The organism is Variovorax sp. YR750 (assembly GCF_900109805.1).
GTDB lineage: Bacteria > Pseudomonadota > Gammaproteobacteria > Burkholderiales > Burkholderiaceae_C > Variovorax > Variovorax gossypii.
On record NZ_FOBJ01000012.1, the window covers coordinates 1 to 52,938 of the forward strand.

Here is a 52,938-nt window from a genome sequence, read left to right on the forward strand (position 1 = left end):
TCGCGGGGTCTCGCAGAACTCGCTTCGCTCAAACAGCTGCGATCCCTGATCCGCGAAACGCTGCGCTCCTCGGCGCAGCCAGAGGGGAGGGGAGACGAACGGGCCATCGCGTTGCTCGGCCCCCAAGGCACAGCAAGCGCTTCGCGCCTGCAGTGCTTGGAATGAATCGTTGGTCTTGTTGGGGCGCTGGAACTGAATACGTGGCCAAGCGAAGCGAAGGCCAGTCCAGGTAGTTCAAAGGCCGAGCGCAGCGATGGCCTGCTCGGCCTCCAACTCCCTTCTGGCTGCGCCGAGGAGCGCAGACGTAGGAGGGACAAGGGCCGCAGCTGTCTGAGCGCAACGCAGTGGAGCGAGTTCTGCGGACCCCCTCCTACGTCGAGCACCGCAGGTTGCCCGTAGCGCAGCGAAGGGACGCAGACAGTAGGGTCGCCTTTCTTTTGCCTACGTTTCTTTGGCGAAGCAAAGAAAAGTAGGTCGGCCGCCGGGCCGAGACCCGGCCCCGGAAAGCAAACTCCCTAGCAGGGGCAGATAAGCACTGGAAAAGGCCAAGCCCGTAGCAACGGCACAATAACCCCCGAAAGCGGCACCCGGCCGCCCCCGGAGACCCCCAACCCATGAAAGCAACCTGGAACGGCGTAACCATCGCCGAAAGCGACGACACCGTCCTCGTCGAAGGCAACCACTATTTCCCGATGAGCGCGCTCAACCGCGACTTCGTCACCTTCAGCAACCACAGGTCCACATGCCCCTGGAAGGGCACCGCGAGCTACTACTCGCTCCTGGTCAACGGCGAGCTCAACACCGACGCCGCCTGGTACTACGCCGATCCGAAGCCTGAAGCCGAAGAGATCCGCGACCGCGTCGCGTTCTGGAAGGACGTGAAGGTCAGCGCCCAGTGACCACCGCCGCATTCACCCCCCCGTTCATCGCTCCCGCCGAGCTGCCCGCCGCGCTGCGCGACCAGGGCTATGCCGTGCTGAGCCCGCAGGGCGTCGGCGAATGGCTCGGTGTTCCGGTCTCGCAGCTCGAAGCGCTGCACCCGGACTGGAACGATCTTCCGCCCGACGATTACCTGAAGGACGGCGGCCGCTACCGCACCCGGCGCCATGCCTGCTTCACGGTGGAGGCCGACGAGCAGGCCACGCTGGCGCAGGTGCCGCATCGTGCGCATTGGCAGCCGGTCGAATACAACGCGCTGCATGGCGGCATGCAGCGCTGGTTCGCGCCGATGCTCGAGGCCACCGTCGCACAGCCCGTGTGGCATCGGCTGCTCCAGCAGCTGGGCAGGGCCAGCAGCGAGATGCGCGGCGAGGCGCAGCGCTGGTACGTGGAGGCGCATCAGTTCCGCATCGACACCGCGGGCGGCATCGGCCGACCCACGCCCGAGGGCGCGCACCGCGACGGGGTTGATCTCGTGGCGGTGGCGCTCGTGGGCCGGCACGGCATCAAGGGCGGCGAGACGCGCGTGTTCGAAGCCAACGGGCGTCGCGGCGAACGCTTCACGATGACCGAGCCGTGGACGCTGCTGGTGCTCGACGACGCGCGCGTGATCCACGAGTCGACGCCGATCCAGCCGCTCGAGGAGGGCGGCGAGGGCTGGCGCGACACGCTCGTGATCACCTGCAGGGCCAAGGGTTTCCAGGGGGATTGAACTCACCCTGCGGCGGGGCAGTCCTACAGCCTGCGGCGCGCAACAGCGGTTAAATTCGGGGCCGGCCCCATGTGGGCCGTGTGTCTGTCTGCGAACGAAAGCGAGGTCCCGCCATGTTCAATCACATCCTGGTTCCGATCGACGGCTCCGAAACTTCCATGCTCGCCGTCAGCAAGGCCAGCGGCCTCGCGCTGGCCTTCGGTAGCCGCATCACGCTGATCCACGTGATCGACAACTATCCCTTCATCGGCGTCGGCGCTGACTACGCGCTCGGCCAGAACGAATACCTCGCGGCGGCCACCGCCAGCGCCAATGCGGCTCTCGCGCGCGGCGTGGCGGCGCTCGCGGCCGAAGGCCTGCACAGCGACCAGCGCGTGATCGACGGCCACGTGGTGCACGAAGGCATCGTCGACACGGCCATCGCCATCGCGGCCGACCTGATCGTGATGGGCTCGCACGGCCGTAGCGGCATCGAGAAACTGCTGCTGGGCAGCGTGACGCAGCGGGTGCTGCAGGACGCGAACATGCCCGTGCTGGTCGTCAAGGGCGGCTGAGCGGCGGCGGCAACAACCCGAACCGCGGCTTATGTAGCGGAATCGAGGATCGGCCAGGCGATCAGGTAATCAGGCAATCAGGCGATGGCGAAACCGGACGGCCGCTCGAAGCGGAGCTCCTGCCCCGTCGCCGGATGCACGAACCCCAGCTCGCTCGCATGCAGCATCAGGCGCGGCGCCCGCGCCTGCAGGGCCGCGTCGCCATACAGCGCGTCGCCCAGGATCGGATGCCCGATCGACAGCAGGTGCACGCGCAGCTGGTGCGAGCGGCCGGTCAATGGCTCCAGCAGTACGTGCGTGGCGGCGGGCTCTCCCGGCAACACCGAAAGCACCTTCCATCGCGTGACGCTGGGCTTGCCGGCCGGGTCGATCTTCTGCAGGGGACGGCGCGGCCAGTCGGCCATCAACGGCGCGTCGATCACCGACCAGTCTTCGCGCAGCGGCATTTCGCCGTCGACGACGGCTTCATAGCGCTTGTGCACCCGGCGCTCGGCGAATTCGGCGCTCAGCGCCCGCTGCATCTCGATGCCCCGTGCCATCACCACCAGCCCGCTGGTGGCCATGTCGAGGCGGTGCACGATCAGCGCGTCGGGCCACTGCCGCATGGCGCGTGCGCTCAGGCAGTCCTGCTTGTCTTCGCCGCGGCCGGGCACGCAGAGCAGGCCGGCGGGCTTGTCGAGCACCAGCAGGTGGGCGTCTTCGTGAACGGGTTGCAGCGGCGGCGGGGCGGTCATGGGAGCCGCCGAGTGTAGACAGCAGCCCGGGAGCCGGCGCGTGGGGCCGCCGCCGGCGCTCATGCCCTGCTCATCCGGCCTCGGCTATCCTCGGACGAATGTCCGGCCCCGCCCCAGCTTCCGCTTCCCCCTCTCCCGACGCCGCCCTGCAGGGTGCCGCGGCTTCTCCCCCCAGCTTCTCCGACCTGACGCGCGAACGCCCCTTCATGCAGATGTGGACGGCGCGCCTGTTCGGCACGGCCGCCTCGCAGATGCTGCTGGTGGCCATCGGCTGGCACATGTACGAGCTCACCGGAAGCGCCTGGGACCTGGGGCTGGTGGGCCTCTACCAGTTCGTGCCCGCGCTGCTGCTGGCGCTGCTGGCCGGGCACATCGTCGACCGTCACCATCGCGGGCGCATCGTGGCGGCCTGCTTCGCGGTGCAGGGACTGGTGGCGCTCGTGCTGCTGCTGGCGGTGCTCGAAAAGCACGACACGCGCGGCCTTCTGCTGGGCCTGTCGCTGGTGCTGGGCGCGGTGCGGGCGTTCCAGATGCCGGCCCAGCAGGCGCTGACGCCGCTGCTGGTGCCGCCTGTCATGCTGTCGCGCGCGATGGCCTTCAGCTCGGCGGGCATGCAGGGCGCGATCATCGGCGGGCCGGCCCTGGGCGGGCTGCTGTTCGTGGCGGGCATGGCGGTGGTGTACGGCGCGAGCCTGGTCTTCTTCGCCGTCGCCTGCGCGCTGGTGCTGCGGCTGCGCTACGCCTACACGCCGGCCGCGCGCGAGCCGGTCACGCTGTCCACGGTGTTCGCGGGCGTCGACTTCATCTGGAAGCGCAAGCCGGTGCTCGGCGCGGTCTCGCTCGACCTGTTCGCGGTGCTGCTGGGCGGCGCGGTGGCGCTGCTGCCGATCTACGCCAAGGACATCCTGCACACCGGCCCCTGGGGGCTCGGCCTGCTGCGCAGCGCGCCGGCGGTGGGGGCACTGGTCATGTCCATCGCGCTCACGCGCAGGCCGGTCGAGCGCAACGTGGGCCGCACGCTGCTGCTGGCTGTCGGGCTCTTCGGGCTGTGCATGGTGGTGTTCGGCATCTCGAAGAGTTTTGTCGTCTCGCTGGTCGCGCTCGCGGTCTCGGGCGGTGCGGACATGGTCAACGTGGTGATCCGCCAGACGCTGGTGCAGCTGGAGACGCCCGACGCCATGCGCGGGCGGGTGAGCGCGGTCAATTCGATCTTCATCGGCGCGAGCAACCAGCTCGGCGAATTCGAATCGGGCGCCACGGCGGCGCTGCTCGGGCCGGTCGGCTCGGTGGTGGTGGGCGGCGTGGGGACGATGCTGGTCGCGCTGACCTGGTTCAGGATCTTCCCCTCGCTGGCGCACCGCGACCGGCTGGTGGTGGCGGCGCCTTCGGTCAGGCCGCCGGCCTGACGGCGATCAATCCGCGAACAGGGCGCGGGCGCCGGGCACTTCGAGCGTGATGTCGCCGAGCGCCTGCGCCACGCAGGGCAGGATCCAGCCCTCGGCCTTTTCCTCGGCGCTCAGGCCGGGCCATTCGATGATGTGGCGGGTTTCGCCCGCGAGCCGCAGGCAGATGCAGGTGCGGCAGGTGCCGTTGCGGCACGAACTCGGAAGCTCGATGCCGGCGGCTTCCGCGGCCTTGAGGAGGGTGATGTCGCCGTCGGTCTCGAAGTCGAGGCCCGAAGGCTCGAGCCGGACCTTCATGGCTGCTGCTGTTGTTGTTCGCGGCGCTGCTCGCGCAGCATGAAGAGATAGAGGCTCTCGACCTTCTCGCGCGCCCAGGGCGTCTTGCGAAGGAACCTGAGGCTGGAGCCCACGCTCGGGTCGTGCGTGAAGCAGCGGATGGGAACGAGCTCGCTCAGCCTCGGCCAGCCGTAGTGGCCGGCCAGCGCCGTGACGATGGCCTCCAGCGTGACCCCGTGCAGCGGATTGCGCGGCTGGGCCTGTCTGGCCGCGGGGGCGGGCGGTGGCGTGGGCGAGTCGTTCGTCACTTGCTTGCTTGTCTACTTGTTCTTGAGCTTGCCGCGGGGAATCACCTCGGTCGTGACCGTGCGGACAGGCTCGATTCCGCCGGTGCTCACGGGCTTGGGCGGCGAGGTGTCCTTCTTCGGTTTCTTCGCTTCCTTGTTGCTGCGCTGCTGACCCTTGGCCATGTCGGTTTCTCCTGTAGTTGCGACGTATGCGGGCTGCAGTTTAGCGGTGAGGCGACAATACGCGGTTCCATCCGATTTCCCGCATTCATGTCAGATTACGAAGTTCGCCCCGCGACCCTGCGCGACGCCAAGGCCGTCGCAGAAATCCACGCACTCTCCGTCAAGGCCGCCTACGAAGGCATCCTTCCCGAGGAAGAACTGCGCGCCCTGGCTCCCGCCACGCGCGAAGCCAAGTGGCGCGAGGCCATCGAGTACAGCGAACCCCAGGTCCATGTGGTGGTGCACGGCAGCGAGATCGTGGGCTTCGTGGGCTTCGACCGCTCGCGCGACCCCAAGACCCCGCCGACCACCGGCGAGATCTGGGCCATCTACGTCAAGCCCGAGCACTGGGGCAAGGGCGCCGGCGTGGCCCTCTGGGACGCCGCCCGCGAAGGCCTCGAGGACGAGGGCTGCACCACGGTCACCATCTGGGTGCCGATCCGCAACGACCGCGCCATGCGCTTCCATGAACTCGCGGGCTTCAAGCGCGAGATGAAGACCGCCAAGACCACCGCCATCGGCACCGTGCGCATCGAGGAAATCCGCCTCAAGCGCAACGTGGCCTGAGCCGGCGCGACGCCATGGACGCCGCCGGCGGTTCTTCTTCCCTCGGCCACGCCGCGCGCGTGCGTTCGCACCAGCGGCGCACGGCCGCCGTGCAGTGGATCCGCCGCACCCACGGCTGGTTCGGCCTCTGGGGCGCGGTGCTGGGGCTGCTGTTCGGCTTCAGCGGCATCTGGCTCAATCACCGCAACGTGATGAAGCTGCCGCAGGCCCAGGAGCGCACGCGCGCCCAGCTCGCGCTGCCCGACCCGGTGCCGGAAACGCCCGAGGCCATGAGCCGCTGGCTGCAGGAGGCGCTGCGCATGAGCGGCCCGCCCAACTCCAGCCGCATCGAGCCCTCCAAGCCCGTCGCTTGGGCCGACAAGAGCGACAAGAGCGCTCCGGCCCTCACGCAGCCCGCGCACTGGGTGTTCAACTTCGGCGGCCCCAACGAGATCGTGCAGGCCGAGTACTGGCAGGGCAACCGCTCGGTGGGCGTCACCACCACGCACAACGGCATCGTGGCCACGCTCACCAACATGCACAAGGGCGGCGCCATGCCGCTGCCGTGGATCCTGCTGGTCGACACGCTGGCCGGCAGCCTGATCTTCCTGTCGATCTCGGGCGTGGCGCTGTGGATGCTCACGCATCGCCGCCGTCGCGTGGGCCTGGCGCTGTTCGGTGCCTCGCTGGCGGCAGTGCTCGTCATCGCGCTCGGCGCTCTCTGAACCGCTCCCGGACCCGCTCCAGCGCTTGTTCGGGGAGCGCCCCCGTACGGGTATTGACGGGGCGGGCAGCGGCTGCGGATAAGCTCGCCGCTTCTTTTTCAGCCTGAATCCTGCCAATGGCCTCCAGCCTGCTCCTGCTGCTCGACGACATCGCGACCGTCCTCGACGACGTATCGGTCCTTACCAAGGTAGCCGCCAAGAAGACAGCCGGCGTGCTGGGCGACGACCTCGCGCTCAACGCTCAGCAGGTCACGGGTGTCAAGGCGGAGCGCGAGATTCCGGTGGTGTGGGCCGTGTGCAAGGGCTCCTTCATCAACAAGGCGATCCTCGTGCCCGCCGCGCTGGCCATCGGCACCTGGCTGCCCTGGTTGGTCACGCCGCTGCTGATGATCGGCGGCGCCTTCCTGTGCTTCGAGGGCGCCGAAAAGCTCGCCCACAAGTTCCTGCACAAGAAGGAGCACGACGCCGACACCCAGCGCCACGAGAAGGCCGTGGCCGACGCCTCTGTCGACGTGGTGGCTGTCGAGAAGGACAAGATCAAGGGCGCGGTGCGCACCGACTTCATCCTCTCGGCCGAAATCATCGCCATCACGCTGGGCACCGTGCAGGGCCAGCCTTTCACGACGCAGCTGAGCGTGCTCGTCGGCATCGCGCTCATCATGACCATCGGCGTTTACGGCCTCGTGGCCGGCATCGTGAAGCTCGACGACGCGGGCCTCTACCTGAGCCAGCGTGCCAGCGCGGGCGCACGGGCGCTGGGCCGCGGCATCCTGGCGGCAGCGCCCTGGCTCATGAAGGCGCTGTCGGTGGCCGGCACGGCCGCGATGTTCCTCGTGGGCGGCGGCATCCTGGTGCACGGCGTGCCGGCACTTGGCCACGCGGTCGAAGACTGGGCCAAGGCCACGGGCGGCGTGTTCGGTACGCTGGGTTCGATGGGCGTGAATGCCGGCGTGGGCATCGTGGCCGGTGCCATCGTGCTGGCGGTGGTGGAACTGGTCGGCAAGATGCGCGGCAAGAAGGCCTGACGCGCGCCTGCCGATTGCCGACGAAACCCGCCGCGAGGCGGGTTTTTTTATTGCCGGCGCGATCTGCCGAGCTTCACCAGCTCGACCACGACCAGCGCCACGCCCAGCACCACCGCGAACCAGCCCACCAGATAGGCCCCCGCCACCATCTCGAACCAGCGCGTGCCCTGCAGGAAACGCGGCCCCAGCAGGACTGCGACGCCGATCACGAGGCAGAGGATGCCGCGTTCGAGCGCGCGGAGAGGTCGTTTGGGTTGCGCCATAGGTCTTCGTTCTTTCGCAGGAGTGCTGGTCGGTCAGTGCGTCATTTTCCCGCGCATCGCAGCCGGATGGCCCTGCAGCTGGAACGACTTGCCCGTCGGCACCAGCGTGTCTCCATCGAGCCGCAGGATCGTGATGTCCTGATCGATGAAATTCCCCACGTACAGGTACTTCCCGTCGGCGCTCCACACCGCGCCTTCGGGCAGCCCGCGCACCACCACCTCGTTGGCGCGCGTGACCTTCTTGCCGTCGATCTTCAGCAGCACCACCGAGCCGTTGCGGTTGTAGAAGTAGGCGTTCTTCGCCGCGTTGCTGCCGCGCAGGATCACCGCCACCGCATGCCGGCCGGTCGGGCTCACGGCCAGGCCCTCGGGGCCGTCACCGACGACCACCTTGTCGATCACGCGCGGCGGCGCCGCTTCCATGTCGATCACGCTGACCGTGTCGACCTGGCCGTCGGAGGCGCCCGAGTTGCCGTTGTCGGCGGTGAGTGCGAGCTTGCCGTCGGGCGTCACGTCGACGTTGTAGGGCCACAGGCCGGCGGCGAGGTCGACCTTGTTGTAGCTGACCTTCTCGCCGTTCACCTCGAGCAGCGCGATCTTGTGGCTCGGGAACTTGGCCGCCAGTGCGCGCTTGCCGTCGGGCGTGAAGCGCACGTGCGCCACCGAGTCGCCCATGGCCACGGTGTCGACCAGCGTCACCTTCTTGCCCGAGATGCGCAGCACGCTCACCGAGTTGTCGGCGCGGTTGGCCACCAGTGCCAGGTCGCCCGTGCGGTTGATCGACAGGCCCGAGGGCTGCTTGCCGACCTGGAGCGTGTCGAGCAGCTTGGGCGGCGTGGTGGTCAGGTCGATCACGAAGAGCCGGTTGTCGGGCACCTGCTTGCGCGCGCCGTTCTCCTCGACCACGTTGAGCGAGTTGGCGACCAGCGCCAGCGTCTCGCCGGGCGTGATCGCGAGGTTGGTCGGCGGGCCGGCGATGGTGTTGTCCAGCTGCAGCGTGCCGAGCACCTTGGGCGCCAGCGGATCGGTGCCGATGTCCAGCACCTGCACCGTGTCGTGCCCCATCGGGCCGAGGATCACCGCGCCGGCGTCGTTCCACGACTGCTTCTCGTCGTTGGCGACCAGCATCAGCTGGCGCTGGGGCACGGTGGGGGTGAGGTTCGTGCAGCCGGCGAGTGCCGTGATGGCAAGGGCCGCGAGCGCGGCGGGGCGGAACTTCATGGTGTGTGTCTCCGGTGTGGTGTTGTTGTGAGCGCGCATGGTAGCGAAGGGCGCCAAGGGCACGAAACCAAGGGCACGAAAGGTGGCCGGCACAATCGACGGCCCGAACCTCCCGAGGAAGGAAGACCCATGACCATCGAGATCCCGAAGGAAGCGCGCCAGCAGGCCATCACCTCCATCGAACGCTATTTCCGCGAGAACATGGAAGAGCCCATCGGCAACATCGCGGCCGGCGCGCTGCTCGGCTTCTTCCTCGAGGAGATCGGGCCGCTGGTCTACAACCGGGCGGTGGCCGAGGTGCAGGAGCGGCTGCAGTCGCGCATCTCGGAGATCGACCTCGAGGTGCACGAGGATGAATTCCAGTACTGGCGCAAGTACGACAAGCAGAAGAAGGGCCGCTAGCAAAGCCGGACGGCGTGGTGCCTGCGCATCGCGACTGGTTCAGAAATGCTTCAAAACGTTGCAGAATTCGAGGCCATGCACCTTCACCGCATCTCCCAACGCCGCGCACCGTCTCTTGCTCTGCGCGCCCTCGCGGCCTTGCCCCTCGTGCTCGCCGCATCCTTCGCCACCGCACAGCAGGACCCGTCGGGCTTTCCGCTCGACTCGGTCGGCTACCTGAACGAGGAGCTGCCCCGCATGGAGGCCGCCATCGCCGCCAAGGACCGCAGCTTCTTCCACGGCGCGATGGTCCGCACGGTGCAGTTCTCGGAGCGCTGGGGCTTCAAGAGCAAGGCCAATCCCGAGCTTGCCGCATACCCCATGTGCACGGCGGCGGTGATGGACTACGCTGTGGTCGGCATGTGCAGGCTAGCCCCTTCCGACGAGTGCGAACCGGGCCTGGCCTCGCGCTTCGACGCAAACGTGCAGCGCTGCCGGGAAGTGGCGGCAAGAAAGTAGCCGAACAACCGAAAGAGCCCCCGCCATGGACTACGCCGCCCGCTACAAGACCCTCGCCATCGAGCGCCGCGGAGCGAACGGCGCGGTGCTCGACATCCGGATGCTGGCGGCCAACGGCAAGCTGCCCACGGCGGGCCATGACGGCCATCGCGAACTCGCCGAAATCTGGCGCGACGTGTCGGCCGACGACAGCGTGCGCTGCGCGGTGCTGCGGGGCGAGGGGCTGGGCTTCTCGGGCGGCGGCGACCTGGCCATGGTGCAGGACATGACCACCGACGACGCGGTGCGCCAGCGCGTGTGGCGCGAGGCGCGCGACCTCGTCTACAACATCATCAACTGCGACAAGCCCATCGTGAGCGCCATGCACGGCCCGGCGGTGGGCGCGGGGCTGGTGGCGGGGCTGCTCGCCGACATCTCCATCGCCACGAAGAACGCGAAGATCGTCGACGGCCACACCCGCCTGGGCGTGGCGGCGGGCGACCATGCGGCCATCGTCTGGCCGCTCCTGTGCGGCATGGCCAAGGCCAAGTACCACCTGCTGCTGTGCGAGCCGGTGAGCGGCGAGGAGGCCGAGCGCATCGGCCTCGTGTCGCTCGCGGTGGAAGAGGCGGAGCTCTTGCCGCGCGCCTACGAGGTGGCCGACCGGCTCGCGGCCGGCAGCCAGAGCGCCATCCGCTTCACCAAGTACGCGCTGAACAACTGGCTGCGCCAGGCCGGTCCGACCTTCGACGCATCGCTGGCGCTCGAATTCATGGGCTTCGCGGGCGCCGACGTGCGCGAGGGCGTCGCCTCGCTGCGCGAGAAGCGGGCTCCCGACTTCGGCTGAGGCGAAGCCCGGCTCTCTGATTCGTCAGGCCTTGCGCAGTCCCTGCAGCGTCTGCAGCAGCACGACGCGCGTCTGCCCCAGGATCATTCCCTTCCACTCGTCGTTGTCGCAGTAGAAGCCGTCGCGCAGCCGCGTGCGGATCTCGCGCTTCTGCGCTTCCGGCGCCTCGGGGTGGCGGCGCAGCCAGGTGTCGGCGCGCAGGCGATCGAGCACTTCCAGGTCGGGCAGCGTGCCGAACTCGAGGCCCATCGGCGCGATCTTCGCGTTCGGGCATTCGTCGTATGCGGTCGAGATCACCGGGCCCGACACGTCGGCCGAGGCCGAGTCGCCGGCGAAGGGCGCGAACACGTCGGCGCCCCACCAGTCGTGGGCCCGTGCCAGGTCTTCGGGCGTGTTGCGGCCGGGGTAGATCTTCTCGCCGTGGCCGTAGGGGCCCAGGCCCGTGTGCACGTCGATCCAGCCGAGGTGCGTGGCAGAGGCGGCGTACTTGCGCAGGATCTTGCGGATGGTCCTGTTGCTCCACGAGGGCGCGGTGCCGCCGTAGAACAGGCCGTCGGGCGAGGTGTACTGGCCACGCGTCACGGCGGCGCGGAAGGCGCGCATGCCGTGCTTTGCCACGTAGGCTGCCACGGCCGCTTCGTCGGCGGGTGTCGGCGGCCAGGTCGCGGGCAGCACCAGCGGCTCGACATCGGCGTATTCGGCGTTCACCGGCAGCGGGGCGCCGAAGTCGATGTGGTTGCGGTTCAGGTCGATGTTGTCTTCGTTCGTGCGGTGCAGGTGCGAAAAGCCGTGCGGGTTGACCGCGTGCACCAGCAGCAGCGAGACGCCGGCCTGTTCCAGGCGCGAGAGCAGGTCCGCGTCGTTGAGCGTGGCGACCTGCGTGCCCGAGCCGCAGAAGCCTTCGGGGCCGTGCGTGCCGGAGCTCACGAGCAGCACCTTCTTCGCGTCGATGGCGCCGATCAGCGCGACGTCGGTGGCCAGTTCTTCGCCGAGTGCGCCGCGGTGCGCTTCCAGCACGAACGATTCGACGGCCGCGCCGCGCTGCGCGGCGGCTTCGAGGAACTTGGCGCGGGCCTCGACGTAGGTGCCCGAGAAGAACCGCGTTGCTGCGGTGGCTTGTGCTTGCATGAGGTGGGGACTCCTGTGCTTGGAATGATGGGGAAGATCGTCAGGCCGATGCGGCGTGGGCGTCCGCGGCGTCGATGTCGCGGCCCGTATGGTCGCGCAGCCAGATCAGGCCCAGCAGCGAGACCACCGTCATCGCCACCAGGTACCAGGCCGGCGCGAGCTTGCTGCCCGTGGCGTTGAGCAGCCAGGTGCTGATGAAGGGCGCGAAGCCGCCGAACAGCGCCACGCCCACGCTGTACACCAGCGACATGCCGCTGGCGCGCACGGCCTTCGGGAACATCTCGGGCAGCATCGTGATGCCGGGCACCGTCTGCACCACCAGGCCGAAGCTGAACACGCCGAGCACCACGAACAGCACCGTGGGCGTGGGCGAGGCGTTGAGCCAGAGGAAGCCCGGGTAGATCAGCACCGCCAGCGCGATGCGGCTCCACACGATCAGCGTCTTGCGGCCCACCACGTCCGACAGCTTGCCGACGAAGGGCGCGAAGGCGAACGAGATCAGCCCGGTGAGCGCTGCGCCGAAGAGCGCCACCGACGGCGTGAAGCCGAGCTCGCGCACGGCGTAGGTCGGCATGTAGAAGGTCACGACATACGCGGCCGTGGTGCCGCCTACCAGCGTGAGGATGGCGGCCAGCACCGTCTTGCCGTGCTGCGTGCAGACGATCTTCAGGCTGCTCTCGCGCGGCGCGGCGGCCTGCTCGGGCGAGACGTGCAGCGACTCCTCGAGGTGGCGGCGGATGTACATGCCCACCGGCGCGATCAGCATGCCGATGACGAAGGGCACGCGCCAGCCCCAGCTCTGCATCGATTCCGTCGACAGCGTGAAGGTCAGCAGGCCCACCACGACGGCGCCGAGCATCACGCCCAGGCCCTGGCTGGCGAACTGCCAGCTCGCCATGTAGCCGCGGTTGGCCGGCGTGGCGTGCTCCACCAGCAGCGTGGTCGATGCGCCGACCTCGCCGCCGGCCGAGAAGCCCTGGATGAGCCGTGCCAGCACGATGACGATCGGCGCCGCGACGCCGATGGAGGCATAGGTGGGCGTGAAGGCGATGAGCGCGCAGCCCAGCGCCATCAGGAAGATGGTGAGCGTCATGGCCTTCTTGCGGCCCGCGCGGTCGGCATACGCGCCGATGACGATGCCGCCCAGCGGTCGCATGATGAAGCCCACGCCGAAGCTGGCCACTGTCAGCAGTAGCTGGCCGTAGGAACTGAAGGTCGGGAAGAACAGCTTGCCGATCACGAGCGCCAGGAAGCCGTAGACGGTGAAGTCGAAGAACTCCAGCCCGTTGCCGATGGTGGTGGCCACGATGGTCTGGCGGCGGCGCGCGGGAGAAGAGGACGGCGCGGGCCGGGTGCTTGGGGTGCTCATGTGTCTCCAGTGTTGGCTTGCTTTTCGGAATGTCGGTCGAAGGTCTACGCCTTGGCCGCGCCGGATGCTAGAGATTCGCCGCTGTCATGAAAAGACAATAATTGGGCGTCGAAGATAACTTTTTGTTTTCATGAAACCCAACCAGCTGCATGCCTTCGTGGCCGTGGTCGAGCAGTTGAGCATCCGCGCCGCCGCGCGCGTGCTGGGCATCTCGCAGCCGGCCGTCACCAAGATCGTGCGCGAGCTGGAGCGCGAGGTCGGCGCGCCGCTGGTGGAGCGCAGCGTCAAGGGCGTGCAGCTCACCGAGTTCGGCAAGGCCTTCGCGCCGCGCGCACGGCTGCTGCTGGCCGACATGCAGCGCGCCCGCGACGAGATCGCGCAGATCCGCGACGGCCTCACCGGCAAGGTGGCGCTGGCCGTCAGCACCTCGTTTGCGCTCACGGTGCTGCCGGCCGCCTTCAAGGACTTCCACGCGCGCCTGCCGGCGGTCGACGTGCAGTTCAGCGAAACCGTGCTGCCCTGGATGCTGGCGCGCCTGCGCGAAGGCTCGCTCGACTTCGCGGTGGCGCACGTGGTGCCGGGCCGGCTCGACCCGCAGTTCGAGGCGATGGAGCTCTTTCCGGTGAAGCTGGTGGTGGGCATGCGCGAGCGCCATCCGCTGCGCGGCAGCCGCTCGATCCGCGAGCTCTACAAGGCCGAGTGGATTCTTCCGGGCGACGACCACTTCAGCGGCCGGGAGGCCGTGTCGCCGCTGCTGCCGCTGGGCTTGCCGCCGCCGGCGAGGGTGATACAGGGGCAGTCGGTCACGGTGGCGCTGGCGCTGGTCGGGCAGATGGACCTGGTCGGCCTGTTCGTCGAGCCGCTGGCCACGCTGACCTTCAAGCGCCACGGCATCCGCCGCGTGGAGATCGAGGAGGAGCTTCCGATGCTCAGCGTGAGCGTGATCAAGCGCCGCGGGCAACTGCTGACGCCGGCCGCGCAGCATTTCGTCGAATGCATCCAGCGGGCCTCTGCGGCGGCGATGGCCGGCTAAGGCGAAGGCGGAAAGTCGACGCCGGTCTCGCCGGACTTCCAGGGCGCGTACTTGTGCATCGCGCGCTCGAAGATCCCGGAGGCGGTCCAGCCCGAGAGCCAGGCCTGCAGGCGCGGCCACGGCTGCGAGTCGAACCATGCCCGATCGACCATCGCGAACTGGCGCACGAAGGGCATGACGGCGGCGTCGGCCAGTGTCGCGTGCGAGGCGGCCAGCTGCGGCGAGCGGGCCAGCCTGGCTTCCAGATCGCGCAGGAAGGCGGCACCGCGCTCGCGAGCGGTCTCGCCGCCGTCCGCGTGGCGCTCGGGGTACTTGTAGCGGTCGAGCTGGGGCTTGAACTCGTCGTCGCACGTCGCGACCAGCGCGAGCATGTCCTGCAGCGTGCCGTTGGCGGGCTGCAGCCAGCGCAGCGGGTCGTCGCGGCGCAGGGCCCACAGCATCACGTCGAGGCTCTGCTCCAGCACCGTGCCGTCTTCCGCGAGCAGCACGGGCACCGTGCCCTTGGGTGAGGCCGCGAGCATCTCGGCGGGCTTGTTGCGCAGCACCACCTCGCGCAGCTCGCAGCGCTGGCCGGCGGCGACCAGCGCGAGGCGGGCGCGCATCGCATAGGGGCAGCGACGGAACGAATAGAGAACGGGCAGGGCGGAAGGCATTCGATTCGGACAGGCGAGGCGGCCGATTTTCGGCCATGCCCGGGCGGGTTTTTCAACACAATCCGTACCCATGGCCGAACGCCTCTTCCTCCGGCTCGACGACGACCCCTTGCACGGGCCGGAATCGGGCGTGCCTGCCGGCACGCTGCGCGCGTTTCCGGTCGAGGCCGCGCTGCGCGGGCATGTCTCGCACGTCATGCTGTACCGAGAGAGCTTCGCCGACGGCCACGAGGTGCACGAGCGCGTCTTGCCTGACGGCGCCGTGCGGCTGGTCTTCAACTTCGGCGATGCGCCCTCCGTCGGTGACGAGCCGGGGCAGGCGGTGGAGGCCATCGGTGCCTCGACCACGCCGGTCGTGGTGCGCATGCGGCGGAAGGTGGAAGGCCTCTCCGTCACCCTCCGCCCCGGTGCCGCCGCCGCGCTGCTGGGGCTGCCGGCCGGGGAGATCGGCGGCACGGCCGTGCATCTCGATGCGCTCTGGCATGGCGAAGGCGCGGAACTGCTCGAACGCATGCTCGATGAGCAGGACGACGCGGCGCGGGTAGCGCTGCTGCAGGCCGTGCTGCAGTGCAGGCTTCGCGACGGCAATCCGGGGGGCAGTGCCGGCAACGCCGGTGCCATGCATGCCGCGCAGCTCATCGCCGACTCGGGCGGGCGGCGTCCGTTGCGCGAGGTGGCGGCTGCCGTCGGTGTCGGCGAACGGCGCCTGCAGCAGCTCTTCCATGCCCATGTGGGGCTCTCGCCGCGCGCCTGGAGCCGGCTCGCGCGCATGCACGGCTGCCTGCGGGCGCTGCGCCTGCAGTCCTCGCCCGCCTGGGCCGAGGTGGCGCTGGAGGGCGGCTTCTACGACCAGTCGCACCTGGTCAACGAGTTCCGCGCGCTGTGCGGCGTCACGCCGACCGAGTTCCTCGATCAGGCGGTTTCGGGTTCTTCCAATACGGCGGGTTGAGCGCTGGCTATCTTCATCCGCTCCGAGGCCAACGGATCAAAGGAACGAACAGGATGAACAATGAAGAAAACACGGCAGGCCGCCCGCTGAAGGACTGCGTGGCGGTTGTGACCGGCGCGAGCCGCGGCGCGGGACGCGGCATTGCAGTGGAGCTGGGCGCGGCGGGCGCCACCGTGTACGTCACCGGGCGCAGCACGCGCGAGCGGCCCGCCGACACCTACGGCCAGCTGCTGGCACTTTCCGACATGGCGACGGTGCCCGGCAGCATCGACGACACGGCGGACGAGGTCACGCGCATGGGCGGGCGCGGCATCGCGGTGCGCTGCGACCACACGAACGAGGAGGAGGTCGCCGCGCTCTTCGCCCGGGTGGAGCGCGAGGCCGGCCGCGTCGACCTGCTCGTGAACAACGCCTGGGGCGGCCACGAGACCTTCAACGGCGTGTTCGAGGCGCCGTTCTGGGAGCATCCGCTCGCCAACTGGGACTCGATGTTCGACCGCGGCGTGCGCAACCACCTCGTGGCCAGCCGCTGCGCCGCGCCGCTGATGGTGCGGCGGAAGAAGGGCCTGATCGTCACCACCACCTTCTGGGACCGCGGCCACTACCTGCGCGGCAGCCTCTTCTACGACCTGGCCAAGGCGTCGATGACGCGGCTGGCCTTCGGCATGGCGCAGGACCTGAAGCCGCATGGCGTGGCATCGGTGGCCGTCTCTCCCGGCTGGATGCGCACCGAGTTCGTGCTGGCCGGCCACAAGACCGACGAGGCGCACTGGCAGGAGCGGCCCGCGCTGTCGCGCACCGAGTCGCCGCGCTACCTGGGGCGGGCCGTCGCGGCACTGGCCGGCGACCCGAAGGTGATGGACAGGAGCGGCGAGGTGCTCCGGGTGGCCGACCTTGCGCGCGAGTACGGCTTCACCGACATCGACGGCCGGCAGGTCGCGGCCTTCGAGATGTAGCGCTACCGCAGCGCCCGCACGTCGATGCGAAAGCGCAGTTCCGGCGTGCCGCCGAGCCCGGGCAGCTTGACGAATTCCTCGACCAGCACGCCGCCGTTGGCACGGATCACCTGCTGCGAGGCGATGTTGCCCGGGTCGGTCGTGATGTCGACGTGGTCGAGGCCCCTGGCGCGCGCCTCGGGCAGCAGGGCGCGCAACGCGGCCTTGGCGTAGCCCCGGCCGCTCTTCCACGGCACCACGGCGTAGCCGATGTGGCCGAGGCAGTAGTCGGGCAGGGCGCTGGTGCCCGGCTGCCAGCGCAGCTGGATGCTGCCGCAGAACTCGCCGTCCCACATCCAGCGCCGGTAGCCCGGCAGGCGGGGCACGGTGTCGCCGTCGGGCAGCGCGACGGGCGGGCCCTTGGCCTCGGGGTCGACGAGGCTGGCCAGAAAGCTTTCGGGGTCGGCGTGGATCCGTGCAAGGTCTTCCCGGCCCGCCTCGGGCCGAAGGTTGTTGGGCGACCAGCCGCGCTCGAGCGTGGCGATGTAGCTGGAAAGATGTTCCCGCGAGGGCCAGACGAGTTGCATGGAGAGTCTTTTCCTTCAGTAGGAGCGCAGCGAGATGCCCCAGCGCTCGCCGGTCCTCACGACGATCCACAGGTTGACGTGCGTGCTGAGCACGGCGTCCGCCGCGTCGCGCCGCGTGTAGGTCACGACGAAATGGACCTTGTCGTTGCCCGCCAGCACCGGCTCCTTCTTCTCGTACTGCGTGCGCGCCCAGCCGGTGGCCTTCAGTGCCTCGAAGAAGCCGGGCGGGTGCTGGCCCGGGCCGACCCAGTCGAGCCGCTGCGCGCCCGACAGCATCACGTGCGGAAAGTGCAGCTCGGCGTCCATGCCGCGGGTGTCCGATGCGTTGAATGTGGCGGTGAAGCGGTCGAGGCAGGCCGAGGCGGCGTCGACCGCCGCGGCATGGGACTCGCCGGAAGGCGGCGGCGCGACGAAGGCGGAGAAATCGGAGCGGGCGGTCATGCCGCCGATGGTAGGCCAAGGCCCGGCATCGCAACAAATGCAACGCAGTTGCATTGGATTCATATAATGCAATCCTGTTGCATATATGGAGCCTCCTCCCATGGCCGACCGCCTCCCCGTCACCGTGCTCTCCGGCTTTCTCGGCGCCGGCAAGACGACGCTGCTGAACCACATCCTCCACAACCGCGAAGGCCGGCGCGTCGCCGTCATCGTCAACGACATGAGCGAGGTCAACATCGACGCCGCGCTGGTGCGCGACGGCGGCGCCGAGCTCTCACGCACGGACGAGAAGCTGGTGGAGATGAGCAACGGCTGCATCTGCTGCACCCTGCGCGAAGACCTGCTGCTCGAGGTCAGGCGCCTCGCGAAGGAAAAGCGCTTCGACCAGCTCGTGATCGAGTCCACCGGCATCTCGGAGCCGCTGCCGGTGGCCGAGACCTTCACTTTCGCGGGCGAGGACGGCAAGAGCCTGTCCGACGTGGCGCGGCTCGACACCATGGTGACGGTGGTCGACGCCTTCAACTTCCTGCGCGACTACGGCTCGCCCGACAGCCTCGGCCAGCGCGGACAGTCGCTCGGCGACGAGGACACCCGCACCGTGGTGGACCTGCTGATCGAGCAGATCGAGTTCTGCGACGTGCTGGTGGTGAACAAGACAGACCTCGTCTCGCCCGAGGAGCGCGAGCGGCTGATGGCGATATTGCGCAGCCTGAACCCGCGAGCGCGCATCGAGGTGTCTGAATTCGGCCGCGTCGCGCTCGACCGCGTGCTCGACACCGGCCTCTTCGACTTCGAGCAGGCCGAGCAGGCGCCCGGCTGGCTGGCCGAACTGCGCGGCGAGCACGTGCCCGAAAGCGAGGAATACGGCATCCGCAGCTTCGTCTACCGCTCGCGGCTGCCGTTTCACCCGATGCGCTTCTGGAAGCTGGTGCAGAGCGAATGGGAGGGTGTGGTGCGCTCCAAGGGCTTCTTCTGGCTCGCCAGCCGTGCCACGCGCGCAGGCTCGTGGTCGCAGGCCGGCGGCGCATGCCGCTACGGCGCGGCGGGTTTCTGGTGGGCGGCGGTGCCGCGCGAGCACTGGCCGACCGATCCGGATGCGCTGGAACTCATCCGCAAGAACTGGGACCCGGCCACCGGAGATGCCCGACAGGAGCTGGTGCTGATCGGCATCGGCATGGACGAGGACGCCCTGCGCGCCCAACTCGACGCCTGCCTGCTCACGGAAGACGAGATGCGCTTCGGCGCCTCGTGGTGGCAGAACTTCCCGGATCCGTTCCCGTCCTGGAACGTGTAGGCGCGGCTACCTTGCGCAGTCGCCGCAGGTGCCGTGAAGGGTGAGGGCGGTGTGGCGGGTGTCGATGCCCTGCTTGCGCAGCGCGCGGCCCAGCCGACCCATCACCTTCGGCAGCTCCGGGTCGGAGGGCAGCGCCAGCACCTTGTGGCACTGGTCGCATTCGAAGGTGTTGCCCGACTCGGCTTCCACGTGGCGCGAGAAGCGGTTGACGCGGTCGGCGCCCACGCGGCGGTCGCACAGGCCAGCCTCCACCAGGCGGTCGAGCACGCGATAGACCGTCACCCGGTCGGGCGCCTCGCCGGCGGTGGCGGTGTAGGCGGCGGCCACTTCCTCGTGCGTCAGGGGTTGCGAGCTGTGCTCGATGAGCTCGAGCACGGTCTGGGCGGCGCGCGTCACGCGCAGGCCGCTCTCGCGCAGCAGCGTTTCGCTGTCGAACGGGGCGGCGCGCGGGGGCTTCGGGTGCGAGGGCGTTGTCTTCATGCGGTCTTCTTGCGAAACGCCATTGTGTTGCATCCCGGGGCGCCATGGGTAGCGGGCGGCCGAATCGCCCGCCTGGCATGCCAGATAATCGCCGCCATCTCCGAGACAGACAGACCACCGGGCGGCACGAACAGCATGGACACAGAGCGGGACGGCGACGTACTCAGCCATGTGCTTGCGACGTACAGGTCCGAAAGGGCCGTGACCGCGCGCTTCTCGCTGTCCGCCCCATGGTCGCTGCACTCGAGCGGCGTCGCCGGCCCGCTGATCCGCATGTGCACCGGCGCGCCGTACTGGATCGCGGTGGACGGCGCCGAGCCGGTGCAGGTCGCGCCGCACGACATCGCGATGCTGCCGCAGGGCGGGGCGCACACCGTGTCGTCGGCGCCGGGGCTGGAGCCGATGCCGTTCCGCACGCTGATCGAGGCGCACTCGGTTGGCCGGCACGGCGACCATCCCATCGTTTTCTCGCACGGCGGGGGCGGCCCGGCCACCGAGCTCTTCTCGCTGCACCTGTGGATGCCCGCTCAGGGGCTGGGCTCGATCATCGGCAGCCTGCCGCCGCTGATCGTGCTGCGGCAGGCGCAGATTCCCACCACCGCCTCGCTCGCGCAAGCCATGGAATCGCTGGTGAACGAGACCGTCGCCCAGCGCCCGGGCTGGCAGCTGTCGGCGGCGCGCATGGCCGACCTGCTGCTGGTGCACATCCTCTGCGAGCACCTCTACGCCCAGCCGCAGGCGCAGGAGCACGGCGGCAGGTTCGGCAGCCTGCGCGGGCTGGACGACGAGAGCATCGCCCGCGCGATCTCGCTGATGCACGAGAAGCCGGGGCACCCGTGGTCGGTCGCCTCGCTGGCGCAGGCCAGCTACCTGTCGCGCACCGTCTTCAGCGAACGCTTCCGCGCGCTGGTGGGCGTGACGCCCATGCACTACCTGGGCTCCTACCGCATGACGCTGGCGGCCGAGAAGCTCAAGAACCGGCAGCTGAGCCTGCACCAGGTGGCCGAGGCGGTCGGCTACGAGTCGGAGAAGGCATTCTCGCGCGCCTTCCAGCGCTGGACGGGCATGACGCCCAGCGCGTACGCGCGCCGGGCCGAAGCGGACTGAATCCGCTTCCCCGTACGCCCGGTGCCCAAATCCGGCCTGCCGGAGGTTGAGGCCGCCGCGCACGCGCCGAACAATCGGCGCATGGCCACCACCCCACGCAAGAGAGTCGTTCCCGAAGTCCGCAACCCCGCGCTCGAGCTGTCGCTGGTGAAGCCCATCGCCACCGGCGACAACACGCAGCGCGCCACGACCGTGCGCGACACCGACGGCGAACCGCTGACCGCCTTCGAGGGCACCAGCAACCCCTACCTGGAGCACCAGCGCAACGACCTGCTGCTGAGCCTGCAGCACATGCGCAGCGAAGGCCACGACGAGATGGTCTTCATGTGCATCACGCACTGCAAGGAGCTCACCTTCAAGGCCATCCACTACGAGCTGGCCAACATGCAGGCGCGCGTGCGGGCCGACGACGTGGCCGGCGCGCTGCAGCTGGCGCCGCGCGTGAAGGCGCTGCTGGAATTCCTCGGCAAGACCTGGGACGTGCTCTCGACCATCACGCCGCACGAGTTCAACCAGTTCCGCAACACGCTGGGCATCGCCTCGGGGCAGCAGTCGTACATGTACCGGCACGTGGAGTTCATCCTCGGCAACAAGTCGGTGCCGCTGGCGCGGGCGCATGCCAACAACCCCGACGTGTGGCCCTGGATCGAGCGGGCTCTGAACTCGCCGAGCCTCTACGACGACGTGCTCGCGTTGCTGCACCGCCGCGACATCACTGTGCCGCCCGAGGCGCTGTCGCGCGACTGGTCCGCGCCCTACGTGACGAACCCCGGCGTGGAGGCTGCCTGGCTGTGGGTGTACGGCGACCCGACGCCCGAGAACGAGCTCTACCGCCTCGGCGAGGCGCTGATGGACATCGCCGACGTGTTCTCGCAGTACCGCTGGCGGCACTTCGTGTCGGTGGAGCGCATCCTGGGCTTCAAGCCCGGCACGGGCGGCTCGGCCGGCGTGGGATGGCTGCGCAGCGTGGTCGACCACCGCTTCTTTCCCGAGCTGTGGTCGGTGCGCACGCAGCTCTGAGGCTGCCTCTTTTTCTTTCTCCTGGAGTTCCTGTGTTCGATCGACTGCCGGCGTACGCCGACGACCCCATCCTCGGCCTGTTCGAGACCTACAAGGCCGACCCACGACCCGACAAGGTCAATCTCGGCATCGGCATCTACTGCGACGAAGCGGGGCAGGTGCCGGTGCTCGAATCGGTGCGGGCCGCGCGTGAAGCGGGCGCGGGGGCGCGAGGCCCCAGCGTCTACCTGCCGACCGAGGGAGGCGAGGCCTACCGCCATGCCGTACGCGAACTGGTCTTCGGCGGGAACGTCGGAAACGTCGTGGTGGTGCAGACCGTCGCGGGCACCGGCGCGCTGAAGGTCGGCGCCGATTTCCTGAAGGGCGTGCTGCCCGATGCAGCGATCTGGATGCCCGACCCGACCTGGGCCAACCACGCGGCCATCTTCGCCGGCGCGGGATTCCGCGTCGAAAGCTATCCGTACTACGCGAAGTCGACGGGGCGCTTCGACCTCGACGGTGCCGTCGCCGCGCTGCGGAAGCTGCAGGCCGGCAGCGTGGTGCTGCTGCACCCGTGCTGCCACAACCCGACCGGCGTCGATCCGTCGCAGGCCGAGTGGCGGGCACTGCTCGACGTGATCGAACAGCGCGGCCTGCTGCCTTTCTTCGACATGGCCTACCAGGGCTTCGCGCACTGCGTGGACGAGGACGCATGGGCGGTGCGCGAATGCGTGCGGCGCGGCATCGCCTGCCTCGTGGCGAGTTCGTTCTCGAAGATCTTCTCGCTGTACGGCGAGCGCGTGGGCGCGCTGGCCGTGCATGCGCCATCGGCGGACCAGGGGCGGCTGCTGGGGCAGCTCAAGCTGGCGATCCGGCGCAGCTATTCGTGCCCGCCGGCACAAGGGGCTGCGCTGGTCGAGGCCGTGCTTTCGAATGCAGCCTGGAACGCGCAGTGGCGCGCGGAGCTGAACGCCATGCGAGAGCGCATGCGCGCGATGCGCACGGGCCTGCACCGCATGCTGGGCGAGGCCCTGCCCGGGCGGGACTTCGGCTTTCTCGTCGAGCAGAACGGCATGTTCAGCTACTCGGGGCTGTCGGCCGGGCAGATCGCGGCGCTGCAGTCGCGCCACGGGGTCTACGTGGTGGGGTCGGGGCGCATCTGCGTCGCGGGGCTCAACGGGTCGAACATCGCCCGTGTCTGCGAAGCGCTGGCCGATGTGTGCGGTGGCGAGGTGACGCGATGATGCAGGCGGCACGGGTATTGATCGTCGGCGCGGGCATCGCGGGCTGCTCGGCCGCCATCGCGCTGGCCGACCGGGGCTTTCGCGTCACGCTGGTCGAGAAGCAGGGCGAGTGGCGTTTCCAGAGCTCGGGGATCTTCATCTACGGCAACGGGCTGGAGGCGCTGCGCCGGGTCGGGGTGCTGCCGGAGATCCTGCAGGCGGGCTTCGCCATCGAGGACGGCCGCAACGTCTACCTCGACCAGCACGGCGAGCCCATCGTCGACGTGTTCTATCCGCGCTCCAGCGGCGGCGCGGCGCCCATCGTGGGCATCAGGCGCGCGGAGATGCATCGCATCCTGGCAGCGCGGCTCGATGCGCTGGGCGTGGAGATCCGCCTGGCCACCACCGTGACGAAGATCGAATCGCCGGAAGGCAGCGATTGCGCGGAGGTCGTGTTCTCCGATGGCACGGCGCAGTGCTTCGATCTCGTCGTCGGCGCCGACGGCATCCGCTCGCAGCTGCGCGAGGCCGTCGCCGGCCCCATCGCGCCGCGCTACACCGGCTTCGGCGTCTGGCGCAGCGTGCACGAGCGGCCGCGCGAGCTGGACGCCAAGATCATGATGATGGGCATCGGCAAGCGACTGGGCATCATGCCGATCAGCGACGACAGGCTCTACATCTTCGGCACGGTGAGCGAGCCGGCCGGGCGCTGGTATCCGAAGGAGGACTGGCCCGCGCGTATGCGCGAGCGCTTCGCCGAGTTCGGCGGGCCCGCGCGGCAGTTCCTCGACCAGCTCGGCGCCGGGTCCGAGGTGCTCTACACGGCGGTCGAGGAAGTGCAGGCGCCGCTGCCCTGGCACGTGGGCCGCGTGCTGCTGATCGGCGACGCGGCGCATGCCTCCACGCCCTTCATGGGGCAGGGCGGGGCGATGGCGGTAGAAGACGCCGTGGTGCTGGCCGACATGCTGGCGCGCGACGGCATCGGCGAAGCCACGCTGCGGGCGTTCGGCGAGCGCCGGTTCCCGATGTGCCGCTTCGTGCAGGACGCTTCGCGCAGGGTCGGCGAGGCGGGCGCGCTGGAAGACGCGGAAAGCTGCGCCCGGCGCAACGCCGCCATGCGCGAGGGCGCGCAGCAGCAGGTCGATGCCTTCTATGGCCAGCTGGCCGGGTTCGCGGCGCCGCATATGCCGGAACCGGCCTAAGCATCTGACAAATGGGTCGTTCGCTTGCGGGCGAGGGCGCGACAGAATCGCGCCCTTTGTCCCCTGCAACCGAAAGTTCGTCATGCGCGCCCATTCCCCTTTGTCGAAGCTGCTGAAACCCGCCCTCGTGCTGCTGGCGTGTGCTTCGCTGGGCGTGACCGCGCAGGCACAGACGGCCGCGGCGGCCTATCCGTCGAAGCCGGTGCACATCACCGTGGCGAACACGCCCGGAAGCTCGCCCGACGTGCTGGCGCGCTACCTGGGGCAGCGGCTGTCGGAGCAATGGAAGCAGCCGGTGGTGGTCGACAACCGCGCCGGCGCGGCGGGCATCCTGGCAGCCGACGGGCTGGCCAAGGCGCAGCCCGACGGCTATTCGCTGCTGGTGGGGGCGGACGGCCCCATCACCATCCTTCCCAACATCCAGGCCGGTCTTCCCTATGACGCGCGGCGCGACCTGGTGCCGGTGGTGTCGCTCGGCCAGATCGACTTCGTGCTGGTCGCCAACCCGAAGACGGGTTTCCGCACGGTGGCCGACTTCGTGCACGCGGCGAAGGCCCGTCCGGGGCACATCAACTACGCATCGGCCGGCAACGGCAGCCCGCAGCAGCTCAGCATGGAGCTGCTCAAGCAGAAGGCGGGCATCTACGTCACCCACATCCCGTACCGCGGCGGCCCGCTGGGCATGCAGGACGTGATCGCGGGCCAGGTCGACGTGATGTTCATCGCGGTCGGGCCGGCACTGCCGCACATCCGCAGCGGCCGGCTGGTGGCGCTGGGCACCAGCGGCGAGAAGCGCCATGCGCTGCTGCCCGAGGTGCCGACCGTGGCCGAGAGCTACAGGGGCTACCGCTCGGGTACCTGGTTCGGCCTGTTCGCGCCGGCGCGCACGCCGCAGCCGGTGCTCGACGCCATCGCCTCGGAGGCCGGGCGCATCGTGCAGGCACCGGCCGCCCGCGCCGAGCTCGCGGCGCAGGGCATCGAGGCCACGGGCTATCCGCAGCGGCAGTTCCAGACGCAGGTGTCGGCCGAGTACGAGCGCTATGCGCAGATCGTCAAGGCCGTCGGCATCAAGGCCGAATAGCAACGTTTCGCCCCTCGAGGTAACGGCAGGGCCGCACATCGAAACGATGTGCAAGTCGGCCTACCGGCCGTTTCGGAGGCCCGGGCCGGGATGCGCTAAGGTCCGGGCATCCGAGTTCCCGAATACCTTCGCCCGACCATGTCCCGTCCTCCCATCGAGATCGAAACCGCCCCCAACCCCACCGCCACGGTGATCGTGATGCACGGCCTCGGCGCCGACGGCAACGATTTCGTGCCCATCGCCGGCGAGCTCGACCTCTCGGCCGTGGGGCCGGTGCGCTTCGTGTTCCCCAACGCGCCCGTCATGCCCGTGACCATCAACGGCGGCTACCAGATGCCTGCCTGGTACGACATCGTCGTGCCCGACCTCGAGGCTGAGGAAGACGAAGCCGGCCTGCGCCGCTCGCAGGCGACCGTCGAGGCCGTGATCGCAGGCGAGAAGGCCCGCGGCATCGCCGCCGACCGCATCGTGGTGGCCGGCTTCTCGCAAGGCTGCGCGATGGCCCTGATGACTGGCCTGCGCCACACCGAGCGGCTGGCCGGCATCGTCGGCCTCTCGGGTTACCTGCCGATCGCGGCCACCACCGCGGCCGAGCGGCATGCGGCCAACCACGAGACGCCCGTTTTCCTCGCCCACGGCCGGCAGGACCCGGTGGTCCCCTATGCGGCGGCCGTGCGCACGCGCGAGGCGCTCGGCGCGCTGGGCTATGCCGTCGAATGGCACGAATACACCATGGCGCACTCGGTGTGCATGGAAGAAGTCGCCGACCTGAACCGCTTCCTGCTGCGGGTGCTCGGCTGAACCTGAATCAACGCTCGCACGAAGGAGCCGCAAAATGATCCTCGTCATCGGACACGCGCTGGCCAAGCCGGACACCCTGCAGGCCATGCTCGCCATCAGCACCGAGCACGTGCTGCGTTCGCGCGCCGAGCCCGGCTGCATCTCGCACGAGGTGTCGACGGACGTGCAGGAGCCGCTGCGCCTGACCTTCGTGGAGCGCTGGAGCGACATGGACGCGCTGCAGGCGCACTTCCGGGTGGACGCCTCGCGCGCCTTCGCCAAGGCGCTCTCGGCCATGGCCGAGGGCACGCCGGAAATCCATGTGTACCGGTCGGAAGAGATCGACCTGTCGGCGGGCCGCTCCAGGGTCTGAGCGGGGCCCGGAATGCCGGCAGCTATCAAAAACATAGCGCGCAACAGGGTAGCCAGCCCCGGGATTCCCTGCACGAGCAGTGCCCGCTTGCCCGTGCTACCTTCCTGCCCCTCAGAAGATTGATGGGTCATAACAATATGAGCAACAGATTGCAGGAGAGGTTGGGTGCACTTTCAGCCGCACGACTGAAGGGCATGCGACGCGGAATCGAGAAGGAAAGCCTGCGCGCGCTGCCGGACGGCAAGCTCGCGCTCACGCCGCATCCGCTCGCGCTGGGCTCCGCGCTCACGCATCCGCACATCACCACCGACTTCAGCGAATCGCAGCTCGAACTCATCACGGGCGTGCACGCGGACGTCGATTCGGCCGTAGAGGAACTCACGCGGGTTCACCAGTTCACCTACCGCGTGCTCGACGGACTGGGCGACGAGCGCCTCTGGGTGTCGAGCATGCCCTGCGGCCTGCCCACCGACGAGACCATTCCGATCGGCCGCTACGGCTCCTCGAACGTGGGGCGCGCCAAGAGCGTCTACCGCATGGGCCTGAGCCACCGCTATGGTCGACGCATGCAGACCATCTCGGGCATTCACTACAACTGGTCGCTGCCCGACGTGTCGAGCGAACAGTATTTCGCGCTCATCCGCAACTTCCGCCGCCAGGCCTTCCTGCTGCTGTACCTGTTCGGCGCCTCGCCGGCGCTGTGTTCGAGCTTCGTGGCGGGCCGCCCGCACGAGCTGCGGCCGCTGGGCGACGGCAGCATGTTCATGCCGCACGGCACCTCGCTGCGCATGGGCCGCCTGGGCTACCAGAGCGACGCGCAGGCCTCGCTGGCCGTGAGCTACAACAGCCTCGAGGGCTACGGCGCCTCGCTGCAGGACGCACTCACGCGCCCGTGGCCGGCGTACGAGGCCATCGGCATCCGCAACCTCGGTGGCGACTACAACCAGCTCGGCACCAGCCTGCTGCAGATCGAGAACGAGTTCTACGGCACCATCCGCCCCAAGCGCGTGATCAACCCCGGCGAGCGCCCGCTGCATGCGCTGCGCGAGCGCGGCGTGGAGTACGTCGAAGTGCGCCTGATGGACCTCGACCCCTTCGAGACCGTCGGCATCAATGCGCAGACCATGCGCTTCATCGACGTGTTCCTGCTGCACTGCCTGCTGAGCGACAGCCCCGACGACACGCCGCAGGAAATCGCCGACCTCGCGCAGAACCAGCACCTCACCGCCGCGCGCGGCCGCGAGCCGGGCCTGAAGCTGCGGCGCAACGGCGCCGAGGTGACGCTGGCCGACTGGGGCCTGGAGCTGGTCGAGCAGTGCCTGCCCATCGCCGCCGCGCTCGACGCGGCGCAGGGCAGCGGCACGGCGCATGCCGACGCGGTGCGCGCCGCCAGGGCCGCGCTGCAGGACCCCGACAGCCTGCCTTCGGCGCGCGTTCTCGCGGCCATCGAGAAGGAGCACGGCAACTCCTTCATCGGCTTCGTGCGTGCCCGCTCCGAGCAGACCCGCGCCACGCTGCTGGGCCTGCCGTTCTCGGCGGCGCAGCAGGCGGAGTTCGAGCAGATGACGGCCGAGTCCATCCAGGAGCAGAAGCGCATCGAGGCGGCCGACACCATGCCCTTCGAGATCTACCGCGAGCAGTACGTCTCGCCCGCGCGCCTGGGCATGCCGCGCAGCCGCGCGGCGGTTGCTGCCTGATTCCTTTCCTGACGCGCTGGCGACTGGGGCAGTCGCGCGCGGGCTGCCTCGCGGCCGCTTTCTGGGGTAAAACGCCACGCTGCCGACCGCCGGGGAAGCCAACCCCGGCACGGCAACGAACAACGGCAACTCCCATGGAAGGCGACACAGAGACATGAGCAACGGCAGCAGCAACCTCGATTTCAAGGGCCGCGTGGCCATCGTGACCGGCGCGGGCGGCGGCCTGGGCCGCCAGCATGCGCTGGCACTGGCGGCGCGCGGCGCGAAGGTGGTGGTCAACGACCTGGGCGGCGCGCGCGACGGCTCCGGTGGTTCGGTGAGTGCCGCGCAGGCGGTGGTCGACGAGATCAAGGCTGCCGGCGGCGAGGCCATTGCCAACGGCGCCTCGGTCACCGACTTCGAGGCGGTGCAAGCCATGGTCAAGGAAGCGGTCGATACCTGGGGCCGCGTCGACATCCTCGTCAACAACGCCGGCATCCTGCGCGACAAGAGCTTCGCCAAGATGGACCTCGCCGACTTCAAGCTGGTGGTCGACGTGCACCTGATGGGCGCCGTGAACTGCACCAAGGCCGTCTGGGCGCTCATGAACGAGCAGAAGTACGGCCGCATCGTGATGACCACCTCGTCCACCGGCCTGTACGGCAACTTCGGCCAGAGCAACTACGGCGCCGCCAAGCTTGCGCTGGTGGGCCTGATGCAGACGCTGAGCATCGAGGGTGCGAAGAACGACATCCGCGTGAACTGCCTGGCGCCCACCGCGGCCACGCGCATGACCGAGGACCTGTTCCCCAAGGAAATGCTCGAGGCCTTCCGCCCCGAGGCCGTGGTGCCGGCGATGCTGGTGCTGGCCGCGCAGGACGCGCCCAACCGCACCGTCCTCTGCGCGGGTGCCGGCACCTTCGAGGCCGCGCACATCACGCTGACGCAGGGTGCCTGGCTGGGCATCGAGGCCGACACGCCCGAGCAGCTGGCGGCGCGCCTGTCGGAGGTGACCGACCGCGAAGGCGAGGCGGTGCCGCAAAGCGGCGCTGCACAGGGCGCCAACGAAGTCGCCAAGGGCATGGCTAACGCGAAGCGGGGCTGACCGCCGAACCAGCCCGGCACCGTGTTCATGGCGCGCTTGACCTAGAGCGCACTCGAGCATTTCCAATGAATCCACCGGGTATCCGGTTCATTCAACAAGAGGAAATCAAGCCATGAACACGATCGAGAACAAGGCCCTGGTCCAGCACATCCACGACGAGCTGGACAAGGGCAACGCCCGGGCCTTCGTCGACAGCCTCGCCGACGACGCGAGCTGGAAGCTCGAGGGCAGCACCGCGTGGTCTCGCACCTACCGGGGCAAGAAGGCGATCCGCGAGGAGCTGCTCGACCCGCTCTTCGCCCAGTTCGCCGCGCCCTACAGGAGCAGGACCGAACGCGTCATCGCCGAGGGCGACCGGGTGGTGGTGCTCTTCAGCGGCGACGTGCCCACCAAGGCCGGCAAGCGCTACAACAACCGCTATTGCTACGTCTACCGACTCGAAGGAGGCAAGGTGAAAGAGCTGACCGAGTACTTCGACACCGCGCTGGTGCAGGAGGCGCTGCTGCCTCCGGCCGTCGTCCATGCCGGCTGAAAGAGGGACTCCCTTCCACATCGGCGAGCTGGCCGCGCGCACCGGCCGCACCGTGCACGCCATCCGCTGGTACGAGACGCAGGGCCTCGTGCCCGGCGTGGCGCGCGACGAGGGCGGCCGGCGGCTGTACGTCGAGCTTCACGTGGGCTGGCTCGACCTGATGGAGCGGCTGCGCCGCACCGGCATGTCGATCGCCGAGATGCGCGAATACACCGCGCTCGCGCTGCAGGGCAAGGTCACGCTGCGCGAGCGGCGCGACATGCTCGCGGCGCACCGCGAGCGCGTGAACCAGACCATCGCCGAGTGGAAGAGGGCGCTGTCGCTCGTCGATCGCAAGATCGACTTCTACGACGAGTGGATGACCAGCGGCCACCGCCCGCCGCTCATTGCCGCGGAGCCCTCCGCCGTCCCCGCCAGGCGCGGGCGTGGCACTACTCGGCGATGAAGTTCGGATCGGTGCGGATCGAGCCCCGGTCCCGGTGGTTGTGAAGCCGCCCCAGCGTGTTCTCGATCAGGCGCTTCAGCTTGTCCGACGCGCCCCGGAAGGCCTCGTCGAGGCTGGCCGCGTGCTGCGTCACCGCGAGCGGTTGGTGGTGCGCCAGGCGCGCCTCCATCACGCAGCACTTGTCGCCGCTGCCGGCCTTGTCGTGGTTCTCGTCGCTCAGGTGTACCTCGACGCGCGTCACGTCGTCGACGAAACGGCTCAGGTTCTGCTTGATCTCCGCATCGGCCCAACGCTCCAGCGCGTCCTTGTTGGTGATGCCGTTGCTCGTGTTGACCTGTATCTGCATTCAGTGTCCCCGCTGGATGGATGAACGAAAGCCCACTGTGCGCCATGAGGCGCCGGAGGGTGCGTAGGTCTATTCCCTACCCGCGCGCCGGGCAGGGTCTGCGATGGCGCGGACCGGCTCAGCTCTGGATGTAGGTGGTCAGCTGCTCGATGGTGGCTTCCTGGTCCGCGATGATGTCGTCCATCAGGTCCTGGATGGAGATCATGCCGACCACCTTGTCGCCGTCGACCACCGGCAGGTGGCGGAACTTGCGCTGACTCATGAGCGCCATGCAGGCGCGCGTGCGGGTCTGGGGGGTGACGGTCATCACGTCGGGCGTCATGATCTCGCGCACCTTCACTTCCTTCGAGTTCTTGCCCTGCAGCGCGACCTTGCGGGTGTAGTCGCGCTCGGAGAGGAAGCCCACCAGCCTTTCGCCGTCCATCACCATCAGCGCGCCCACCTCGAAGCGCGCCAGGATGGAAAGCGCGTCGAACACGCTGGTGTCGGGGGAGGTGCGCCATGCCGCGGAATCATGGCGCTTGAGCAGTTCGGAGACGGGTTTCATCGTTGGCAACTCCATCAAAGGGTTTCGATTCGACCGACGCTCGGGCGCCGCACTCGGTCAAATCATAGGGGCGATGAATGACCGCGCGGCGCAAAAAACTCTAAGGGAATGCGCGTGTGTGCAAGACACGCGCAATGCGCGAGAACTTAAGGCTGCGCAGCCGATGTCGCGAGGAACACGCGGCTCAGCGCCACGGCGTCGCCCACCACCGCCTTCACGAGACCCTTCTCGTCGAACTGCACCTGGAACTCCGACCAGCTGTCGCGCCAGTAGCGCCACACGGGTGCGTCGAGGCTGGGGTTCTCGCTGGCCACCGGGTAGGCGATGGCCATCAGCACCTGCTCGCGCGTCATGCCGGTCATCACCTTGCCGGCGAGGATGGCGTCGCGCACCGGAGCGGGGAAGGTCGCGAGCTTCTGCTTCGGGTCCTGGGTCACGACGTAGCGCTGCGCGAAGGTGGGCAGCGGGATGTTGCGGCTGTAGTCGTTCTTGATGCGCTGCTGCTTGCCGCCGAGCTCCACGCCGAACCAGCGGAAGTCGTAGGACGTGACGCGTGCCGGCGTGCCCACCGGCACGATGCTCGTGCCTTGCTCGTCGTAGTTGATGTCGCTGATCGAGTCGCCGTAGGTGCGCATGTTGCAGCACAGGAAGCCGCTGACCAGCGGACCGGGCGGCGGGGAGGGCCGCTGGGCGTGGGCGACGGTGACGAACGCGGGCACGACGGTGGCTGCCAGCAGGGCGGCAGCGGCAAGGCGCTTGAACATGGATTTCCCTCGGAGTTGTTGGAGTAACTGCCGCACCGGTGCCGGTTGGCAGCGAAGGGATTCTAGGAGCGAACAACCCGAAAGCGAAGGCAGAATGCCCGCCTGCAGCTATGGAAAGCGTAGCAACAAGCTCCCGTTCAGGTTCCCGGTTCACAATGCGCACCGGCCCCCGCGGGCCGCCCCATTCACAGGCAGAGACAGCGCGAAAGAAAGAAGAGCCCACGATGGCGATCCAGTGGTTCCCCGGTCACATGTATTCGACCCAGAAGGCCATCACCGAGCGGGTGAAGGACATCGACGTGGTCATCGAGCTGCTCGACGCGCGGCTGCCCGGCTCCAGCGCCAATCCGATGCTGGCCGAGCTCACGGCCGGCCGGCCCACGCTGAAGGTACTCAACAAGCAGGACCTGGCCGACCCCGAGCGCACCGCACTCTGGCTGGCGTACTACAACGCGCTGCCGGCCACCCGCGCCATTCCCCTCGACGCGAGCCAGACCACCCCGGCCCAGCAGATCGTGAAGGCCTGCCACGAGCTCTCGCCCAACCGCGGCGGCCTGGCCAAGCCGATGCGGGTGCTGATCTGCGGCATTCCCAACGTGGGCAAGTCCACCCTCATCAACACGCTCACCGGCAGCCGCAAGGCCAAGACCGGCGACGAGGCCGGCATCACCAAGCTGGAGCAGCGCATCACGCTGGCCGACGACTTCTACCTGTGGGACACGCCCGGCATGCTGTGGCCGCGCATCATCGTGCCCAGGAGCGGCTACAACCTCGCGGCCAGCGGCGCGGTGGGGCGCAACGCCTTCGACGAGGAAGAGGTGGCGCTGGAGCTGCTCGGCTACCTCAAGTCGAACTACGCGGCCGGCATCGCCGCGCGCTTCAAGCTCGTGGAACTCGACGCCGAGACCATGGCCGGCATGAAGGACGAAGCGCTGCTCGACACCATCGGCCGCAAGCGCGGCGCGCTGCTGGGCAAGGGCCGCGTCAACCTGCAGAAGGCGGCGGAGATCGTGATGCACGAGTTCCGCGCCGGCAACCTCGGGCGAATCACGCTCGAGACGCCCGAGGAGTTCGCCGTGTGGCTGGCCGACGGCCAGCGCGCGGACGCCGAACGCGCCGCGAAGAAGGCCGCGCGCAAGCAGAAGGGCAAGCCGAAGCCCGAGGCCGCGTCCGGGCAGGACGCCTGAGGCAGCCGGAGATGCCTGCCGAGCCCGATGACGCCTCGGCCTCGCGCTCGGCGCCCTGCTCGCAGGGCGGCGGTTCAATCCAGCGCGAACAGTGCGGCAGCTGCCTCGTCGAGCGCCGCGACCCGGCGCGAGTCTGAGCGCGGGCCGGCCGCCTGCAGCGCACGCTGATACATCGCCAGCCGCGTGGCCGACACCGGCCTGCACAGCGGCCTCCCGCGCGTCTGCGCAATGCCGCGTCCGGGCACCACGTAGCGCCCCGGGTTGAGTCGCGCGAAGCGGATGTACGCCTGCAGCGTGGGCAGGACGTCGGCGTGCAGGGCGTTCATGCGCTTTTCAGCGTCCTTGCCGATCTGCGCGAGGCCCTTCGCGTCCTTCGTGATCGGCAGGCCCAGGATGTCGGCCATGTCGATCTCGAAGTGCGTGAAGTCGCCGTAGGGGCGCTTGCAGTCGATCACGAAGCTGTTCCAGTTGGCGTGCTGCAGCAGGCGGATGTGCTCGGCCGTCACGTCGAAGGCCGTGCGCTGCTCGAAGGGCGGCTCGAAGGCGTAGTGCCCGGCCACGAAGTTCGCGTGCAGGAAGAAGGCGGCCGCCACGTTCACGAAGCGGTCGAAGACCGGCGAGCTGCCGCCGTCGAGCACGTCGCCGAACTGCTCGAGCGTCATGTCGGGCGGCACGATGGCGGGCGCGCCGGATTCGCAGCCGACCCACTCGGCATGGCTGCGGCGGAACCAGTCGATGTCCGCCTGCGTGATCTCTATGCTGCCCGGCTGGGGCGGCGGCGCTGCCGGGGCGGCCGCGGGCGCGTCCTGCGATTGCCCGCAGCCCGACGCGGCCAGCAGGGCGGTGGCGGCGCATGCGGCAGAAAGTACCAGCGCATCCCGCCGATGGAACCATCTCACGTTGTTCTCTCCACTGAAAAAGCTGTCTATCTCTGTCTGTTCGGCGAAAGAGGATGCCATGCGGGCCTGACATCTGCCTGAGGGCGGCCGGGGCCGGTGTAGGCTTGCCGCCATCGACATCGCAAGGAGCGCAAGGAGCGACATGACCGAAGCAGCGCAAGGCCGGGACGCCGACGACGACGAAGATCTCTCGCCGGGCTGGGACGCCATCACGGCCGCGCTGGAGCGCGTCTACCCGGGCCAGGAGCCGAAGCACTACGCCACGGTCATCAAGTGGATGCTCGGCGGGCCCGACCCGCTCGACGGCGTGAGCGTGTGGAAGCGCATGGAGCCGGTGCCGCACTGGCACTACCTGAGCTACGGGCTCAGCGAGCTCTACGCCAAGGAATCGAACGATGCCGACACCAGCGGCTACGGCTTCGAGTTGACCTTCCGCCTGGCCTGCGAGCCGGACGACGAAGACCCGCCCGCATGGGCCGTCAACTTCCTGCAGAACCTCGCGCGCTACGTGTTCAAGAGCGGCAATGTGTTCGACGACGGACACTGGATGACCGCCAACGGCCCTATCGCGCTCGAGCAAGAGACGCTGATCCGCTCGATGGGTTTCGTGTTCGACCCCGAGCTGCCGGCCATCGACACGCCGAACGGCCGCATGAGCTTCATCCAGGTCGTCGGCCTCACGGAAGACGAGGAACGCGCCGGCAAGCAATGGGATACGCGCAAGCTGCTCGAAGCGCTGCTGCCCGCGATGCCGCTGTGGGTGACCGACCTCGCCAGGCCCTCGCTGCTCGACGACGCCGAAGTTCGCCGGCGCGTGGAGGAGGGCGCGGCGCGCGACGGGTCGTCCAGCGGTTTTCTCTTCACCGAAGTGCTCGGCTGGGAGAGCAGCAAGCGGCTGCTGCGCTCGTCCGTCACCGAGATCACCCTCGGCGCGCGGCAGGTCGACGAGCTGGTCGCGCTGCTGCCGCTGCGGCTGACTTTCGGGCGCGACTTCCACTTCGCGAGCCGCGAGAAGGCACTGGTCTTCGAGCATGGCGAGACCGACAGCGTTTCCGAGGAAGACGACAGGCTCGTGATGCGGCTTAGCGACGCCACCGTGCGCGAGCTGGCCCGCACGCTGAAGCCGGTCGCCGGTACCTACGAGGTACGGGGTTTTGGCGCCGTGCGCTGGAAGGTGCAGAAGACGACAATCAGGGACCCGCAGGGGAACGTGGTCCGCACCATCGGCTGACCGGTCGCCCGCAAAGCCAGCCCCGAAGCCAGCTCCAGAATCCAGATGCAACGTCTCACGCGTCAACGCAACGCCGTTTTCTCCGCCTTCAGCGACGCAGGCCGCGTCCTCACCGCTCCCCAGATCCTGGCGCATGCGCGCGAGATCGTCCCCGAGATCAGCCTCTCGACCGTCTACCGCCAGGTCTCGCTGCTGCTGGCGGACGGCGAGATCGCCAAGGTCGAGCTGCCCGGCGAGCCCGCCCGCTACGAGGTGGCGTGCAAGCCCGAGGCGCATGGAAAGCCTGGCCACGGCGCCAAGCACGCCGACCACCACCATCACTACTTCCATTGCTCCAGTTGCGGGCAGGTGTACCTGCTGCACTCGTGCCCCGGGCCGATGGACGACCTGGTACCGAAGGGCTTCCAGGTGAAGAGCCACGAAGTGACGCTGCACGGTGTGTGCGCGTCGTGCGCCGGCGCGTCAACGTCCGACAAGGGGCGCGCAGGCAAGGCGCACTGACCGGCCGCTTTCATCCGGCTTTCGATTTATTGAGAATGAATTCTCAATAACGTATAGTCGCGGGTCCGAATCCTCTGGTTCCGATCCCGACCATGCAAGTCCTGTCCTCGCTCAAAGAAGCAAAGAAACGCCACCGCGACTGCCAGGTGGTGACGCGGCGCGGCCGCACCTACGTCATCTGCAAGTCCAACCCGCGTTTCAAGGCCCGCCAGGGCGGCGCGAAGAACAGGCACAAGCGCTGAGCGCATGCGCCGTGCGGCGCCCCGGCTGAATCGCCGGCGCCGCGGGCTTCCCAATCACTGAACGACCGCTTCGGCGCGCATGCGCCGGCGCGCGGCTGCGCTCGTCGTTTTTTTCTTCTCATACCGGGTCCCTTCCATGCTCCGAGCCATCGGCCTCACCAAGCAGTACGGCGCGCACACCGCGCTCGACCGCCTCGACCTCGACATCCGCGCCGGCGACATCTACTGCCTGCTGGGCGCGAACGGCGCCGGCAAGACCACGACCATCAACCTGTTCCTGAACTTCGTCGAGCCGAGTTCCGGCACGGTCGAGATCAACGGCATCGACGTCGTGCGCCACCCGGTGGCGACCAAGCAGCACGTGGCCTACATCCCCGAGCAGGTCACGCTGTACGGCCCGCTCTCGGGGCTGGAGAACCTGCGCTTCTTCGCCGGCCTGGCGCTGGGCCGCGAGCTGCCGCGCGAGCGGCTGCTGGAGTTGATGACGCAGGTGGGGCTCGACCATGCCGCGGCCGACAAGCGCGTGTCCGCGTATTCGAAGGGCATGCGCCAGAAGGTGTGGATCGCCGTGGCGCTGGCCAAGCAGGCCAAGGCGCTGCTGCTCGACGAGCCCACCTCGGGGCTCGATCCCCAGGCCGCCAGCGAGTTCTCGGGCCTGTTGCGCAGCGCGGCCGACAGCGGCGTGGCCGTGCTCACCACCACGCACGACCTGTTCCATGCGCAGCAGACCGCCACGCGCGTCGGGATCATGAAGCGCGGCCGCCTCGTCGAGAGCCTGGACGGCGAGGCGCAGATCGCGAAGACCGATCTGCAGTCCCTTTACTTGCAGCACATGAGGGCCTGACATGCTGACGAGCTGGATCGCACGCCGCGAATTCCTCGAGCGCCTGCGCGACGGGCGCCTCTACTGGGCCGGCGGACTGGTCGCCGTGCTGCTGCTCACCGCGCTGGCCGTGGGCTGGGCGCACCAGCGCGCAGCGCAGGCCGAGCAGCGCGCCGCGCAGGCCATGGACTACCGCGACTGGCTGCGGCAGGACCGCCGCCATCCGCACGACGCCGCGCACCAGGGCATGCATGCCTTCAAGCCCGAGGCGGCGCTGTCGATGATCGACGCGGGCATCAATCCCTTCATCGGCAGCACCGTGTGGCTGCAGGCGCACCGCCAGAGCGAGGTGAAGTTCAACGCCGCGCAGGACGCGACCGGCCTGCAGCGCTTCGGCAATCTCTCGGTCGGCTGGATCCTGCAGGTGCTCGGGCCCCTGCTGGTGATCGTGCTGGGCTTCAACGCCTTCGCGGGCGAGCGCGAGCAGGGCATCCTGCGGCAGACGCTGAGCCTGGGCGTGCCGCCGCTGCGGCTCTTGGGTGGCAAGGCGCTCGCGCTGGCCGGCTCGCTGGCCGCGCTGCTGGTGCCGGCCGCGCTTATCGCCGCTGTCGCGGTGGCCGTTGGTGCGGGAGATGGCGAGCGGCTGGACGCGCTGCTCAGGCTGGGCGCCTGGTCGCTCGGCTATGCCGTGTACCTGGGCATCTTCGTGTTCGTTGTGCTCGGCGTGTCGGCCCTCTCGTCGACCTCGCGCATGGCGATCACGCTGCTGCTGGCGCTGTGGATCGCGCAGGCGGTGATGGCGCCGCGCGTGCTGTCGGAGCTGTCGCGCGCGTGGTTTCCGAGCCCGACGCGGCTGGAGTTCAACCAGGCGCTGGGGGCCGAGCTCAAGACCGTGTCCAACGAGGTGTGGCAGAAGAACTTCGGCTCCACCGAGCGCTGGGGCCGCGACGTGCCGCTGAGCAAGTGGGGCATCGCGCTGCGCCTGGACGACCAGGCCTCCTACCCCGTGTACGACCGCCACTACGGTCGCCTGTGGGACACCTGGGAGCGGCAGCAGGCGGTGCAGGAATGGAGCGGCCTGCTGCTGCCCATCCTCGCCGTGCGCAGCTTCTCGATGGGCATGGCGGGCACCGACTTCGCGCACCACCGCAGCTTCACCACCGCAGCAGAGCTGCATCGCCGCCGCATCCAGGACCTGATGAGCGAAGACCTCGTGGCGCATGCCGATCCGCTGGGCGACCGCCATTTCGCCTACCAGGCCGCGCCTGACCTGTGGGCGACCGTGCCGCCGTTCGACTACCACCTGCCGCACGCCGGCTGGGCACTGCGGCACCAGGTGCGCAGCTTCGCGGTGCTGTGCGCCGGCCTGCTGCTGGCGGCGGCCTTTGCCGCCTTCGCCGCCTCGCGCCAGCGCGCGCTCTGAGGTGCCCGAGGCATGACGACGACCATGACCAATTCCATCATCGATCCTCCGCAGGGCCGCCGGCTCCTGGCCGTGATGCGCCAGGAGTGCCGCCTGATGCTCGCCGAACGCACCCTGTGGGCCGTCGGCGCGCTGTTCCTGCTGCTCGTGGCCTATGCCCTCGGCAACGGGCTGCTGCAGACCTCGAGCCGAGACCGGGCGCAGGCGGCCGTCGCGCTGGCCGACCGCGACGCCCGCGCGGCGCAGCGCGTGCTGCTGGAGAACATCCTCGCCGGCAGCGCGCAGCCTACGCCCTTCGAGAACCCGGCCGACCCGTCGCGCATGGCCAGCGGCTACGGCGGCCATCACGCGATCCTGCCGACCGCGCCGCTGGGGCCGGTCGCGCTGGGGCAGAGCGACCTGTTCCCGAGCCAGTTCAAGGTCACCGGCCAGAGCCGCGTGGTGTTCATGAACCCCAGCGACATCGAGAGCCCGTGGCACCTGCTGAGCGGGCACTTCGACCTGGCCTTCGTCATCGTCTACCTGCTGCCGCTGCTGATCTTCGCGCTGGGCTACAACCTGCTGTCGGCCGAGCGCGAGAACGGCACGCTGCGCTTGCTGCTGTCGCAACCGCTGCGACTGCGCACGCTGCTCGCGGGCAAGCTCACGGTGCGCGCGGCGGTGCTGCTGGCTCCCGCCGTGCTGCTTCCGGTGGCTGTGCTGCTGGTGGCGCGGCAGGCGGGCCTGGCCGGCTCGCCGGGCGCCACGCTGTGGTGGTGGGCGCTGCTGGTTGGGGCGTACGCGCTCTTCTGGTTCGCGCTGGTGGTGGCGGTGAATGCCTTCGGCGCTTCGTCGGCGACGAACGCGATGGTGCTGGTCATCGCCTGGGTGCTGCTGGTGCTGGTGGCGCCGGTGCTGCTGAACCTGGCCGTGACGCAGGCCAGCCCCGCGCCTTCGCGCACCGAGCTGGCCACGCGCCAGCGCATCGTGACCGCCGAGGCGATGAAGCGCCACGCCGACCTGATGAGCACCGACTACCAGCACGTCGGCCGCGGCGCGATCCTCGTGCCGCGCGACGGCAAGATCGAGATCGCCGGCCGGCTGCTGGGCAACTACCTGATCGAGAAGGAAGTCGACGAGGCCATCAGGCCCGAGCTCGATCGCTTCGACGCGCAGCAGGCCGGGCAGCAGGCGCTGCTGGGCCGCTTCAGCGCGGTGTCGCCGGCGGCCGTGGCCTACGAGGGCATGACCGCGCTGGCCGGCACTGGCACGCGTCGGCAGGCGCGCTTCGAAGCGCAGACCGTCGCCTACCACGAGGCATGGAAGCGCTTCTTCTTCCCCCGTATCGACGCGCGCGATGCGCTCTCGCCCTCCGACTTCGATCGCATTCCCGCATTCGCCTGGCAGGAAGAGCCCGCCAGCCTCGTGCGCGGACAGGCCGCGCTTGCCGTGCTGCAGCTGCTGGTGCCGAGCCTGCTGCTGTTCGGCCTGGCCGCGTGGCGCCTGCGCCGCTTCTCGGTCGCGTAGCCGCGCCCCGGTTTTCTTTCCTCATTGCAATTCAGAGCAAGCAATCCAATGACCATGTTCATCCGCACGGCCATGGCGGCGGCCGCCGTCAGCGCATTCCAGGCTTCGTACGCGCAGGAGGGCGCGGAGCTCGGCACCGTCACCGTCGAGGGCAGCCGCGAGGCCAACAGCCTGCATCTGGGCGAATCGAGCGGCACCGCCTCGCGCCTGGGGCTTTCGGTGCGCGAGACGCCGGCCTCGGTCGAGATCCTCACGCAGGACGCCATCCAGCAGCGCGGCGCGCGCACCTTCAGCGAGGCGCTGCGCGGCATGACGGGTCTCACCGGCGGCGGTCCGCCGTCGTCGCCGACCACGCTGTCCACGCGCGGCTTCACCAGCCTGCAATACCTTTACGACGGCGTGCGCAGCTCCGGCGCGGGCGTGACCAACCGCGTGCAGGACACCTGGAACTACGAGCGCATCGAGGTGCTGAAGGGCCCGGCCTCGGTGATCGACGGCGAGGGCGCCATCGGCGGCGTCGTCAACTTCGTGACCAAGCGGCCCGACCGCAGCAATCCGAACAAGGAGGCGTTGCTTTCGTACGGCAGCTACGGCTCCACCCGCGCTGCCTTCGGCTTCGGCGGCGCGTTGGGCGACGCGAGCGCCTACCGGCTGGACTACAGCCGCAACGACACGAAGGTCGGCACCATCGCCCGCAACGGCGAGCGCATCGACCACTTCACCAGCGGCCTGATGGTCGACTTCGGCGGCTCGGTGAAACTGGACCTTTCCTTCGACTACCTGCGCGACGACAACCAGGCCTACTGGGGCACGCCGCTGGTGCCGGCGAGCTTCGCCACGCAGCCGACGAACGTGGTCAGCACGCCCGACGGCCGCGTGATCGACCGGCGCCTGGCACGCAGCAACTACAACGTGCCCGACGATGAGAACTCGTCCGAGACCTACTGGCTGCGCGCGCGCCTCACGGGCCAGCTCGACGGCGGCTGGTCGTGGCGCAACGAGTTCTCGGCCAACAAGGCGAACCGGGTGTTCCGCAACTCCGAGAGCGCGGTGTTCGTGACGCCCGCCAACATCGCGCGCGACCAGACACTGATCACGCACGACCAGGACTTCTGGCTGAACCGCTTCGACGCCACCCACAAGGGCACGCTGGGCGGCATGGACAACCGCTTCGTCGTCGGCGGCGAATACAGCGAGACGCGCTTCGGCAGCCAGCGCCGCTTCTCCGACAGCAGCGCCGCCACCGGCAGCCTGCTGCGCGTGCCGGTGTTCGACCCGTACCTCGCGCCGTTCAATGAGAACCCCGCGCTCAGCACGGGCGCGGGCAACCGCACGAACACGAGCGCGAACGTGAAGGTGAGCTCGGTCTTCGTGGAGGACGCCCTGAAGCCGCTGCGTAACCTCACGCTGGTGGGCGGCCTGCGCCATGACCGCTCCGAGGTCGAGCGCGGCATCGCCGACCTGAACCTGGGCAGCTACACGCGCTTCGGCGCCAGCTACCGCTCGACCTCGGGCCGCATCGGCGCGGTGTACGACATCACGCCGCAGTCGAGCGTGTATGCGCAGTACACCAACGCCACGCTGCCGGTGAACTCGCTGTTCCTGCTCTCGGCTTCCAACGCGGCTTTTCCGATGTCGCGCGGCAAGCAGGCCGAGGTGGGCTTCAAGCAGAACATTCCCGAGGCGAACCTGGAATGGACGGCGGCCGCCTACAAGATCGCGCTCGACAACGTGCTCTCGCGCGACCCCAACGACGCTCGCAACACCGTGAACAACGGGCGCCAGTCCTCGCGCGGCATCGAGCTCTCGACCGTGTGGCGGCCGACGCGCGAATGGACGCTGGCCGGCAACCTCGCCGCACTCGACGCGCGCTACGACACGCTGATCGAGGCCGGCGGCGTCTCGCGCTTGGGCAAGACGCCGCCCAACGTGCCCGAGCGGGTGGCCAACCTGTTCGCCACCTACCGGCCCGACGGGTCGAAGTTCGAGTACTTCGCCTCGCTCAACCACACGGGCCGCATGTACACCGACAACGCCAACCAGATCCGCATCAACGGTTTCACCACGCTCGATGCGGCGGTGAACTACCGCTTGCAGAACGTGCTGCTGAGCTTCCGCGTGCGCAACCTGACCGACAAGCTCTACGCCACCTGGGCCGGCCGCGCGACCAGCCAGGTGCTGCTGGCGCCGCGGCGTACCTTCGAGCTGTCGGCCAAGTTCGACTTCTGAGCTTCTGAAAGTGCCCGCTCAGCGCATCTGCAGGCGCGCGTCCTTCGGATAGCCGATGGTGTAGTCGGCCGTCACCCGCGCGGTCTGGCCGGCCGCCAGGTCGAGCTGCCACATGGCCAGGCCGGGCTGCTTGTTCCAGGCCAGCTCGGCGGGCTGCGGCGAGAACTCCGAAGCCACGCGCACCTTCTCGTCGACCGACACCGGGGCGGCCTCGAGCACCTGCACCGTGACCGGCGTGCGGTGGCGGTTCTCGACCACGTAGGCGCGCTGCACCTTGCGCTCGGCGCGCGAGCCGGCGAAGCCGCCGGTGCCCTGGTTGTCGCGTTCAGGCTCGGCCTGCACGCGAACCAGTTCGTCGCGGCCGAAGGAGAGCGTCAGGCGCGCATCGCTCGGCGCGTTCCACCGGCCGTTGCCCACGAAGGCGCCGTCGCGGTAGAGCTGCATGGGGCCGGCGGGCCACACGCCGGCGGGCTGGTCGAGTTCGGCGACGAGGAAGGCGCTGGCGTCCACGCGCGGGCTGGTGCGGGCGGCGAGCTTGGCCGTGTCTTCGTGCTGGCCCAGCGCCATGGTCACGCGCTGGCCGTTGGAGGGCACGTCGATGGCCTGCGGCACCGAAAACTCGGTGGCGAAGCTGTTGTCGAACACGCTCACGTCGAACAGCGGCTCCGCCCGGCGCTCGCGGCTGTCCATGGACTTGCTGGCCATGATGGGCGATGGCGCCATGGCCGCTGCAGGCGCGGCGGGGTAGGCCATCTCGGCCGCCGGACGCGGCGGCGGCTCGATGCCGATGCGCCATGCCGTGGGCAGGCGGCCGGTGGTCTCGCGGCGCGGCTGGCCGGTGGAAAGCACCAGCTTCACGCCGCGCCAGTCCTCGCCGGTGGCCTGCGCCACCAGGGCCTGGCGCTCGATGCGCACCTTGCGCGTGGTGGTGTCGAGCAGCGCGCGGTAGGTGGGCGTCCAGCCCGGGCCGTTGACCTGGTAGCTGAGCTTCACGTCGGCATCGGCGCCCGCGGCCAGCGTCACAGTCACGGCCGTCACCTGGCCGCCGTTGCCCTGGGTGCGCGTGCGCTCGGCCAGCAACGGGTTGAGCTGGCGGTCGATCTCGGCCTGCCTGCGCTGGATCTGGTGCTGCTTGAGCAGCGAATCCTGCCCCGTGCGGCGCATCGCCTCGGTCATCGCGGCCAGGTTGCGCGCGTCCATCGGTGCGCGAGCGCCTGAAGTGGCATCGCCGCCGCCTGCCAGTCCCTTGAGGTAGCCGGTGACCATGCCGAGCGCGTCGGTCTCCGCCTGCAGGGCGGCCTTCTGGTCTTCCAGCTCGCGGATGCGGCCGTCGAGCGGGCTGGTCGAGCATCGTGCGGAGAGTTCGCGCTGCTCGCTGAGCACCGAGGTCTCGCCGATGCGCACCGAGGCATCGGCCGACACCTGCAGGCTCTGCACGTCCAGGCCCGCCGGCAGGCAGGCGAAGGTGACCGAGCGCGCGCCGGCCGCGACGCGGGCCACGCGATCCACGGTGGCGCTGCCCGGGTAGACCTTGACCTGCGTGATGCGCGAGTCGGCCGCCGGGGCCTGCGGCGTTGCCGCCTGCCCCTGGGCGCTGAGGCTCAGGACCAGCAGGACGGCGGCGCCGGCAGTGGCGCGGAGGAGGGCGGAAGTCGATGCTTTCATGGGGTGCCTTTGGAGCGGAAGTGATGAATGACCCCAGCTCATACGGACGGCCCCGGCGATCGGGGTTAAGGCATCGTCAAGAAAATTTCACGCAGCCCGGCGGCGCTGTCGCCAATGCAACCGCCGCGGCGTTTCCGGTCGCACGCGCGACGGCGGATGCCGGGCGTGCTTCATAGAGTGGCCGCATCGTCTTTCCACCAACCCAGGACAAGGACACACAGCCATGCTCGACACCATCCAGGCCATCAACAAGACCGCCGCCTTCAACCGCTGGGCCGGCTTCGAAGTCACGAGCGCCGCCAACGGCGAAGCGGAACTGCGCATGAACTGGCGCGAGGAGGACATGGGCCAGTACGCCGGCTTCCTGCATGCCGGAATGATCGGCGCGATGCTCGACACCGTGAGCGGCTACGCGGCCGCCACCGTGGCGGGCCGCGTGCTGGCATCGCATTTCTCGGTGAACTGCATCTCGCCCGCCATCGGCCGCGCGTTCGTGGCGCGCGGGCGGGTCGTGAAGGCGGGGCGCAAGCAGGTGTTCGCGGTGGCCGAGCTCTATGCGCAGGGTGACGGCGAGGGTGCCGATGCGCTCAAGCTCGTGGCGACGGGGAACGCAATCCTTGTTCCGGTCGAAGAGCCTGCTTCGGCGCCGAAGAAGCCAGCGGCCGCCGCCTGAGCTTCAGCCCGAAGAGCGGACGCAGCAGGTTGGTGCGGCGGATCAGCCCGTCCGTCAGCAGCCAGCAGCCGAGCAGCGTCAGCGCCACCAGCAGCGCGGGCTCGATCACCAGGCCGAGCGCGAGCGGCGCCAGCAGGCTCACGCCGACGATGATCAGCGTCTGGTGCAGCACGTACCACGGGTACACCGACTCGTTGGCCCAGCGCAGCCAGGGCCACGGGCGGTTCAGGTATCGGTGGCCGTGGCCGAGGATGGTCGCGACGGCCAGCCAGAGGTAGAGCATGCGCAGCGTGTCCATCAGCAGGCCGGAGGGCGGGGCCTTCACGCCTGCGCGCAGCGCGATGAAGGTGGCGATCACGGCGACCGCCAGCGCGAGCGACACGCGGCGCAGCCGCTCGAGCTCCTTCCACACGCCGGTGTCCACGCCCATCCAGTAGCCGTAGAGGAACATCGTGAAGTAGAGGCTGTGCAGGTGGAAGTCGCGCACCAGGTTGTGCGTGGCCGGAAAGCGCGAGGCCAGCAGCATCGTGAACACCAGCAGCGGCACGACCGGCAACAGCAGCAGCTTCCAGCCGCGCAGGCCGTTGAAGGTGCGGCGCACCCATTGGCCGGCGGCGGATTTCCACAGCGGCAGCGTCAGCGCAACCAGCGCCGTGTAGGTGAAAAGGTAGGGCAGGTACCAGAGGTGGTTCCAGGTGATGCCGAACTCCGCGCCGTCGAAGGCCTGCTTCGGCCAGGGCTGGGCCATCGACAGGTAGCGCAGCAGGAAGGCGCCGAAGCCCGGCGCGACCAGCCCGTTGGCCACGCCCTGCGCGTAGGCCTGGTAGGGAACGATCACGGCCATGCCGAAGACCAGCGGCAGCATCAGCCGCAGGCCCCGGCTGCGCAGCAGTCCCCATGTGCCCTGGCCCCGGCTCAGGAAGCCGAGCGACACGCCCGAGATCAAAAAGACCAGGTCCATGCGCCACAGGTTCAGGACGCGCATCGGCCATTGCAGCCACTCGGCCGCGTGCGGGCTCTTGAGGTGCCAGGGCCAGTCGGCCACGTAGTGCATGCCCACGTGATAGAGGATGACGAAGAGGAAGGCCAGCGCGCGCAGGGCGTCGATGTCGTGGCGGCGGTGGTCGGGCGGGGCGGGGTCGGCGGTCATGGGCGGTTCCTCGAAGCGGGAAGGCCGCCATGCTCGATCCGGCCGCCTCCGCACGGCGTGGCCAGGGGACGGATCGCCCCGGCTTTGTGACGAGCGGTGGCCGGCGGGGACGAAATCCGGGACGAAAAAGCCAGCCCTGGGGCCCGTTTTCGCGAGAATTCCCCGCATGGGAGACCCCCGCAAGAATCTGTACGAGCGCTATGCACCGATCCGCCGCCCGCTGGAGGTGGCTTTCTGGATCGTGCTGATGAGCCTTCAGGCCGTGTTCAGCACGATGGTGGCGATCGTCGACATGCGCATCCGGGCTGTGCCCCGGCCCAACTGGGAGGTCGCGACCTGGGAAGGGTCGAGCCACCTGGTGTTGCTGCTGCTGGTGCCGGTGCTGGCGGCCGTCGAGCGCCGGCTGTCGCCGCTGGCGCGCACCCATCTGCCGCGCTTCCTGGGCTTGCACCTGGTGGCGAGCGTGGTGTTCAGCGTAGCCCACGTGGTTGGAATGTTCGGGCTGCGGGCGCTGGTCTATGCCATGGCGGGGGAACGCTACGACTTCTGGGGCTGGGCCGGCCAGTGGAGCTACGAGTACCTGAAGGACGTGCGGGTGTACGTGAGCATCGTCTTCGGCATCTGGGCCTACCGGCTGTTCCTGCTGCGCCTGCAGGGCGAGGCGCGGGTGCTCGACGCGCCGGAGGAGGGCGTGGCGATGCCGCCTCCAGCCCCAGCTCCGGCTTTGGCGGAACCGGAGGGTTTCGAACCCCCGGTGCCGGAAACACCCCAGCCGCCGCCATCACCACCACCGCCGCCCGCGCGCCCCGAGCGCTTCCTGGTGCGCAAGCTGCGCCGCGAATTTCTCATCGCCGCCACCGACATCGACTGGCTCCAGGCCGAGGGCAACTACGTCGGCCTGCACGTCAACGGCCACGACTACCTGCTGCGCTCCACGCTGACTGACTTCCTGACCCAGCTCGACCCCACGCTCTTCGCGCGCGTGCACCGCAGCCATGCGGTGAACCTGGGGCGCATCAAGGAAATCGAGCCGCTGGACGGCGGCGACGCCCGGCTGCACATGCATGACGGCACCACCGTGCCGTGCAGCCGGCGCTACCGGGACGCCCTGCGCACGGGCATCGGCGCGGCCTGATCCGGTGCGCGATGGGCTGTGAGTGGCCCGTTATTGGTTCATTTCGCACCATCAAAGAGCTTTTTGGCACCATTTTTGCTTCATTGACCGGCCGCGCTGGTTGATTCGGGTGCGGCGCACCAATTCAAACCAAAAATCCGCAAGAAGCTCCAATGGACGCACTCAAACAGGGCGCAGATGCGCTGTTCATCCTTCTCGGCGCCATCATGGTCCTGGCCATGCACGCCGGCTTTGCCTTTCTCGAACTGGGCACCGTGCGCAAGAAGAACCAGGTCAATGCGCTGGTGAAGATCCTGGTCGACTTCTCGGTCTCGACCATCGTGTATTTCCTGGTGGGCTACGGCGTGGCCTACGGCACGCATTTCTTCGTGAGCGCCACCGAACTGTCGGCAAAGAGCGGCTACGAGCTCGTGAAGTTCTTCTTCCTGCTGACCTTCGCCGCGGCCATTCCGGCCATCATCTCGGGCGGCATCGCCGAGCGCGCCAAGTTCTGGCCGCAGCTGATCGCCACGGCGGTGATCGTCGGCTTCGTCTATCCGCTCTTCGAGGGCATCGCCTGGAACAAGCACTTCGGCATCCAGGAATGGATCGCCTCGCTCACCGGCCACGAGTTCCACGACTTCGCGGGCTCGGTGGTGGTGCACGCGGTGGGCGGCTGGCTGGCGCTGCCGGCGGTGCTGCTGCTGGGCGCGCGGCGCAACCGCTACCGCGGCGACGGCTCGCTGAGCGCGCATCCGCCGTCGAACATTCCCTTCCTGGCCCTCGGCGCCTGGGTGCTGTGCGTGGGCTGGTTCGGCTTCAACGTGATGAGCGCGCAGAGCATCGACAAGATCTCGGGCCTGGTGGCCGTCAACTCGCTGATGGCGATGGTTGGCGGCACGCTGGTGGCGCTGGCCATGGGCAAGAACGACCCCGGCTTCGTCTACAACGGCCCGCTCGCCGGCCTCGTGGCGGTGTGCGCCGGCTCCGACCTGATGCACCCGCTGGGCGCGCTGGTGGTGGGCGGCGTGGCGGGCGGCATCTTCGTCAAGCTGTTCACGCTTACGCAGAACAAATGGAAGATCGACGACGTGCTGGGCGTGTGGCCGTTGCACGGCCTGTGCGGCACCTGGGGCGGCATCGCGGCCGGCATCTTCGGCACGCAGGCGCTGGGCGGCATCGGCGGCGTGAACGTGTGGGCGCAGCTCATCGGCACCGTCATGGGTGTGGCCTGGGCGGCGCTGGCCGGTGCGGCGGTGTACGGCGCACTGAAGGCGGTGGCGGGACTGCGGCTGTCGCAGGAGGAGGAATACGACGGCGCGGACCTGTCGATCCATCACATCTCGGCCACGCCGGAGCGTGAGGTCAACTGGTAGGCAGGCGCCCAGCAGGGCCGGCCTGCCTCGGCTATTCTCGGCGCCCCTTCAAACCACCGAGGAGCCGAACCATGACAACAACACCCGCTCGCTGGCTGCGCCAGGGCATCGCCGCGCTGGCCGGCAGCCTGCTGATGCTTTCGTTCTCTTCCACGGCGCTGGCTGGCGCGCCGCAGGTCAAGACCCAGGCGCCGGGCTTCTACCGCATGATGCTCGGCGACTTCGAGGTGACGGCGCTCTTCGACGGCACCCTCGACCTCGAACCCAAGAAGCTGCTCACCAACACCACCCAGGCACAGGTCGGCAAGCTGCTCGACCGGGGCTTCGAGAAGGACGCCGTGCCCACCTCGGTGAACGGCTACCTCATCAACACCGGCAGCAAGCTGGTGCTGGTCGACACCGGCGCCGGCGGCCTCTTCGGCCCCACGCTCGGCAACCTGCAGGCCAACCTCAAGGCCGCGGGCTACCAGCCCGACCAGGTCGACGACGTGCTCATCACCCACATGCACGGCGACCACGTCGGCGGCCTCGTGCAGGACGGCAAGCTGGTCTTTCCCAACGCCACCATCCACGCCGGACAGGAAGACGCCGACTTCTGGCTGAACAAGGCCAACCTGGAGAAGGCCTCGGCCGAGATGAAGGGCTTCTTCCAGGGCGCGATGGCCTCGCTGAACCCGTACGTGGAAGCCGGCAAGTTCAAGGGCATGAAGGGCGGCACCGAGCTGGCACCCGGCATCAGGGCCGTGCCGGCCCACGGCCACACGCCCGGCCACAACATCTACGTCGTCGAGTCCAAGGGCCAGAAGCTGGTGCTGTGGGGCGACCTGATGCACGTGGCCGCGGTGCAGTTCGCGCAGCCGCAGATCACCATCTCCTTCGACGTCGACTCGAAGCCGGCGGCGTCCGAGCGCAAGAAGGCGTACGCCGATGCGGCCAAGGGCCGCTACCTGGTGGGCAGCGCGCACCTGCCGTTCCCGGGGCTGGGCCACGTGCGGGCCGAGGGCAAGGGCTACGTCTGGGGGCCGGTGGACTACCAGCAGATTCGATAGCCGGCCCGGGGTGAAGGTTGAGCGTCGCGCGCCGGTGTTGCCGCGCGGGCGGGCGCGAACGCGCGCCCTGTAGCAAACTTGCCGGTCGCTTCGCTTCAACCATTCGCCCCATGACCCAAGCTCCCCCCGCCCTCGAAGTCCTTCCCCGCGACCTCTCCGCCTACCGCAAGGGCAACGTGGGCGTCGACTACGTGCATCGCTTCGAGTCCGGCAAGCCCGGCCCGCACGTGCTGATCAACGCGCTCACGCACGGCAACGAGATCTGCGGCATGACGGCCGCCACGCACCTGCTCGACAACGACGTGCGCCCGAAGATCGGCACGCTCACCGTGAGCTTCGCCAACGTGGCCGCGTACGAATCCTTCAACGAGGCGCTGCCCTTCGACAGCCGGCAGCTCGTGCACAACCTCAACCGCATCTGGTCGCCCGAATGGCTCGACGGCACCGAGGACAGCCCCGAACTCAGCCGCGCGCGCATCCTGCGCCCGGTGGTCGAGGCGGCCGACCACATCCTCGACATCCACTCGACCAGCCAGCCCGTCGTGCCTTTCTGGGTGTACCCGGGCTTCGAGCGCAACGCCAAGGTCGCGCTGGCCATCGGCCGCCCCTCGGTGCACCTCGTGATGCCCGATGGCCTGGGCTCGGGCACGCCGCTCATCCAGTACGGAAGCCACGGCGGCCCCGACGGCAAGGGCGTGGCGATGGTGGTCGAGTGCGGCCAGCACTTCCTGCGCTCGGCCTCCGATCTGGCCACCGCCGTCACCTACGACTTCCTCGCCTACTTCGGCCTCGTCGACAAGGACCCGGCCACCCCGCCGGCCGAGCCGCAGCGGCGTTTCCAGCTGCTGCAGACCTTCGTCATCAGGTCGCCCGACTTCGCCTTCGTGCGCCCGCTGATCGGCTTCGAGACTTTCGCCAAGGGCGAGCTGATCGCGACCAATGGCGACGAAGAGATTCGCGCGCTGTGCGACGACTGCACGATCTTCATGCCGGCGCAGCGCGCGATCGTGGGGCGCGAGGCGGTTTACCTGACCAAGCCGATCTGAGGCTGGACGCTTAGCAGATCAGCAGGTGCCGCGGCTCGTTCGCGGTGCTGTAGTCCGCATGCCAGTAGTGCGGGTCGTTGCAGAGGCTGAAGACGGCCTCCGCATTGGCATGGCGCCCGTCGAATCGTCTTGCCAGCGTGACGTGCACCGACCCGGGGTCGGGCCAGTCGACGTTGGCGTCGCGCACGCGGTTGCCCGCCGAGACTTCGGCCGCGACGATGGCCTGCAGGGCAGGGTGCAGGCGCTCGTTGAGCAGGGCGAGGATGCTGCGTCGCTCGCCGGACTGGATCGACGTGTCGAGGCAGGCTTCGGTGAAGACGGTGCGGGCAGTCATCGTCGAACTCGGGCTGACGGCCTCAGGCCGCAATGAACAACGCCGGATCCACCATCGCCCGGTTCAGCATCACAGACCAATGCAGGTGCGGCCCCGTCACCCGCCCGGTCGCGCCCACGGCGGCCAGTTGCTCGCCGGTCTTCATCACGTCGCCGACCTTCACGTCGATGCGGCTCAGGTGGCAATACATGGTCAGCAGGCCGCCGCCGTGGTCGAGCCAGACGGTGCCGCCGTTGAAGAAATAGTCGCCCGTGTCGATCACCTTGCCGGGCAGCGGCGCGAGCACCGGCGTGCCGGTGCCGGCGGCGATGTCCATGCCGCTGTGCGGATTGCGCGACTGGCCGTTGAACACGCGGCGCAGACCGAAGGAGCTCGAGCGGCGGCCGGGCACCGGCACGCGCATCTTCAGCACGGTGTCGGGGCGCATGTCGGTGAGGGTGGCCATCACGCCGGTGAGGTGGTCGCGCTCCTTGACATAGCGCGCCTCGTCCTCGGGCGACAGGTCGACGGTGCGCGGGGCCACCGTGAGGCGCTGTTCGCGGTATTGCTTCGGGGCGACCGTGTAGGCGATCTGGCGCTCGGGCTTGCCTTCGGCGCGCACCGTGATGCTGGCCTCGCCGGGTTCGGCGGCGAGGGGAATGCCGGTCAGCGCGGTCCATTCGATGGCGTCGCCGAGCACCAGCAGGGGGATGTCGCCCGCGAAGGCCTGGGGCCGCTTCGCCGACGGGCCCAGCGACAGGCGGGCCACGCCGCCCGGCACCTGCGATGCGCGCGGCCATACCTCGGGGGCGGGCGCGGGTTGCTTCTTCGATGCCTTGGCTTTGGCAGTGGCGCTGGCGTGCGCGGCGGGCAGCGCGGCAAGCAGGCCGATGGTGCCGAGCATGACGCTGCGTCGATCGAGGTTCGTGGGAGCGGGGAAGGAAGAGTGCGTTTGCTTCATGAGAGGAAGACGTGAATGGTTCGGATGAAGGCCGTGCGGTCTGTCTGTTGCGGCGCTATTCGCGCCAGGTTCCGGGCGCCAGTCCGTCGAGCGTGTGGGGCCCGATCGCGGCGCGGATCAGCCGCAGCGTGGGCAGCCCGACAGCCGCAGTCATGCGCCGAACCTGGCGGTTGCGGCCTTCGCGGATGGCGAGTTCGATCCAGGCGGTGGGAATGCTCTTGCGCTCGCGGATGGGCGGCTGGCGCTCCCACACCTCGGGCGGCGGGTCGAGCAGCCGCGCCCGCGCGGGAAGAGTGGGGCCGTCGTTGAGCTGCACGCCGTTGCGCAGCGAGTCGAGCGCCTCTTCGCCGGGCTCGCCTTCGACCTGCACCCAGTAGATCTTCTCCATCTTGAAGCGCGGATCGGCGATGCGGGCCTGCAGCTTGCCGTCGTCCGTGAGCAGGAGAAGCCCCTCGCTGTCGGCGTCGAGCCGGCCGGCGACGTAGACGCCCGGAATGTCGATGAACTCCTTCAGGCCGCGCCAGCGGCCCTCGGGCGTGAACTGGCTGAGCACGCCGTAAGGCTTGTTGAAGCGGATCAGCCGGGAGGAAGAAGATGAACGAGAAGAAGGGCTCGGACGATTCATGTGCCGACAGGATAGCCCGGGTCTGTCCTGCAACCTCCGGGGGCTGCGGCGGCTCCAATCGACTGGTTCATGACACAGGGGAATCCGGTATGACGACGATGCGAAGCTCCATCCAACTCGCGTGCACGGCGGCCGTGGCCGGCCTGCTGCTGGCGGCATGCAACAGCCCGGGCATCCGCGTGGGCGGCGCGCCCGAGGCCAGCGTGAAGAACTGCGTGACCGCGGCCGCGCGCGAACTCAGGGTGCCGCCGGGTGGCATCGTCGCCGACAAGGGCACGACGCCGCGCGACGGTGTCTACACGATCAACCTGAAGGTCGGGCCGCAGGGACGATCCGCCGTGTGCACCACCGACGAGAACAGCGCGGTGATCGGGGTGGTCTACAAGCGGCCCGAATAGAGACAGAGGGACAGCGGGTGGGGCTTACTTGCCCCAGCTGTCCCGCATGCCGGCCGCGCGGTTGAACACCGGCTTGCCGACGATGCCGCTGGCCTTCGCGTCGAGCACGAAGTAGCCGTGCCGCTCGAACTGGATGCCGACGCCGGGCTCCGCCTTGGCCAGCGAGGGCTCGACGAAGGCCGAGCACACTTCCAGGCTCTGCTTGTTCAGCTCTTCCAGCAGTTCGCCGCTGCCCGGGTGGGCTTCGGCGAACAGGCGCTCGTAGAGCCGCACTTCGGCCTGCACCGCGTCGGCGGCGGCCACCCAGGTGATGTTGCCCTTCACCTTGATCGCGTCGGCGCCGGGCGTGCCGCTCTTGGTGTCGGGCACCAGCCTGGCCTGCACTTCGACGAGCTTGCCGTCGGCGTCCTTGGTGCCGCCGATGCATTCGATGACGTGGCCGTACTTCAGCCGCACCTTGTTGCCGGGGAACAGGCGGAAGAAGCCCTTGGGCTGCACTTCCTCGTAGTCGGTGCGCTCGATCCAGACTTCGCGGCCGAGCTTGAACTCGCGGTGGCCCATCTCGGGGTGGTGCGGATGGACGGGGGCCGAGCACGAGTCGAGCGCGTCGTCACCACCCATCAGCTCGCCCCAGTTGGTGATGACCAGCTTGACCGGGTCGAGCACGGCCATCGCGCGCGGTGCGACGGGATCGAGGGTGTCGCGCAGCGCGGCTTCTAGGCTGGCGTAGTCGATCCAGCCGCCCGACTTGGTGGTGCCGCTGCGTTCGCAGAACAGGCGCAGCGCCTCGGGCGTGTAGCCGCGGCGGCGCAGGCCGGCGATGGTGGGCATGCGGGGGTCGTCCC

61 protein-coding genes (1 of these 61 only partly in view) are annotated in these 52,938 nt (G+C 69.0%); 39 read left to right on the forward strand and 22 right to left on the reverse strand.

Annotated elements, in window-relative coordinates; genetic code table 11:
- Positions 1-614: 614 nt before the first annotated feature.
- From BMY35_RS23220 to BMY35_RS23230, 3 genes are all read left to right on the forward strand, one after another.
- Positions 615-899 carry a DUF427 domain-containing protein gene (locus tag BMY35_RS23220; protein WP_093204311.1) on the forward strand — a complete coding sequence of 95 codons (285 nt, stop codon included), beginning with the start codon at positions 615-617 and terminating at the stop codon, positions 897-899.
- On the forward strand, positions 896-1,651 hold the full coding sequence (locus BMY35_RS23225) for a 2OG-Fe dioxygenase family protein (protein ID WP_093204314.1): 756 nt from the start codon (positions 896-898) through the stop codon (positions 1,649-1,651). The genes BMY35_RS23220 and BMY35_RS23225 overlap by 4 nt, the downstream gene beginning before the upstream one ends.
- Before the next feature lie 113 nt (positions 1,652-1,764).
- Positions 1,765-2,205, forward strand: coding sequence for a universal stress protein (locus BMY35_RS23230; RefSeq protein ID WP_007833935.1), 441 nt, complete (start codon positions 1,765-1,767; stop codon positions 2,203-2,205).
- A gap of 77 nt (positions 2,206-2,282) precedes the next feature.
- On the opposite strand, the gene BMY35_RS23235 is transcribed toward BMY35_RS23230, so the two are convergent.
- Positions 2,283-2,939, reverse strand: coding sequence for an RluA family pseudouridine synthase (locus BMY35_RS23235; protein WP_093204318.1), 657 nt, complete (start codon positions 2,937-2,939; stop codon positions 2,283-2,285).
- Positions 2,940-3,145: 206 nt separating this feature from the next.
- Between BMY35_RS23235 and BMY35_RS23240 the strand changes: the two genes are divergently transcribed.
- Entirely contained in the window at positions 3,146-4,345 is a 1,200-nt protein-coding gene (locus BMY35_RS23240) for an MFS transporter (protein ID WP_093204320.1), read from the forward strand.
- A gap of 6 nt (positions 4,346-4,351) precedes the next feature.
- Here the strand turns inward: BMY35_RS23240 and BMY35_RS23245 are convergent, their stop codons facing one another.
- Genes BMY35_RS23245 through BMY35_RS38350 form a run of 3 tightly spaced genes read right to left on the reverse strand, consistent with a single transcriptional unit; the run spans position 4,352 to position 5,088 of the window.
- On the reverse strand, positions 4,352-4,639 hold the full coding sequence (locus BMY35_RS23245; protein WP_093204323.1) for a 2Fe-2S iron-sulfur cluster-binding protein: 288 nt from the start codon (positions 4,637-4,639) through the stop codon (positions 4,352-4,354).
- Entirely contained in the window at positions 4,636-4,926 is a 291-nt protein-coding gene (locus tag BMY35_RS23250; protein ID WP_093204327.1) for a VF530 family protein, read from the reverse strand. Before BMY35_RS23250 ends, BMY35_RS23245 begins: the two co-directional genes overlap by 4 nt.
- A 12-nt stretch (positions 4,927-4,938) precedes the next feature.
- Positions 4,939-5,088, reverse strand: a complete 150-nt coding sequence (locus BMY35_RS38350) for a hypothetical protein (RefSeq protein WP_170217229.1) — start codon at positions 5,086-5,088, stop codon at positions 4,939-4,941.
- Between the two features lie 87 nt (positions 5,089-5,175).
- On the opposite strand from BMY35_RS38350, the gene BMY35_RS23255 reads away from it, so the two are divergent.
- The 3 genes from BMY35_RS23255 to BMY35_RS23265 all read left to right on the forward strand — a co-directional run bounded on the left by BMY35_RS23255 (position 5,176) and on the right by BMY35_RS23265 (position 7,423).
- Positions 5,176-5,694 carry a GNAT family N-acetyltransferase gene (locus BMY35_RS23255; RefSeq protein ID WP_093204330.1) on the forward strand — a complete coding sequence of 173 codons (519 nt, stop codon included), beginning with the start codon at positions 5,176-5,178 and terminating at the stop codon, positions 5,692-5,694.
- A 14-nt stretch (positions 5,695-5,708) separates the two neighbouring features.
- Positions 5,709-6,398, forward strand: a complete 690-nt coding sequence (locus tag BMY35_RS23260; RefSeq protein ID WP_093204334.1) for a PepSY-associated TM helix domain-containing protein — start codon at positions 5,709-5,711, stop codon at positions 6,396-6,398.
- A gap of 116 nt (positions 6,399-6,514) precedes the next feature.
- Positions 6,515-7,423: a DUF808 domain-containing protein gene (locus BMY35_RS23265; RefSeq protein WP_093204337.1), complete on the forward strand. Its 909-nt coding sequence runs from the start codon at positions 6,515-6,517 to the stop codon at positions 7,421-7,423.
- A gap of 47 nt (positions 7,424-7,470) precedes the next feature.
- Here BMY35_RS23265 and BMY35_RS23270 read toward each other — a convergent pair whose 3' ends face one another.
- On the reverse strand, positions 7,471-7,686 hold the full coding sequence (locus BMY35_RS23270; protein WP_093204340.1) for a hypothetical protein: 216 nt from the start codon (positions 7,684-7,686) through the stop codon (positions 7,471-7,473).
- 33 nt (positions 7,687-7,719) lie between these two features.
- The gene (locus BMY35_RS23275; RefSeq protein WP_093204343.1) at positions 7,720-8,907 is read right to left on the reverse strand and encodes a lactonase family protein; all 1,188 of its coding nucleotides are present in this window, start codon (positions 8,905-8,907) and stop codon (positions 7,720-7,722) included.
- A gap of 129 nt (positions 8,908-9,036) precedes the next feature.
- On the opposite strand from BMY35_RS23275, the gene BMY35_RS23280 reads away from it, so the two are divergent.
- The 3 genes from BMY35_RS23280 to BMY35_RS23290 all read left to right on the forward strand — a co-directional run bounded on the left by BMY35_RS23280 (position 9,037) and on the right by BMY35_RS23290 (position 10,633).
- Complete coding sequence (locus tag BMY35_RS23280; RefSeq protein WP_093204347.1) at positions 9,037-9,309, forward strand: DUF2164 domain-containing protein; 273 nt, start codon at positions 9,037-9,039, stop codon at positions 9,307-9,309.
- Positions 9,310-9,384: 75 nt separating this feature from the next.
- Complete coding sequence (locus BMY35_RS23285; protein ID WP_093204350.1) at positions 9,385-9,807, forward strand: hypothetical protein; 423 nt, start codon at positions 9,385-9,387, stop codon at positions 9,805-9,807.
- 25 nt (positions 9,808-9,832) lie between these two features.
- Positions 9,833-10,633: an enoyl-CoA hydratase/isomerase family protein gene (locus BMY35_RS23290; RefSeq protein ID WP_093204352.1), complete on the forward strand. Its 801-nt coding sequence runs from the start codon at positions 9,833-9,835 to the stop codon at positions 10,631-10,633.
- 24 nt (positions 10,634-10,657) lie between these two features.
- Here the strand turns inward: BMY35_RS23290 and BMY35_RS23295 are convergent, their stop codons facing one another.
- Together BMY35_RS23295 and BMY35_RS23300 are read right to left on the reverse strand one after the other, a co-directional pair.
- Positions 10,658-11,761, reverse strand: coding sequence for a M14 family metallopeptidase (locus BMY35_RS23295; protein ID WP_093204355.1), 1,104 nt, complete (start codon positions 11,759-11,761; stop codon positions 10,658-10,660).
- 40 nt (positions 11,762-11,801) lie between these two features.
- Complete coding sequence (locus BMY35_RS23300; protein WP_093204357.1) at positions 11,802-13,130, reverse strand: MFS transporter; 1,329 nt, start codon at positions 13,128-13,130, stop codon at positions 11,802-11,804.
- A gap of 130 nt (positions 13,131-13,260) precedes the next feature.
- Between BMY35_RS23300 and BMY35_RS23305 the strand changes: the two genes are divergently transcribed.
- A complete protein-coding gene (locus BMY35_RS23305; protein ID WP_093204360.1) occupies positions 13,261-14,163 on the forward strand; it encodes a LysR family transcriptional regulator in 903 nt (300 codons plus the stop codon).
- On the opposite strand, the gene BMY35_RS23310 is transcribed toward BMY35_RS23305, so the two are convergent.
- Entirely contained in the window at positions 14,160-14,816 is a 657-nt protein-coding gene (locus BMY35_RS23310; protein WP_093204362.1) for a glutathione S-transferase, read from the reverse strand. The two genes, BMY35_RS23305 and BMY35_RS23310, sit on opposite strands and share 4 nt — an antisense overlap.
- A 70-nt stretch (positions 14,817-14,886) precedes the next feature.
- Between BMY35_RS23310 and BMY35_RS23315 the strand changes: the two genes are divergently transcribed.
- Entirely contained in the window at positions 14,887-15,765 is an 879-nt protein-coding gene (locus BMY35_RS23315) for a helix-turn-helix transcriptional regulator (protein ID WP_093204365.1), read from the forward strand.
- Positions 15,766-15,818: 53 nt separating this feature from the next.
- Complete coding sequence (locus BMY35_RS23320) at positions 15,819-16,721, forward strand: SDR family NAD(P)-dependent oxidoreductase (RefSeq protein ID WP_093204367.1); 903 nt, start codon at positions 15,819-15,821, stop codon at positions 16,719-16,721.
- Positions 16,722-16,723: 2 nt separating this feature from the next.
- Here the strand turns inward: BMY35_RS23320 and BMY35_RS23325 are convergent, their stop codons facing one another.
- Both BMY35_RS23325 and BMY35_RS23330 read right to left on the reverse strand, forming a co-directional pair.
- Positions 16,724-17,287 (reverse strand): GNAT family N-acetyltransferase, encoded by a 564-nt coding sequence (locus BMY35_RS23325; protein ID WP_093204370.1) that lies wholly within the window; start codon positions 17,285-17,287, stop codon positions 16,724-16,726.
- Positions 17,288-17,302: 15 nt separating this feature from the next.
- Positions 17,303-17,728 (reverse strand): hypothetical protein, encoded by a 426-nt coding sequence (locus BMY35_RS23330; protein WP_093204372.1) that lies wholly within the window; start codon positions 17,726-17,728, stop codon positions 17,303-17,305.
- Positions 17,729-17,828: 100 nt separating this feature from the next.
- On the opposite strand from BMY35_RS23330, the gene zigA reads away from it, so the two are divergent.
- Positions 17,829-19,022, forward strand: coding sequence for a zinc metallochaperone GTPase ZigA (zigA, locus tag BMY35_RS23335; protein ID WP_093204374.1), 1,194 nt, complete (start codon positions 17,829-17,831; stop codon positions 19,020-19,022).
- Positions 19,023-19,028: 6 nt separating this feature from the next.
- Here zigA and BMY35_RS23340 read toward each other — a convergent pair whose 3' ends face one another.
- Positions 19,029-19,502: a Fur family transcriptional regulator gene (locus BMY35_RS23340; protein ID WP_093204376.1), complete on the reverse strand. Its 474-nt coding sequence runs from the start codon at positions 19,500-19,502 to the stop codon at positions 19,029-19,031.
- 135 nt (positions 19,503-19,637) lie between these two features.
- Here BMY35_RS23340 and BMY35_RS23345 point away from each other — a divergent pair, with 135 nt between their 5' ends.
- The 11 genes from BMY35_RS23345 to BMY35_RS23395 all read left to right on the forward strand — a co-directional run bounded on the left by BMY35_RS23345 (position 19,638) and on the right by BMY35_RS23395 (position 30,025).
- The gene (locus BMY35_RS23345; protein ID WP_093204379.1) at positions 19,638-20,609 is read left to right on the forward strand and encodes an AraC family transcriptional regulator; all 972 of its coding nucleotides are present in this window, start codon (positions 19,638-19,640) and stop codon (positions 20,607-20,609) included.
- A gap of 81 nt (positions 20,610-20,690) precedes the next feature.
- Complete coding sequence (locus BMY35_RS23350) at positions 20,691-21,629, forward strand: tryptophan 2,3-dioxygenase (RefSeq protein WP_093204923.1); 939 nt, start codon at positions 20,691-20,693, stop codon at positions 21,627-21,629.
- A gap of 32 nt (positions 21,630-21,661) precedes the next feature.
- Complete coding sequence (locus BMY35_RS23355; RefSeq protein ID WP_093204380.1) at positions 21,662-22,852, forward strand: amino acid aminotransferase; 1,191 nt, start codon at positions 21,662-21,664, stop codon at positions 22,850-22,852.
- Positions 22,849-24,033, forward strand: coding sequence for an FAD-dependent oxidoreductase (locus BMY35_RS23360; protein WP_093204383.1), 1,185 nt, complete (start codon positions 22,849-22,851; stop codon positions 24,031-24,033). Before BMY35_RS23355 ends, BMY35_RS23360 begins: the two co-directional genes overlap by 4 nt.
- An 82-nt stretch (positions 24,034-24,115) precedes the next feature.
- Positions 24,116-25,114, forward strand: a complete 999-nt coding sequence (locus tag BMY35_RS23365) for a Bug family tripartite tricarboxylate transporter substrate binding protein (protein ID WP_093204385.1) — start codon at positions 24,116-24,118, stop codon at positions 25,112-25,114.
- Between the two features lie 138 nt (positions 25,115-25,252).
- On the forward strand, positions 25,253-25,915 hold the full coding sequence (locus BMY35_RS23370) for an alpha/beta hydrolase (RefSeq protein ID WP_093204388.1): 663 nt from the start codon (positions 25,253-25,255) through the stop codon (positions 25,913-25,915).
- A 34-nt stretch (positions 25,916-25,949) separates the two neighbouring features.
- Complete coding sequence (locus BMY35_RS23375; RefSeq protein ID WP_093204392.1) at positions 25,950-26,267, forward strand: putative quinol monooxygenase; 318 nt, start codon at positions 25,950-25,952, stop codon at positions 26,265-26,267.
- 137 nt (positions 26,268-26,404) lie between these two features.
- A complete protein-coding gene (gene gshA / locus BMY35_RS23380) occupies positions 26,405-27,964 on the forward strand; it encodes a glutamate--cysteine ligase (protein WP_093204394.1) in 1,560 nt (519 codons plus the stop codon).
- A 154-nt stretch (positions 27,965-28,118) separates the two neighbouring features.
- Complete coding sequence (locus tag BMY35_RS23385) at positions 28,119-29,048, forward strand: SDR family NAD(P)-dependent oxidoreductase (RefSeq protein WP_093204398.1); 930 nt, start codon at positions 28,119-28,121, stop codon at positions 29,046-29,048.
- 112 nt (positions 29,049-29,160) lie between these two features.
- Positions 29,161-29,580, forward strand: coding sequence for a nuclear transport factor 2 family protein (locus BMY35_RS23390; protein ID WP_093204401.1), 420 nt, complete (start codon positions 29,161-29,163; stop codon positions 29,578-29,580).
- Positions 29,570-30,025 (forward strand): MerR family transcriptional regulator, encoded by a 456-nt coding sequence (locus tag BMY35_RS23395; protein ID WP_093204404.1) that lies wholly within the window; start codon positions 29,570-29,572, stop codon positions 30,023-30,025. Before BMY35_RS23390 ends, BMY35_RS23395 begins: the two co-directional genes overlap by 11 nt.
- On the opposite strand, the gene BMY35_RS23400 is transcribed toward BMY35_RS23395, so the two are convergent.
- The 3 genes from BMY35_RS23400 to BMY35_RS23410 all read right to left on the reverse strand — a co-directional run bounded on the left by BMY35_RS23400 (position 30,012) and on the right by BMY35_RS23410 (position 31,682).
- Entirely contained in the window at positions 30,012-30,371 is a 360-nt protein-coding gene (locus tag BMY35_RS23400; RefSeq protein WP_093204408.1) for an HPF/RaiA family ribosome-associated protein, read from the reverse strand. The genes BMY35_RS23395 and BMY35_RS23400 overlap by 14 nt on opposite strands.
- A gap of 118 nt (positions 30,372-30,489) precedes the next feature.
- Positions 30,490-30,918: a CBS domain-containing protein gene (locus tag BMY35_RS23405; RefSeq protein WP_093204412.1), complete on the reverse strand. Its 429-nt coding sequence runs from the start codon at positions 30,916-30,918 to the stop codon at positions 30,490-30,492.
- Positions 30,919-31,064: 146 nt separating this feature from the next.
- Positions 31,065-31,682: a cell envelope protein SmpA gene (locus BMY35_RS23410; RefSeq protein ID WP_093204415.1), complete on the reverse strand. Its 618-nt coding sequence runs from the start codon at positions 31,680-31,682 to the stop codon at positions 31,065-31,067.
- A 224-nt stretch (positions 31,683-31,906) separates the two neighbouring features.
- Here BMY35_RS23410 and ylqF point away from each other — a divergent pair, with 224 nt between their 5' ends.
- Entirely contained in the window at positions 31,907-32,869 is a 963-nt protein-coding gene (gene ylqF / locus BMY35_RS23415; protein ID WP_093204417.1) for a ribosome biogenesis GTPase YlqF, read from the forward strand.
- Between the two features lie 74 nt (positions 32,870-32,943).
- Here ylqF and BMY35_RS23420 read toward each other — a convergent pair whose 3' ends face one another.
- The gene (locus BMY35_RS23420) at positions 32,944-33,768 is read right to left on the reverse strand and encodes a hypothetical protein (protein ID WP_143080723.1); all 825 of its coding nucleotides are present in this window, start codon (positions 33,766-33,768) and stop codon (positions 32,944-32,946) included.
- 142 nt (positions 33,769-33,910) lie between these two features.
- On the opposite strand from BMY35_RS23420, the gene BMY35_RS23425 reads away from it, so the two are divergent.
- The 7 genes from BMY35_RS23425 to BMY35_RS23455 all read left to right on the forward strand — a co-directional run bounded on the left by BMY35_RS23425 (position 33,911) and on the right by BMY35_RS23455 (position 41,723).
- Positions 33,911-34,999, forward strand: a complete 1,089-nt coding sequence (locus BMY35_RS23425) for a suppressor of fused domain protein (protein WP_093204422.1) — start codon at positions 33,911-33,913, stop codon at positions 34,997-34,999.
- A gap of 45 nt (positions 35,000-35,044) precedes the next feature.
- Positions 35,045-35,500: a Fur family transcriptional regulator gene (locus BMY35_RS23430; protein WP_093204424.1), complete on the forward strand. Its 456-nt coding sequence runs from the start codon at positions 35,045-35,047 to the stop codon at positions 35,498-35,500.
- Positions 35,501-35,592: 92 nt separating this feature from the next.
- A complete protein-coding gene (gene ykgO / locus BMY35_RS23435) occupies positions 35,593-35,742 on the forward strand; it encodes a type B 50S ribosomal protein L36 (protein WP_019654976.1) in 150 nt (49 codons plus the stop codon).
- A 136-nt stretch (positions 35,743-35,878) separates the two neighbouring features.
- A complete protein-coding gene (locus BMY35_RS23440) occupies positions 35,879-36,586 on the forward strand; it encodes an ABC transporter ATP-binding protein (RefSeq protein ID WP_093204925.1) in 708 nt (235 codons plus the stop codon).
- A 1-nt stretch (position 36,587) separates the two neighbouring features.
- Positions 36,588-37,988: a DUF3526 domain-containing protein gene (locus BMY35_RS23445; protein ID WP_177213683.1), complete on the forward strand. Its 1,401-nt coding sequence runs from the start codon at positions 36,588-36,590 to the stop codon at positions 37,986-37,988.
- Between the two features lie 24 nt (positions 37,989-38,012).
- On the forward strand, positions 38,013-39,494 hold the full coding sequence (locus tag BMY35_RS23450; protein ID WP_256229363.1) for an ABC transporter permease subunit: 1,482 nt from the start codon (positions 38,013-38,015) through the stop codon (positions 39,492-39,494).
- 48 nt (positions 39,495-39,542) lie between these two features.
- Positions 39,543-41,723 (forward strand): TonB-dependent receptor, encoded by a 2,181-nt coding sequence (locus tag BMY35_RS23455; RefSeq protein WP_093204429.1) that lies wholly within the window; start codon positions 39,543-39,545, stop codon positions 41,721-41,723.
- Between the two features lie 18 nt (positions 41,724-41,741).
- Here BMY35_RS23455 and BMY35_RS23460 read toward each other — a convergent pair whose 3' ends face one another.
- On the reverse strand, positions 41,742-43,388 hold the full coding sequence (locus tag BMY35_RS23460) for a DUF4139 domain-containing protein (protein WP_093204432.1): 1,647 nt from the start codon (positions 43,386-43,388) through the stop codon (positions 41,742-41,744).
- 223 nt (positions 43,389-43,611) lie between these two features.
- On the opposite strand from BMY35_RS23460, the gene BMY35_RS23465 reads away from it, so the two are divergent.
- The gene (locus tag BMY35_RS23465; RefSeq protein WP_093204435.1) at positions 43,612-44,061 is read left to right on the forward strand and encodes a PaaI family thioesterase; all 450 of its coding nucleotides are present in this window, start codon (positions 43,612-43,614) and stop codon (positions 44,059-44,061) included.
- Here the strand turns inward: BMY35_RS23465 and BMY35_RS23470 are convergent.
- Positions 43,976-45,211 carry an acyltransferase family protein gene (locus BMY35_RS23470; protein ID WP_093204437.1) on the reverse strand — a complete coding sequence of 412 codons (1,236 nt, stop codon included), beginning with the start codon at positions 45,209-45,211 and terminating at the stop codon, positions 43,976-43,978. The genes BMY35_RS23465 and BMY35_RS23470 overlap by 86 nt on opposite strands.
- Positions 45,212-45,377: 166 nt before the next feature.
- On the opposite strand from BMY35_RS23470, the gene BMY35_RS23475 reads away from it, so the two are divergent.
- The 4 genes from BMY35_RS23475 to BMY35_RS23490 all read left to right on the forward strand — a co-directional run bounded on the left by BMY35_RS23475 (position 45,378) and on the right by BMY35_RS23490 (position 49,796).
- Positions 45,378-46,346, forward strand: a complete 969-nt coding sequence (locus BMY35_RS23475; protein WP_093204440.1) for a LytTR family DNA-binding domain-containing protein — start codon at positions 45,378-45,380, stop codon at positions 46,344-46,346.
- A 152-nt stretch (positions 46,347-46,498) separates the two neighbouring features.
- The gene (locus BMY35_RS23480; protein WP_019654985.1) at positions 46,499-47,701 is read left to right on the forward strand and encodes an ammonium transporter; all 1,203 of its coding nucleotides are present in this window, start codon (positions 46,499-46,501) and stop codon (positions 47,699-47,701) included.
- 71 nt (positions 47,702-47,772) lie between these two features.
- Complete coding sequence (locus tag BMY35_RS23485; protein ID WP_093204442.1) at positions 47,773-48,750, forward strand: MBL fold metallo-hydrolase; 978 nt, start codon at positions 47,773-47,775, stop codon at positions 48,748-48,750.
- A 110-nt stretch (positions 48,751-48,860) separates the two neighbouring features.
- Positions 48,861-49,796 (forward strand): M14 family metallopeptidase, encoded by a 936-nt coding sequence (locus tag BMY35_RS23490; RefSeq protein WP_093204445.1) that lies wholly within the window; start codon positions 48,861-48,863, stop codon positions 49,794-49,796.
- A 10-nt stretch (positions 49,797-49,806) separates the two neighbouring features.
- Here the strand turns inward: BMY35_RS23490 and BMY35_RS23495 are convergent, their stop codons facing one another.
- The 3 genes from BMY35_RS23495 to BMY35_RS23505 are packed head-to-tail and all read right to left on the reverse strand — an operon-like array spanning position 49,807 to position 51,695.
- A complete protein-coding gene (locus BMY35_RS23495) occupies positions 49,807-50,130 on the reverse strand; it encodes a hypothetical protein (RefSeq protein ID WP_093204447.1) in 324 nt (107 codons plus the stop codon).
- 22 nt (positions 50,131-50,152) lie between these two features.
- Complete coding sequence (locus BMY35_RS23500; RefSeq protein ID WP_177213684.1) at positions 50,153-51,070, reverse strand: M23 family metallopeptidase; 918 nt, start codon at positions 51,068-51,070, stop codon at positions 50,153-50,155.
- 55 nt (positions 51,071-51,125) lie between these two features.
- A complete protein-coding gene (locus BMY35_RS23505; protein ID WP_093204452.1) occupies positions 51,126-51,695 on the reverse strand; it encodes a pseudouridine synthase in 570 nt (189 codons plus the stop codon).
- 89 nt (positions 51,696-51,784) lie between these two features.
- Between BMY35_RS23505 and BMY35_RS23510 the strand changes: the two genes are divergently transcribed.
- Positions 51,785-52,093, forward strand: a complete 309-nt coding sequence (locus BMY35_RS23510; RefSeq protein WP_093204456.1) for a hypothetical protein — start codon at positions 51,785-51,787, stop codon at positions 52,091-52,093.
- A 24-nt stretch (positions 52,094-52,117) separates the two neighbouring features.
- Here BMY35_RS23510 and BMY35_RS23515 read toward each other — a convergent pair whose 3' ends face one another.
- A protein-coding gene (locus tag BMY35_RS23515; protein WP_093204460.1) for a glutamine--tRNA ligase/YqeY domain fusion protein crosses the window boundary here: on the reverse strand, positions 52,118-52,938 show its final stretch. It continues 997 nt past the right edge of the window; only the last 821 of its 1,818 coding nucleotides appear in the window; the start codon falls outside the window, past its right edge; it ends in the stop codon at positions 52,118-52,120.

Bases quoted from the DNA above. Each gene is read 5' to 3' on its own strand.
- BMY35_RS23220 (WP_093204311.1), top strand. From the start codon at position 615: ATGAAAGCAACCTGGAACGGCGTAACCATCGCCGAAAGCGACGACACC.
- BMY35_RS23230 (WP_007833935.1), top strand. From the start codon at position 1,765: ATGTTCAATCACATCCTGGTTCCGATCGACGGCTCCGAAACTTCCATG.
- BMY35_RS23235 (WP_093204318.1), bottom strand. From the start codon at position 2,939: ATGACCGCCCCGCCGCCGCTGCAACCCGTTCACGAAGACGCCCACCTG.
- BMY35_RS23240 (WP_093204320.1), top strand. From the start codon at position 3,146: ATGCAGATGTGGACGGCGCGCCTGTTCGGCACGGCCGCCTCGCAGATG.
- BMY35_RS23245 (WP_093204323.1), bottom strand. From the start codon at position 4,639: ATGAAGGTCCGGCTCGAGCCTTCGGGCCTCGACTTCGAGACCGACGGC.
- BMY35_RS38350 (WP_170217229.1), bottom strand. From the start codon at position 5,088: ATGGCCAAGGGTCAGCAGCGCAGCAACAAGGAAGCGAAGAAACCGAAG.
- BMY35_RS23255 (WP_093204330.1), top strand. From the start codon at position 5,176: ATGTCAGATTACGAAGTTCGCCCCGCGACCCTGCGCGACGCCAAGGCC.
- BMY35_RS23260 (WP_093204334.1), top strand. From the start codon at position 5,709: ATGGACGCCGCCGGCGGTTCTTCTTCCCTCGGCCACGCCGCGCGCGTG.
- BMY35_RS23265 (WP_093204337.1), top strand. From the start codon at position 6,515: ATGGCCTCCAGCCTGCTCCTGCTGCTCGACGACATCGCGACCGTCCTC.
- BMY35_RS23270 (WP_093204340.1), bottom strand. From the start codon at position 7,686: ATGGCGCAACCCAAACGACCTCTCCGCGCGCTCGAACGCGGCATCCTC.
- BMY35_RS23275 (WP_093204343.1), bottom strand. From the start codon at position 8,907: ATGAAGTTCCGCCCCGCCGCGCTCGCGGCCCTTGCCATCACGGCACTC.
- BMY35_RS23280 (WP_093204347.1), top strand. From the start codon at position 9,037: ATGACCATCGAGATCCCGAAGGAAGCGCGCCAGCAGGCCATCACCTCC.
- BMY35_RS23285 (WP_093204350.1), top strand. From the start codon at position 9,385: ATGCACCTTCACCGCATCTCCCAACGCCGCGCACCGTCTCTTGCTCTG.
- BMY35_RS23290 (WP_093204352.1), top strand. From the start codon at position 9,833: ATGGACTACGCCGCCCGCTACAAGACCCTCGCCATCGAGCGCCGCGGA.
- BMY35_RS23295 (WP_093204355.1), bottom strand. From the start codon at position 11,761: ATGCAAGCACAAGCCACCGCAGCAACGCGGTTCTTCTCGGGCACCTAC.
- BMY35_RS23300 (WP_093204357.1), bottom strand. From the start codon at position 13,130: ATGAGCACCCCAAGCACCCGGCCCGCGCCGTCCTCTTCTCCCGCGCGC.
- BMY35_RS23305 (WP_093204360.1), top strand. From the start codon at position 13,261: ATGAAACCCAACCAGCTGCATGCCTTCGTGGCCGTGGTCGAGCAGTTG.
- BMY35_RS23310 (WP_093204362.1), bottom strand. From the start codon at position 14,816: ATGCCTTCCGCCCTGCCCGTTCTCTATTCGTTCCGTCGCTGCCCCTAT.
- BMY35_RS23315 (WP_093204365.1), top strand. From the start codon at position 14,887: ATGGCCGAACGCCTCTTCCTCCGGCTCGACGACGACCCCTTGCACGGG.
- BMY35_RS23320 (WP_093204367.1), top strand. From the start codon at position 15,819: ATGAACAATGAAGAAAACACGGCAGGCCGCCCGCTGAAGGACTGCGTG.
- BMY35_RS23325 (WP_093204370.1), bottom strand. From the start codon at position 17,287: ATGCAACTCGTCTGGCCCTCGCGGGAACATCTTTCCAGCTACATCGCC.
- BMY35_RS23330 (WP_093204372.1), bottom strand. From the start codon at position 17,728: ATGACCGCCCGCTCCGATTTCTCCGCCTTCGTCGCGCCGCCGCCTTCC.
- zigA (WP_093204374.1), top strand. From the start codon at position 17,829: ATGGCCGACCGCCTCCCCGTCACCGTGCTCTCCGGCTTTCTCGGCGCC.
- BMY35_RS23340 (WP_093204376.1), bottom strand. From the start codon at position 19,502: ATGAAGACAACGCCCTCGCACCCGAAGCCCCCGCGCGCCGCCCCGTTC.
- BMY35_RS23345 (WP_093204379.1), top strand. From the start codon at position 19,638: ATGGACACAGAGCGGGACGGCGACGTACTCAGCCATGTGCTTGCGACG.
- BMY35_RS23350 (WP_093204923.1), top strand. From the start codon at position 20,691: ATGGCCACCACCCCACGCAAGAGAGTCGTTCCCGAAGTCCGCAACCCC.
- BMY35_RS23360 (WP_093204383.1), top strand. From the start codon at position 22,849: ATGATGCAGGCGGCACGGGTATTGATCGTCGGCGCGGGCATCGCGGGC.
- BMY35_RS23365 (WP_093204385.1), top strand. From the start codon at position 24,116: ATGCGCGCCCATTCCCCTTTGTCGAAGCTGCTGAAACCCGCCCTCGTG.
- BMY35_RS23370 (WP_093204388.1), top strand. From the start codon at position 25,253: ATGTCCCGTCCTCCCATCGAGATCGAAACCGCCCCCAACCCCACCGCC.
- BMY35_RS23375 (WP_093204392.1), top strand. From the start codon at position 25,950: ATGATCCTCGTCATCGGACACGCGCTGGCCAAGCCGGACACCCTGCAG.
- gshA (WP_093204394.1), top strand. From the start codon at position 26,405: ATGAGCAACAGATTGCAGGAGAGGTTGGGTGCACTTTCAGCCGCACGA.
- BMY35_RS23385 (WP_093204398.1), top strand. From the start codon at position 28,119: ATGAGCAACGGCAGCAGCAACCTCGATTTCAAGGGCCGCGTGGCCATC.
- BMY35_RS23390 (WP_093204401.1), top strand. From the start codon at position 29,161: ATGAACACGATCGAGAACAAGGCCCTGGTCCAGCACATCCACGACGAG.
- BMY35_RS23395 (WP_093204404.1), top strand. From the start codon at position 29,570: ATGCCGGCTGAAAGAGGGACTCCCTTCCACATCGGCGAGCTGGCCGCG.
- BMY35_RS23400 (WP_093204408.1), bottom strand. From the start codon at position 30,371: ATGCAGATACAGGTCAACACGAGCAACGGCATCACCAACAAGGACGCG.
- BMY35_RS23405 (WP_093204412.1), bottom strand. From the start codon at position 30,918: ATGAAACCCGTCTCCGAACTGCTCAAGCGCCATGATTCCGCGGCATGG.
- BMY35_RS23410 (WP_093204415.1), bottom strand. From the start codon at position 31,682: ATGTTCAAGCGCCTTGCCGCTGCCGCCCTGCTGGCAGCCACCGTCGTG.
- ylqF (WP_093204417.1), top strand. From the start codon at position 31,907: ATGGCGATCCAGTGGTTCCCCGGTCACATGTATTCGACCCAGAAGGCC.
- BMY35_RS23425 (WP_093204422.1), top strand. From the start codon at position 33,911: ATGACCGAAGCAGCGCAAGGCCGGGACGCCGACGACGACGAAGATCTC.
- BMY35_RS23430 (WP_093204424.1), top strand. From the start codon at position 35,045: ATGCAACGTCTCACGCGTCAACGCAACGCCGTTTTCTCCGCCTTCAGC.
- ykgO (WP_019654976.1), top strand. From the start codon at position 35,593: ATGCAAGTCCTGTCCTCGCTCAAAGAAGCAAAGAAACGCCACCGCGAC.
- BMY35_RS23440 (WP_093204925.1), top strand. From the start codon at position 35,879: ATGCTCCGAGCCATCGGCCTCACCAAGCAGTACGGCGCGCACACCGCG.
- BMY35_RS23445 (WP_177213683.1), top strand. From the start codon at position 36,588: ATGCTGACGAGCTGGATCGCACGCCGCGAATTCCTCGAGCGCCTGCGC.
- BMY35_RS23450 (WP_256229363.1), top strand. From the start codon at position 38,013: ATGACCAATTCCATCATCGATCCTCCGCAGGGCCGCCGGCTCCTGGCC.
- BMY35_RS23455 (WP_093204429.1), top strand. From the start codon at position 39,543: ATGACCATGTTCATCCGCACGGCCATGGCGGCGGCCGCCGTCAGCGCA.
- BMY35_RS23460 (WP_093204432.1), bottom strand. From the start codon at position 43,388: ATGAAAGCATCGACTTCCGCCCTCCTCCGCGCCACTGCCGGCGCCGCC.
- BMY35_RS23465 (WP_093204435.1), top strand. From the start codon at position 43,612: ATGCTCGACACCATCCAGGCCATCAACAAGACCGCCGCCTTCAACCGC.
- BMY35_RS23470 (WP_093204437.1), bottom strand. From the start codon at position 45,211: ATGACCGCCGACCCCGCCCCGCCCGACCACCGCCGCCACGACATCGAC.
- BMY35_RS23475 (WP_093204440.1), top strand. From the start codon at position 45,378: ATGGGAGACCCCCGCAAGAATCTGTACGAGCGCTATGCACCGATCCGC.
- BMY35_RS23480 (WP_019654985.1), top strand. From the start codon at position 46,499: ATGGACGCACTCAAACAGGGCGCAGATGCGCTGTTCATCCTTCTCGGC.
- BMY35_RS23485 (WP_093204442.1), top strand. From the start codon at position 47,773: ATGACAACAACACCCGCTCGCTGGCTGCGCCAGGGCATCGCCGCGCTG.
- BMY35_RS23490 (WP_093204445.1), top strand. From the start codon at position 48,861: ATGACCCAAGCTCCCCCCGCCCTCGAAGTCCTTCCCCGCGACCTCTCC.
- BMY35_RS23495 (WP_093204447.1), bottom strand. From the start codon at position 50,130: ATGACTGCCCGCACCGTCTTCACCGAAGCCTGCCTCGACACGTCGATC.
- BMY35_RS23500 (WP_177213684.1), bottom strand. From the start codon at position 51,070: ATGAAGCAAACGCACTCTTCCTTCCCCGCTCCCACGAACCTCGATCGA.
- BMY35_RS23505 (WP_093204452.1), bottom strand. From the start codon at position 51,695: ATGAATCGTCCGAGCCCTTCTTCTCGTTCATCTTCTTCCTCCCGGCTG.
- BMY35_RS23510 (WP_093204456.1), top strand. From the start codon at position 51,785: ATGACGACGATGCGAAGCTCCATCCAACTCGCGTGCACGGCGGCCGTG.